The sequence below is a fragment of the Streptomyces sp. P9-A4 genome (assembly GCF_036634195.1).
Lineage (GTDB): Bacteria > Actinomycetota > Actinomycetes > Streptomycetales > Streptomycetaceae > Streptomyces.
This window is the reverse complement of sequence record NZ_JAZIFY010000001.1, coordinates 6,689,550-6,746,561: the sequence shown is the minus strand read 5'-3', so window position 1 is coordinate 6,746,561 and position 57,012 is coordinate 6,689,550. Positions and strand designations below refer to the sequence as shown.

At 71.4% G+C, this 57,012-nt stretch carries 49 protein-coding genes and 6 pseudogenes (2 of these 55 running past the window's edge); 26 read left to right on the top strand and 29 right to left on the bottom strand.

The features are described 5' to 3' along the window. The 5 genes from V4Y03_RS30225 to V4Y03_RS30205 form a co-directional block, all read right to left on the bottom strand. On the bottom strand, positions 1-575 hold the 5' portion of the coding sequence (locus V4Y03_RS30225) for an ATP-binding cassette domain-containing protein (protein WP_332437010.1). It extends 427 nt beyond the left edge of the window; only the first 575 of its 1,002 coding nucleotides appear in the window; it begins with the start codon at positions 573-575; its stop codon lies beyond the left edge, outside the window. A gap of 306 nt (positions 576-881) precedes the next feature. Continuing rightward, positions 882-1,208 (bottom strand): DUF1048 domain-containing protein, encoded by a 327-nt coding sequence (locus tag V4Y03_RS30220; protein ID WP_332437009.1) that lies wholly within the window; start codon positions 1,206-1,208, stop codon positions 882-884. 1 nt (position 1,209) lies between these two features. Further along, complete coding sequence (locus V4Y03_RS30215; RefSeq protein WP_332437008.1) at positions 1,210-1,566, bottom strand: DUF1048 domain-containing protein; 357 nt, start codon at positions 1,564-1,566, stop codon at positions 1,210-1,212. Beyond that, positions 1,563-1,889: a PadR family transcriptional regulator gene (locus V4Y03_RS30210; RefSeq protein ID WP_332437007.1), complete on the bottom strand. Its 327-nt coding sequence runs from the start codon at positions 1,887-1,889 to the stop codon at positions 1,563-1,565. Before V4Y03_RS30210 ends, V4Y03_RS30215 begins: the two co-directional genes overlap by 4 nt. A 177-nt stretch (positions 1,890-2,066) precedes the next feature. Next, complete coding sequence (locus tag V4Y03_RS30205) at positions 2,067-2,798, bottom strand: MerR family transcriptional regulator (protein WP_332437006.1); 732 nt, start codon at positions 2,796-2,798, stop codon at positions 2,067-2,069. Between the two features lie 54 nt (positions 2,799-2,852). On the opposite strand from V4Y03_RS30205, the gene V4Y03_RS30200 reads away from it, so the two are divergent. Beyond that, positions 2,853-3,140 (top strand): hypothetical protein, encoded by a 288-nt coding sequence (locus tag V4Y03_RS30200; protein WP_332437005.1) that lies wholly within the window; start codon positions 2,853-2,855, stop codon positions 3,138-3,140. Between the two features lie 16 nt (positions 3,141-3,156). Here V4Y03_RS30200 and V4Y03_RS30195 read toward each other — a convergent pair. Continuing rightward, positions 3,157-4,311: pseudogene (locus V4Y03_RS30195) on the bottom strand (sensor histidine kinase); the annotation flags it as partial. A 302-nt stretch (positions 4,312-4,613) separates the two neighbouring features. Between V4Y03_RS30195 and V4Y03_RS30190 the strand changes: the two are divergent. Next, complete coding sequence (locus V4Y03_RS30190) at positions 4,614-5,447, top strand: slipin family protein (RefSeq protein ID WP_332437004.1); 834 nt, start codon at positions 4,614-4,616, stop codon at positions 5,445-5,447. A 277-nt stretch (positions 5,448-5,724) separates the two neighbouring features. Beyond that, positions 5,725-6,121: pseudogene (locus tag V4Y03_RS30185) on the top strand (transposase); the annotation flags it as partial. An 852-nt stretch (positions 6,122-6,973) separates the two neighbouring features. Here the strand turns inward: V4Y03_RS30185 and V4Y03_RS30180 are convergent. From V4Y03_RS30180 to V4Y03_RS30165, 4 genes are all read right to left on the bottom strand, one after another. Beyond that, complete coding sequence (locus tag V4Y03_RS30180; protein ID WP_332437003.1) at positions 6,974-8,017, bottom strand: agmatine deiminase family protein; 1,044 nt, start codon at positions 8,015-8,017, stop codon at positions 6,974-6,976. Positions 8,018-8,064: 47 nt separating this feature from the next. Further along, complete coding sequence (locus tag V4Y03_RS30175; RefSeq protein ID WP_332437002.1) at positions 8,065-9,777, bottom strand: urease subunit alpha; 1,713 nt, start codon at positions 9,775-9,777, stop codon at positions 8,065-8,067. After that, positions 9,774-10,616 (bottom strand): urease subunit gamma, encoded by an 843-nt coding sequence (ureA, locus tag V4Y03_RS30170; RefSeq protein ID WP_332437001.1) that lies wholly within the window; start codon positions 10,614-10,616, stop codon positions 9,774-9,776. Before ureA ends, V4Y03_RS30175 begins: the two co-directional genes overlap by 4 nt. A 336-nt stretch (positions 10,617-10,952) precedes the next feature. Further along, the gene (locus V4Y03_RS30165; RefSeq protein WP_332437000.1) at positions 10,953-11,699 is read right to left on the bottom strand and encodes a TetR/AcrR family transcriptional regulator; all 747 of its coding nucleotides are present in this window, start codon (positions 11,697-11,699) and stop codon (positions 10,953-10,955) included. A 317-nt stretch (positions 11,700-12,016) separates the two neighbouring features. Here V4Y03_RS30165 and V4Y03_RS30160 point away from each other — a divergent pair, with 317 nt between their 5' ends. After that, a complete protein-coding gene (locus V4Y03_RS30160) occupies positions 12,017-13,471 on the top strand; it encodes a purine-cytosine permease family protein (RefSeq protein ID WP_332436999.1) in 1,455 nt (484 codons plus the stop codon). A gap of 181 nt (positions 13,472-13,652) precedes the next feature. Further along, positions 13,653-14,777, top strand: coding sequence for an agmatine deiminase family protein (locus V4Y03_RS30155; RefSeq protein ID WP_332436998.1), 1,125 nt, complete (start codon positions 13,653-13,655; stop codon positions 14,775-14,777). Positions 14,778-14,837: 60 nt separating this feature from the next. Here V4Y03_RS30155 and V4Y03_RS30150 read toward each other — a convergent pair whose 3' ends face one another. From V4Y03_RS30150 to V4Y03_RS30120, 7 genes are all read right to left on the bottom strand, one after another. Next, a complete protein-coding gene (locus V4Y03_RS30150) occupies positions 14,838-15,068 on the bottom strand; it encodes a hypothetical protein (RefSeq protein WP_332436997.1) in 231 nt (76 codons plus the stop codon). Positions 15,069-15,165: 97 nt separating this feature from the next. Then, entirely contained in the window at positions 15,166-15,822 is a 657-nt protein-coding gene (locus V4Y03_RS30145; protein WP_332436996.1) for a TetR/AcrR family transcriptional regulator, read from the bottom strand. A 25-nt stretch (positions 15,823-15,847) separates the two neighbouring features. After that, positions 15,848-17,296: an MFS transporter gene (locus tag V4Y03_RS30140; RefSeq protein ID WP_332436995.1), complete on the bottom strand. Its 1,449-nt coding sequence runs from the start codon at positions 17,294-17,296 to the stop codon at positions 15,848-15,850. 439 nt (positions 17,297-17,735) lie between these two features. Next, positions 17,736-18,290 carry an IS630 family transposase gene (locus V4Y03_RS30135; protein WP_332436994.1) on the bottom strand — a complete coding sequence of 185 codons (555 nt, stop codon included), beginning with the start codon at positions 18,288-18,290 and terminating at the stop codon, positions 17,736-17,738. 418 nt (positions 18,291-18,708) lie between these two features. Continuing rightward, entirely contained in the window at positions 18,709-19,464 is a 756-nt protein-coding gene (locus V4Y03_RS30130) for a tyrosine-type recombinase/integrase (protein ID WP_332436993.1), read from the bottom strand. Positions 19,465-19,874: 410 nt separating this feature from the next. Next, the gene (locus V4Y03_RS30125) at positions 19,875-21,044 is read right to left on the bottom strand and encodes a sensor histidine kinase (protein WP_332436992.1); all 1,170 of its coding nucleotides are present in this window, start codon (positions 21,042-21,044) and stop codon (positions 19,875-19,877) included. Next, positions 21,041-21,697: a response regulator transcription factor gene (locus tag V4Y03_RS30120; protein WP_332436991.1), complete on the bottom strand. Its 657-nt coding sequence runs from the start codon at positions 21,695-21,697 to the stop codon at positions 21,041-21,043. The genes V4Y03_RS30125 and V4Y03_RS30120 overlap by 4 nt, the downstream gene beginning before the upstream one ends. A 213-nt stretch (positions 21,698-21,910) precedes the next feature. Here V4Y03_RS30120 and V4Y03_RS30115 point away from each other — a divergent pair, with 213 nt between their 5' ends. From V4Y03_RS30115 to V4Y03_RS30100, 4 genes are read left to right on the top strand one after another with little or no spacing between them, the layout of a single operon-like run. Next, a complete protein-coding gene (locus V4Y03_RS30115; protein ID WP_332436990.1) occupies positions 21,911-22,438 on the top strand; it encodes a hypothetical protein in 528 nt (175 codons plus the stop codon). Positions 22,439-22,440: 2 nt separating this feature from the next. Further along, positions 22,441-23,655 carry a peptidoglycan-binding domain-containing protein gene (locus V4Y03_RS30110; protein WP_332436989.1) on the top strand — a complete coding sequence of 405 codons (1,215 nt, stop codon included), beginning with the start codon at positions 22,441-22,443 and terminating at the stop codon, positions 23,653-23,655. After that, positions 23,652-24,380, top strand: a complete 729-nt coding sequence (locus V4Y03_RS30105; RefSeq protein ID WP_332436988.1) for an ABC transporter ATP-binding protein — start codon at positions 23,652-23,654, stop codon at positions 24,378-24,380. Before V4Y03_RS30110 ends, V4Y03_RS30105 begins: the two co-directional genes overlap by 4 nt. Next, positions 24,377-25,582, top strand: a complete 1,206-nt coding sequence (locus V4Y03_RS30100; protein WP_317876357.1) for an ABC transporter permease — start codon at positions 24,377-24,379, stop codon at positions 25,580-25,582. Before V4Y03_RS30105 ends, V4Y03_RS30100 begins: the two co-directional genes overlap by 4 nt. 223 nt (positions 25,583-25,805) lie before the next feature. Here V4Y03_RS30100 and V4Y03_RS30095 read toward each other — a convergent pair whose 3' ends face one another. Both V4Y03_RS30095 and V4Y03_RS30090 read right to left on the bottom strand, forming a co-directional pair. Further along, a complete protein-coding gene (locus tag V4Y03_RS30095; RefSeq protein WP_317876358.1) occupies positions 25,806-26,087 on the bottom strand; it encodes a hypothetical protein in 282 nt (93 codons plus the stop codon). 283 nt (positions 26,088-26,370) lie between these two features. After that, positions 26,371-27,543 carry a cytochrome P450 gene (locus V4Y03_RS30090; protein WP_332436987.1) on the bottom strand — a complete coding sequence of 391 codons (1,173 nt, stop codon included), beginning with the start codon at positions 27,541-27,543 and terminating at the stop codon, positions 26,371-26,373. Positions 27,544-27,799: 256 nt separating this feature from the next. Here V4Y03_RS30090 and V4Y03_RS30085 point away from each other — a divergent pair, with 256 nt between their 5' ends. Further along, a complete protein-coding gene (locus tag V4Y03_RS30085) occupies positions 27,800-29,089 on the top strand; it encodes a cytochrome P450 family protein (RefSeq protein ID WP_332436986.1) in 1,290 nt (429 codons plus the stop codon). Positions 29,090-29,121: 32 nt separating this feature from the next. Then, positions 29,122-29,889, top strand: a complete 768-nt coding sequence (locus V4Y03_RS30080; RefSeq protein ID WP_332436985.1) for a class I SAM-dependent methyltransferase — start codon at positions 29,122-29,124, stop codon at positions 29,887-29,889. Positions 29,890-30,098: 209 nt separating this feature from the next. On the opposite strand, the gene opcA is transcribed toward V4Y03_RS30080, so the two are convergent. Both opcA and V4Y03_RS30070 read right to left on the bottom strand, forming a co-directional pair. Further along, on the bottom strand, positions 30,099-31,010 hold the full coding sequence (gene opcA / locus V4Y03_RS30075) for a glucose-6-phosphate dehydrogenase assembly protein OpcA (RefSeq protein ID WP_332436984.1): 912 nt from the start codon (positions 31,008-31,010) through the stop codon (positions 30,099-30,101). A 111-nt stretch (positions 31,011-31,121) separates the two neighbouring features. After that, the gene (locus V4Y03_RS30070; RefSeq protein ID WP_332436983.1) at positions 31,122-31,673 is read right to left on the bottom strand and encodes a DoxX family protein; all 552 of its coding nucleotides are present in this window, start codon (positions 31,671-31,673) and stop codon (positions 31,122-31,124) included. Positions 31,674-31,884: 211 nt separating this feature from the next. On the opposite strand from V4Y03_RS30070, the gene V4Y03_RS30065 reads away from it, so the two are divergent. The 3 genes from V4Y03_RS30065 (at position 31,885) to V4Y03_RS30055 (ending at position 34,481) form a co-directional block, all read left to right on the top strand. Then, positions 31,885-33,261 (top strand): dipeptidase, encoded by a 1,377-nt coding sequence (locus V4Y03_RS30065; RefSeq protein ID WP_332436982.1) that lies wholly within the window; start codon positions 31,885-31,887, stop codon positions 33,259-33,261. Between the two features lie 51 nt (positions 33,262-33,312). Further along, complete coding sequence (locus tag V4Y03_RS30060) at positions 33,313-33,915, top strand: HdeD family acid-resistance protein (RefSeq protein ID WP_317878063.1); 603 nt, start codon at positions 33,313-33,315, stop codon at positions 33,913-33,915. 143 nt (positions 33,916-34,058) lie between these two features. Further along, the gene (locus V4Y03_RS30055) at positions 34,059-34,481 is read left to right on the top strand and encodes a DUF350 domain-containing protein (RefSeq protein WP_056562064.1); all 423 of its coding nucleotides are present in this window, start codon (positions 34,059-34,061) and stop codon (positions 34,479-34,481) included. 140 nt (positions 34,482-34,621) lie between these two features. Here V4Y03_RS30055 and V4Y03_RS30050 read toward each other — a convergent pair whose 3' ends face one another. Further along, positions 34,622-35,101: a hypothetical protein gene (locus V4Y03_RS30050; RefSeq protein ID WP_332436981.1), complete on the bottom strand. Its 480-nt coding sequence runs from the start codon at positions 35,099-35,101 to the stop codon at positions 34,622-34,624. Continuing rightward, complete coding sequence (locus tag V4Y03_RS30045; RefSeq protein WP_332436980.1) at positions 35,098-36,534, bottom strand: WGR domain-containing protein; 1,437 nt, start codon at positions 36,532-36,534, stop codon at positions 35,098-35,100. Before V4Y03_RS30045 ends, V4Y03_RS30050 begins: the two co-directional genes overlap by 4 nt. A 176-nt stretch (positions 36,535-36,710) precedes the next feature. Between V4Y03_RS30045 and V4Y03_RS30040 the strand changes: the two genes are divergently transcribed. Together V4Y03_RS30040 and V4Y03_RS30035 are read left to right on the top strand one after the other, a co-directional pair. Beyond that, complete coding sequence (locus V4Y03_RS30040; protein WP_332436979.1) at positions 36,711-37,871, top strand: SPFH domain-containing protein; 1,161 nt, start codon at positions 36,711-36,713, stop codon at positions 37,869-37,871. A 599-nt stretch (positions 37,872-38,470) separates the two neighbouring features. Beyond that, positions 38,471-38,818: pseudogene (locus V4Y03_RS30035) on the top strand (M23 family metallopeptidase); the annotation flags it as partial. A gap of 84 nt (positions 38,819-38,902) precedes the next feature. Here V4Y03_RS30035 and V4Y03_RS30030 read toward each other — a convergent pair. Beyond that, entirely contained in the window at positions 38,903-40,114 is a 1,212-nt protein-coding gene (locus tag V4Y03_RS30030) for an ROK family transcriptional regulator (protein WP_332436978.1), read from the bottom strand. A gap of 98 nt (positions 40,115-40,212) precedes the next feature. Here V4Y03_RS30030 and V4Y03_RS30025 point away from each other — a divergent pair, with 98 nt between their 5' ends. Further along, on the top strand, positions 40,213-40,785 hold the full coding sequence (locus tag V4Y03_RS30025; protein ID WP_332436977.1) for a winged helix-turn-helix transcriptional regulator: 573 nt from the start codon (positions 40,213-40,215) through the stop codon (positions 40,783-40,785). After that, complete coding sequence (locus V4Y03_RS30020; RefSeq protein WP_332436976.1) at positions 40,782-41,720, top strand: ketopantoate reductase family protein; 939 nt, start codon at positions 40,782-40,784, stop codon at positions 41,718-41,720. Before V4Y03_RS30025 ends, V4Y03_RS30020 begins: the two co-directional genes overlap by 4 nt. Before the next feature lie 58 nt (positions 41,721-41,778). Here V4Y03_RS30020 and V4Y03_RS30015 read toward each other — a convergent pair whose 3' ends face one another. From V4Y03_RS30015 to xylB, 3 genes are all read right to left on the bottom strand, one after another. Continuing rightward, on the bottom strand, positions 41,779-42,816 hold the full coding sequence (locus V4Y03_RS30015; RefSeq protein ID WP_332436975.1) for a hypothetical protein: 1,038 nt from the start codon (positions 42,814-42,816) through the stop codon (positions 41,779-41,781). Positions 42,817-42,968: 152 nt separating this feature from the next. Beyond that, complete coding sequence (locus V4Y03_RS30010) at positions 42,969-43,199, bottom strand: hypothetical protein (protein ID WP_332436974.1); 231 nt, start codon at positions 43,197-43,199, stop codon at positions 42,969-42,971. A gap of 81 nt (positions 43,200-43,280) precedes the next feature. Next, entirely contained in the window at positions 43,281-44,771 is a 1,491-nt protein-coding gene (gene xylB, locus V4Y03_RS30005) for a xylulokinase (protein ID WP_332436973.1), read from the bottom strand. Positions 44,772-44,942: 171 nt separating this feature from the next. Between xylB and xylA the strand changes: the two genes are divergently transcribed. The 5 genes and pseudogenes from xylA to V4Y03_RS29980 form a co-directional block, all read left to right on the top strand. Continuing rightward, on the top strand, positions 44,943-46,112 hold the full coding sequence (xylA, locus tag V4Y03_RS30000) for a xylose isomerase (RefSeq protein WP_317877766.1): 1,170 nt from the start codon (positions 44,943-44,945) through the stop codon (positions 46,110-46,112). 223 nt (positions 46,113-46,335) lie between these two features. After that, a complete protein-coding gene (locus tag V4Y03_RS29995) occupies positions 46,336-47,550 on the top strand; it encodes a S8 family peptidase (RefSeq protein WP_317877765.1) in 1,215 nt (404 codons plus the stop codon). 132 nt (positions 47,551-47,682) lie between these two features. Further along, positions 47,683-48,213, top strand: a pseudogene (locus tag V4Y03_RS29990) (GntR family transcriptional regulator); the annotation flags it as partial. A 294-nt stretch (positions 48,214-48,507) separates the two neighbouring features. Next, positions 48,508-49,155 carry a hypothetical protein gene (locus V4Y03_RS29985; RefSeq protein WP_317877764.1) on the top strand — a complete coding sequence of 216 codons (648 nt, stop codon included), beginning with the start codon at positions 48,508-48,510 and terminating at the stop codon, positions 49,153-49,155. Positions 49,156-49,254: 99 nt separating this feature from the next. Next, a pseudogene (locus V4Y03_RS29980) lies at positions 49,255-49,908 on the top strand (recombinase family protein); the annotation flags it as partial. Between the two features lie 357 nt (positions 49,909-50,265). Here V4Y03_RS29980 and V4Y03_RS29975 read toward each other — a convergent pair. After that, positions 50,266-50,816, bottom strand: a pseudogene (locus tag V4Y03_RS29975) (glycoside hydrolase family 48 protein); the annotation flags it as partial. Between the two features lie 351 nt (positions 50,817-51,167). Here V4Y03_RS29975 and V4Y03_RS29970 point away from each other — a divergent pair. Further along, positions 51,168-52,727, top strand: a complete 1,560-nt coding sequence (locus V4Y03_RS29970; RefSeq protein WP_332436972.1) for a cellulase family glycosylhydrolase — start codon at positions 51,168-51,170, stop codon at positions 52,725-52,727. 39 nt (positions 52,728-52,766) lie between these two features. Next, positions 52,767-54,545 (top strand): glycoside hydrolase family 6 protein, encoded by a 1,779-nt coding sequence (locus V4Y03_RS29965; RefSeq protein WP_332436971.1) that lies wholly within the window; start codon positions 52,767-52,769, stop codon positions 54,543-54,545. A gap of 241 nt (positions 54,546-54,786) precedes the next feature. Here the strand turns inward: V4Y03_RS29965 and V4Y03_RS29960 are convergent, their stop codons facing one another. Further along, a complete protein-coding gene (locus V4Y03_RS29960) occupies positions 54,787-55,818 on the bottom strand; it encodes a LacI family DNA-binding transcriptional regulator (RefSeq protein WP_332436970.1) in 1,032 nt (343 codons plus the stop codon). Between the two features lie 358 nt (positions 55,819-56,176). On the opposite strand from V4Y03_RS29960, the gene V4Y03_RS29955 reads away from it, so the two are divergent. After that, a protein-coding gene (locus tag V4Y03_RS29955; protein ID WP_332436969.1) for an ABC transporter substrate-binding protein crosses the window boundary here: on the top strand, positions 56,177-57,012 show its 5' portion. Its footprint extends 499 nt past the window's final position; the window shows 836 of its 1,335 coding nt (coding positions 1-836); the start codon lies at positions 56,177-56,179; its stop codon lies off the right edge, out of view.

Here is a 57,012-nt window from a genome sequence, read left to right as displayed (position 1 = left end):
CCCCACATGTTGTGGCGGGAGCGGGGGTCGAGCCCTGTCGTCGGCTCGTCGAGGAAGATGATCCGCGGGCTGCCGACCAGCGTCATCGCAAGGTCGAGGCGGCGCTTCATCCCGCCGGAGTACGTGGAGGCCGGCTTCTTCGCGGCGTCCACCAGGTCGAAACGCTCCAGGAGTTCGGCGGCGACCCGCCGCCCCTCACGCTTGGACAGGTGGTGTAGGTCGGCCATGAGGAGCATGTTCTCCTCGCCCGTGATCAGGCCATCGACGGCGGAGAACTGCCCGGTGACGCCGATCGCGGCGCGGACCGCCTGCGGGTCGGCGGCCAGGTCGTGCCCGCCGACGCGCAGGTCACCGGCGTCGGCGGTGATGAGGGTGGAGAGGATCTTGACGGCGGTGGTCTTGCCGGCGCCGTTCGGGCCGAGCAGCGCGAACACAGACCCGGCGGGGATGCGCAGATCTATGTCGTCGAGGACGAGCTTTTCGCCGTATGACTTGCTCAGCCCGACGGCGGAGATTGCGGTCGGCGACGGGTGACCGCCAACCTTTATGGTCGCGGGCATGACAGATGAAGGCATGGAGGCGTCCTTTCGGACTCTGAAGACGCAGGGGGGAGCCGTTTCGCAACTCGGATTGAGCGACTGTCCGTAACTGCACGTCAGTCGCGTCGTCTTGAGGAAGGGGGTCGAGCGGCCCGCCACCGGAGTCCTGCCCGCCGGGGCCGCGGGCAGGACTGAGCCAGGTCTCGCCAGCCTGCTCGACCACCTCGATGGACAAGTTCTGCGGCGGCTTCTGGTGGCTGGTCGGCCCACGCCTGTTCGCGTTGCGCCGAGGCGGACGAACCGCGCGTGCGGGCTACGCCCACCGGCATGAGGCGATGGGGGCTACTTCTGGGCCGTGCCGGGTTCCCCGGTGATGGACTCCTGATAGACGTCCGCGTAGGTGGGAGAGTCCTTGATCAGGTCGTCGCAGAACGCGGCGACGTCCTTACCGATGAGCTCCAGGACCCTCTTGCCCGAGGCGACACCCTCCTCGAAGAAGTCGACGATCCCAGGGAGCAGGGGCCCGTCCGGCAGGTCGACCGGTCCGACCTTGAAGAAGTACTTCTCCATCTCCTTGTAGACGATCTGGTAGTCCGGCGGGAGCGCCTTGACCCGAGCCTTGTGCGCCCGCCACTGCTTCTTGCCCTCGATGATGTCCTGGATGCCCATGTCAGCCTCCCAGCCGGCTCAGTTTCCTTGCGACGTTCCTGTTCAACTGCTCGCGCCACCCGTCGCGATAGGTTCGGGCCCCTTCTCCACCGGCCAGCGCCGTGCAAAAGCCCCCGATGTCGTCGCCGAGGACCTCGTGGACGCCCTGTCCGTCCGCCGCTGCCTCTTCGAGCAGCCCCAGGGCAGCGTCGAGGATCGGCATCAGGTTGCGGCCGGTGAAGTCCCCATGCGGAAAGAGGTGACCCTTGATCTGCTCCCAGGCCCCCCGGTAGTCGCCGGGCAGGGCCTCGGCCCGGGCTTCGAACGCCTTCCATTCCCTGGTGAGATCACTGCCTGTGACGGTCTCCCAGAAGTTCATCTCCCGCCCTCCTTGAGCCTGTCGATGCGTGATGAGACGTACTGCCATTTCGCCCAGAACTTCGTGAGTTCCTCGCGCCCGGCGTCGTTGAGTGCGTAGAACTTGCGCGGCGGACCGACGCCGGACGGCCGCTTCGTCACCTGGACGAGTCCGTTCCTCTCCAGTCGCACCAAGATCGTGTACACCGTCCCCTCGACGACGTCGGCGAAGCCGAGCTCGTTCAGCCGACGGGTGATGGCGTACCCATAGGTTTCCTCGCTGCCGATGATTTCGAGCACGCACCCTTCGAGCGTGCCCTTCAGCATCTCCGTCAGGTCATCCATCGCGAGTCCTCCTCGGCCCTAGCGGTACTCCGTAGTACCGAGTACCACTACAAAGTATCACCGAGTAGTGGAGGCTGCCAGGGTTCGGGGAACGCGGACCGGACTCTGCGATCCGCGAAGCGCAGGACTTTCACGTCCGACCCTCTGGACGGTGTCAGCGCATCCGGCAATCTCGCTTCACGCGTTGAGCTGTTGCCGAACAAGCGTGTCGATTCGCTGCCACGCAGGAGACGAGGCGTTGACCGTGCCTTGGATCAGTGAAGGGATGTCGGAGTCCTCATCCAGGTGGGGTGGCTCCTCGGAGCCGTAGCGAGTCTTGGTCGCCTCGACGATGCGGCGGGCGAGGTCGTCGATGCGGGGATCCTGGGCGTCGAGGTCATGCGCGTGGTCGTAGTCGAGGAAGAGCTGCCGTAGAACTGGGTCGGCCAAGGACTCGGCCTGGTCGTGGAACAGGGTGATCGCGTGGTCCGGGTGGGTGGCGAAGACGAGGATCCACAGGTCGCGTTGCAGGTCGACCCACTGCGGGGTGAATCCCCAGCGGGCCAGATGCTCCAGGTGGGCAGCGACCTCGGCACGTACCGGTGCCAGCTGCCCGTCGACGAGTCGGCGAAGGCGCACCTGTGTCGCCCGCAGGTCCCGGATGCGCGCGGTGAGCTCCTCGTCGATCTCGCTCAGCGCCTCCCGGAACTCCCCGTCGGTCGCCGATCTCAGCTCTCGGATGCGGGCCAGGGGGACGCCGGCTTCGGCGAGCGTCCGGATCTTGATCAGGTCGATGGCGTCGTCGGCGTCGTATCGCCGGTAGCCGGACGCATCGCGGTCGGGCTCGGGGAGCAGTCCCTTGTCGTGATAGACGCGGATGGTCTTGATCGATACTCCGACATACGCGGCCAGCTGCCCGATGGTGATCACCCGGCCATCGTCGCACTTGACCTTTCCCCTGGGGCAGGGCCGCACCATGGCGTCATGGAGAACACGAACATCGATCGGGAGACCCTGCGCGAGCTGGCCGACGAGGGCAACGAGACCGCGTTGGACCGGCTGGCCGACCTCGCCGACGCAGTCGGCGACCTCGACGAACTGAGCGAACTGCTGGACGAGGGATCCCTGCGCGCCGGGCTCCTCCTCACCCGACGCGCAACCGCGGCCGGCGACCTGCGCGAGCTGCAACGGATCTCCGACGCCGGGTACGACGAGGCCGGGAGCCAGCTGGAGCAGCTGTTGAAGGCATCGGCGGACGAGTACCGGGACTGACCCCGGCTCGCCCGTGTCAGGTGGTCGCCTCGGCCGCCAGGTCCGGGACGGACGGCACGGCGCCGGCGGCCATCCGCAGGGTGACCGTCATCGTCAGGCCGCCGCCAGGGGTGTCCTCCGCGGTCAGACTTCCGCCCATCGCCTCCACGAACCCCCGCGCCACCGCCAGGCCGAGGCCGACTCCCTCGCCGCGCGGGGCGTCGCCGTAGCGTTGGAAGGCGCCGAAGACACGCTCCTTGGCTTCGTCGGGGACGCCGGGGCCGCGGTCGACGACACGCAGTTCCACGCGGTCGGCGAGGGCGCTCGCCGAGACGAGGACGGGCTGCCCGGGTGGGCTGTACTTGACCGCGTTCTCGACGATGTTGGCGACGGCCCGTTCCAGGAGGCCGCGGTCGACGGCCACCATCGGGAGCGTCTCGGGGATGTCGAGCTCGACGCTGTCCTTGGGGACTCCCAGCAGTGCCATCGGCACCACCTCGTCGAGGTCGGTCTCCCGGATGACGGCGGTGACGGTGCCTGTCTCCAGGCGGGACATGTCGAGCAGGTTGCCGACGGGGTGGTCGAGGCGGTCGGCGCCGTCCTCGATGCCTTCGAGGAGTTCGGCCCGGTCGTCCTCCGACCACTCGACGTCGTCGGAGCGCAGGGAGGTGACCGAGGCCTTGATGCCGGCGAGCGGGGTCCGCAGGTCGTGGCTGATGGCTGCGAGGAGTGACGTACGGATCTTGTTTCCCTCGGCCTGCTTCCGGGCCTCCTCCGCCTCGCCGACGAGCCGCTGTCGGTCGAGGACTACGGCTGCCTGGGCGGCGAAGGCGCCGAGTACCCGCCGGTCCTCGGCGGGCAGCATCCGGCCGGTGAGCGCGAGCGCGAGGTGGTCGCCGACGGGCATGTCGACGTCCGCGTCCTCCGGACGGTCGCACGGCCGGTGGCCGACGACGGCGACGCAGGTCCACGGCTCCGTCTCGTCGAGGCGTTCCAGGAGGGCGACCGACTCCATGGAGAAGGTCTCCCGGACCCGTTCGAGGAGCGCTTCCAGCGTCGTCTCGCCCCGCAGTACGCTCCCGGCGAGGAAGGACAGGGTCTCCGACTCGGCCCGCAGGCGGGCGGCCTGGTGCGTCCGGCGCGCGGCCAGGTCCACGACCGAGGCCACTGAGATCGCCACCCCCACGAAGATCGCCAGGGACGGCGGGCTCCTGCCGGTCTGTCGCACCCACGCACTCTCCTTCCATCATGCGCGCCGACCTCCGCCGCGCTCTGCGATGCCGGAACCGCACAGCGTGGCCGCCCGGCTCGCACAGACTGTACGAGCCGGGCCACGAAGGCGGAACCGGCTGCGTCTCCTTCTGGACATGCGAGGAACGGGCCGACGCCCACGCAGACTTTGACGCGTTCCTGACGTCTCGCCCTGCATCCGGCACTCCCCCACGGACGTCCTGCCGAATGCCGAGAACGAAATTCAAGAGGGAGTGAGCCGTCATGGATGGCGCAGTCGTCGGAGCCGTGATCACCGTCGTCTTCATCCTGCTGTTGTTGCGCAGCGGGTTGCGCGTGGTCAATCAGGTCGAGCGAGGCGTCGTGTTCCGCCTCGGCAAGGCGCTGCCTGGCCACCGACAGCCCGGCATCACCTTCCTGGTCCCCTTCGCCGACCGGATGCGGAAGGTGAACGTCCAGGTCGTGACCCTGCCGATCCCTACACAGGAGGGCATCACCCGGGACAACGTCTCGGTCAAGGTTGACGCGGTCGTCTACTTCCGGGTCGTCGATCCGGCACAAGCCACGATCGAGGTACAGGACTACGTCTTCGCCGTCGGCCAGGTCGCGCAGTCCTCCCTCCGCTCGATCATCGGCAAGAGCGACCTGGACGATCTCCTCTCCGACCGCGAACGACTCCACGAGGGCCTCGCGTTGATGATCGACAGCCCGGCGGCCGGCTGGGGCGTCCACATCGACCGGGTCGAGATCAAGGACGTACAGCTGCCGGAGTCGCTCAAGCGATCGATGTCCCGGCAGGCCGAGGCGGAGCGAGAGCGGCGGGCCCGAGTGATCACCGCGGACGGCGAGTTCCAGGCCGCTCAGCAGCTGGCGAACGCGTCGCGGATCATGGCCGACACCCCGGAAGCCATGCAACTGCGCCTGCTGCAGACAGTCGTCGAGGTCGCCGCGGAGAAGAACTCCACGCTCGTCATGCCCTTCCCGGTGGAACTTCTCCGCTACTTCGACCGCGCCGCCCGCCAGTTCGGCAAGGAGGACGCACCGGAGAAGCACGTGGTGCCCGGCGACGTCCCGGAGCAACTCCCTTCCCGGGAGTAGGAACTCTCGCCCTCGTGTCCGGCGGGGACGGACGATGCGCGGCGACGGGGCTGTCGAGCCACCTGGTGTGCCTGCGCGACTCCCGCCGGATCGTCGCATGCCATGAGGTGACTGAAGGCGGCTGTCGGGGAGAGGCCGCTCCACAGGACGCCCCCCAGTCCGGGGCGGCCGTGCCGCCTGCGACGTACGCGGCGACGGCTCCGGCGAGCATCGGGATCCAGCGCTCCAGGCAGCCAACGGTCCGCAGAGGCGCCATCGGCGACCTCATCCCCGCCCTGCCAGGCTCCAGCACCAGCACTCCGGGACCCCGGACGCACCGAACAGCTCGGCGTCTTCCCCGCCTATGCCACCACCTGCGGCCGGACCCTGGTCGACCGCTGGCTCTACCTGCCCAAGTCCTGGACCGAGGACCGCGAACGATGCCGCGCCGCCAAAGTCCCCGACGACCGGGAGCTCGCCACGAAAGACGAACCGTCCCGGCGCATGGTGCTGCGCGCCGTCACCTCGCCGATGCCCATCACCTGGGTCAGCGCGGACGCGCCTACGGGCAGGAGAGCCGCTTCCGCCGGCTGCTGCAGTCGGGCTTCGGCTACGTGCTGCCCGTGCCCCAGCCCCAGCCCCAGCCCCAGCTCACCGCAGGCTGTTCCCGCATCGACGACCTGTTTGTGCAGGCTCAAACCAAGATCTTGACCATGCGCGGCCCAGCCACCTGCTGATCAACCGATTCTCTGCCGTTTCCGCTGGTCGGCGGCCACACGAAGCCTGTACCACCAGCAGACGAAGAATCTGCTGGTGTCCTACTCGCCGAAGAAGCTCGGCTTCTTCTAGGGACACAAAGAGAGGCGCCTGACCTGGGCTTTTACCCGTCAGGCGCCTCTCGACAGCCTCATCCATCACAGCAGCCGACTTGCGTCGGAACTCCCGGTCTATCCCACCCGTAACCCGCTCCTGACCAGCTATTTCCGGTCTATTTCCGGTCCAAGCTCGGCCCACCGGCGGGACTCCCGCCTCGGTTGATACCGCCCCATTCCCCCATCGACTGCCCGATGAGGAGATCGGCCTGCTCCCGGACCCCGCCCAGGAGCTTGGCGTAGAAGCGGAAGAGGACTTCGATGCTCTGGCCGGCCCGGCGGGCGCACTCGGCCGGGTCGACGCCGAAGCGCAACCAGAAGGAGATGCCGGCATGCCGAAGATCGTAGGGCCTCTTGGCCCGGCCTTAGGGGCCGGCCGTCCTGTCCCACGTCGAGTCGAACTGCGGCGGGATGGGCGCAGGCCGGGTCGCGATATCTGCGCGGCGCTTGAGCGAGTGCACCTCATACGCCGTGCCGTCCGTACTGCCTCGCGAGTCCGTTCAAGGCGTATGCGGCGGGTGGGCGGCAGGAGGATCCGCTCTGCCCGGTCGGATACCCACCGCGAACCCTTCTTTGCCGAGCGGTGGATCGCGGGCGCTCCCCGCGATCAGGCCTTCGCACGAGAGGAAGCTCCCGCGGGAGATGGAAGGAAGTTCAACACTCGCGCTCGTGTCGTCAGACGCGTGGCTGCTGCTGCGTGATGCAGTGGATCCCGCCGCCGTTGGCGAAGATCTCGCGGGCGTCGACGAGTTCGATTTCGCGCCCGGGGAAGAGCTTCGCGAAGGTCGCCGCGTTCTCCTCGTCGCGCGGGTCGTCGAAGCCGCACAGCACGACCACGCCGTTGGCGACGTAGTGGTTGATGTAGCTGTAGTCGACCCAGCCGTCGCCGTCGTCCTCCAGCACGGTCGGCGCGGGGATCTCGACGACCTCGAGGGCACGCCCACGCGCGTCGGTGGCGGAGCGCAGCAGCTTGAGGTTCTCCTTCCCGACCTCGTGGTCCGGGTGCGCCGGGTCGGGCTGGGTGTGGCACAGGACCACGCCGGGGCGGGCGAAGGAGGCGATGATGTCGACGTGGCCGCGGGTCCCGTTGACGTCGTAGTCGCGGGTGAGGCCGCGCGGCAGCCAGATGACCTTCCCGATTCCGAGGTACGCGCGCAGTTCGGCCTCTACGTCGTCCTTGGTCCAGCCGGGGTTGCGCCCCTTGTCGAGCTGCACGGTCTCGGTGATCATGACGGTGCCCTCGCCGTCGACGTGGATGCCGCCGCCCTCGTTGACCATGCGCGACGCGTAGCGCTTGGCGCCGGAGAGTTCGATGACCTGCTCGGCGGTGTGCTGGTCGCGTTCCCAGGTGGCCCAGTCCTGCGCGCCCCAGCCGTTGAAGATCCAGTCAGCGGCGGCCAGGTTGCCCGCGCCGTCGGTGAGGAAGGTCGGGCCGCTGTCGCGGATCCAGGCGTCGTCGAGCGGGCGTTCGACGACGGTGAGCGGTGTGTCGACGTACGACGCGATGGTGTCGGCCTCGCCGACGTTGACGACCATGGTGACCGGTTCGTAGCGGGCTATGGTCTCGGCGACCTTCCCCCAGGCGACGCGGGCGTGGTGCAGGTCGTGGTCGCCGCCGTCGAACGTCGCGTTGGACGTGGGCCACGCCATCCAGGTCCGCTCGTGCTCGACCCACTCGGCGGGCATCGAGAAGCCGTCTGCGGCCGGGGTGTTCGTCATATCGGGGTTTCCTTGTCCGTTGCTCGGTGAGGGCGGAGGGTCGTGGGTCAGAGGAAGTACAGGCGGTTGAGGGCGACCGAGTCGGCCGGCTCCGACATGACCGGGTCGCCGTCGAGGGTGACCATCCCGGTATCGGTGGCGACCCGGACCTCGGCGGTGCGGTTGTTGAATCGCATCGCCGCGGGCCCGATCCCGCGCGTGCCGCGCACGCCGACGCGGCGCCGCTTGGTGGGCATCAGGTCGCCGCCGGTCTCGGCGGCCGCCTGGCTGGTGAACGCGACCGACAGCTCCGCCGGGGCTGCGCCGTGGGCGCCGAACTGCGGTCCAAGCACCAAGGGCTCACATGTATCGGTGGAAGCGTTGGGGTCGCCGACGACCCCGTACGCGGGGAACCCGGCCTTGAGTACGAGCTCCGGCTTGGCTCCGAAGTGGTCCGGCCGCCACAGCACGAGGTCGGCCATCTTGCCGGGCTCGATCGACCCGACCTCGTGCGAAAGTCCGTGCGCGATCGCCGGGTTGATGGTGAGCTTGGCGATGTAGCGCAGTACCCGGGCGTTGTCGTGCCGTCCGTCGGCGGGGTCGCCTGCCAGGGGCCCGAGTTCGGCCTTCATCTTGTCCGCCATGGCGAACGTACGGCGGACGGTCTCGCCCGCGCGGCCCATGCCCTGGGCGTCGGACGATGTGATGGGGATGACGCCCAGGTCGTGCAGCACGTCCTCGGCACCCATAGTCCCGGCCCGGATGCGGTCACGCGCCATCGCGGCGTCGCCGGGCAGGTCGGGCTTGAGGTCGTGCGCGGACACGATCATGCCGAAATGCTCGGCGACCGCGTCGCGTCCGAACGGCAGCGTCGGGTTCGTCGACGAGCCGATGACGTTCGCGACCCCGGCCATGCGCATGACGTTGGGTACGTGCCCGCCGCCGCAGCCCTCGATGTGGTACGCGTGGATGGTGCGGCCCTCGAGCACCGCGAGGGTGTCCTCGACCGACAGGCACTCGTTCAACCCGTCGGTGTGCAGTGCCACTTGTACGTCGTGGTCCTCGGCGACGCGCAGGGCGGTGTCCAGTGCCCTCGCGTGTGCGCCCATGTCCTCGTGGACCTTGAAGCCGGACGCGCCGCCCTCGACGAGCGCCTCGTCGAGCGGGCTGCGGCCGGAGGACGAACCGCGAGCCAGGAAGGCGATGTTGACCGGCCAGGCGTCGAACGCCGAGAAGGCGTGCCGCAGCGCCCACGGCGAGTTGACGCCGACGCCCCACACGGGCCCGAACTCCTGCCCGACGATCGTCGTCACGCCCGCGGCGAGCGAAGCCTCCATGATCCGCGGGCTCATCAGGTGGACATGCGTGTCGATGGCGCCCGCCGTGGCGATCAGGCCCTCGCCGGAGACGATCGTCGTGCCGGTGCCGACGACCACGTCCACGCCGTCGAGGGTGTCGGGGTTTCCGGCCCTGCCGATCGAGGCGATGCGGCCTTCGCGGATGCCGATGGACACCTTGCGGATGCCTTGCGCGGCGTCGATGACGACGACGTTGCTGATCACGACGTCGCAGGTCTCGCGGACCGTCTCCGCCTTCAGGTGCAGCCCGTCGCGTGCGGTCTTGCCGAACCCGGCCAGGAACTCCTCGCCGTGCTGTTGCGCGTCCGACTCGATCTCGATGATCAGCCCGGAGTCGCCGAGCCGGATGCGGTCGCCGGCGCGCGGGCCGTACGTCGAGGCGTAGTCGCGGGGATCGAGGAATCCCCCGGTCGCGGCCGTCATGAGACCTCACCTTCCTTGTAGATCCGGGGCTCTGCCGTCACGTCGGTGCCGGTGTCGAGGTAGCCGCAGGCGTGCGCGCGGCACAGTGCCTCGCCCTTCGCGCCGGGCGCGTCCAGCGGCCCGTCGACGAGTCCGGCGAAGCCGATCGCGATGCGCGCGCCGCCGATCGGGACCAGGCCGACCGAGACCGTCGCGCCCACGTCGAAGCGCACCGTGGCGCCGGCGGGGATCGCGGCTCGACGCCCGTAGGCGGCCGAACGGTCGAACAGCAGCCGGGGGTTGGCTTCGAAGAAGTGGAAGTGCGAGGTGATGCTGATCGGCACCTCCGCGGTGTTGCGCACGTCGACGGTCACCACGTCGGCGTCTGCGAAAGGATCGTTCGGGGCGTCCCCGAACAGCACCGCACCGGGCGCCTCGTCACCCAGCGAGCCGGGGCCGGCCTCGTCGGGCTGCGGTGTGGCGAAGCCACCGGTACGCGAACCGCCGGTGTGGCAGGCCCGGTCGATCGGGGTGGGCGGCGCACCCGCCTCTTCGGCGGACCGGAACGGGTCGGTGACCACGGCGAGCCGGGTGGCGTCGTCGAAGACCGCCTCGACCTGGATGTCGCCGACGATGTCGACGACCCCGGGCAGCACGTCGTCGGGGCCGAGCACGCTGCGTGCGAGGTCGATGGCCTCGGCGAGGCGCCTGCCGTCGCGGGCCGCCTCGCAGACGGTGTCGGCGATCAGTGCGTGCGCTTCGGGGACGTTGAGCCGCAGGCCGCGGGCGCGGCGGGCACGCGCGAGCTCGGCCGCCGTGAAGATCAGCAGCCGGTCGCGCTCGGTCGGGGTGAGTCGCATGGAACCTCCGGTTGGTGGGCCGGTCAAGGCAAGAGAGCGAACGGCGTTCCGAAGAAACGTCAACACCGTTTACGTAGAGGGAAGTACGCCGCATTCCCATGGGGTACCTCGGCGGCGATACCGCGCGTCCCGCCTCCTCACCGCGATCGAGGCCACCGACGGCAACCAGGGCGACGGTGGGAATCCGACGCATGCCTCGTCGGCGCCCCCGACTCAGGGCAAGTGGGATAGCGGGTATGCCTGTTCGGCCGTCCCGGTGTGACCGGTCCCGTCGTAGATCAAACCGATGCCGTCGGCGCGCGGGCCGGGCGAGTGCTCCGCTGGGTCCGGCGTCGTTCAGGGGCGGGCCGGGGCGCGCGGGGCGCGGCGGCGGCGGGGGGTGGCGCGTTGGGGCGTCAGGTCGACGGATGGGGTGCCGGGGTCGGGCAGGGGAAGGAAGGGCAGGTCGTCGTCGTAGTGGACGGCGAGGGTGATCTGGCCGGCGGCGAGGCGGCGGGCGTCGGCCAGGCCGAGCGCGGACGTGGAGGTCTCGGTGATCAGCCGGGTGGTGAGGCCGTCGAGCAGTGCGAGGGCGACGGTGGCCACGTCGGCGGGGTCGCAGTCGCGGAAGTCTCCCGAGCGCAGCCCCTCTTCGACCACCGAGACGAGCGGGCGCAGCATGCGTGCGCGGAACTCGGTGAGCGTGGCGGCGAGTTCGGGCGATCCGGAGGAGCGGATCTCCAGTTCGGCCCACAGGCGGCATTCGAGGACGTCGTCGTGGGTGAGCGGGAGTCCGAAGTCGATCAGGTCGGCCAGCCGTTGGGGCGGGGTGTCGCGGTCGGCGTGTCGGGTGCGGCCCGGAAGACGGGCTTCAGCTCGGGTGAGCGAGTGAGCGAGCGCGCCGGTCAGGAGCCGGTCGCGGCCGGCGAAGTGGTAATGCACCAGCGCGCTGGAAACACCGGCGCGGGCGGCGATGTCGGCGATGCGAACGCCGTCGAAGCCGTCCCGGGCGATCAGCTCGACGGCGGCCTGCAGGATGCTCTCCCGCGCGCCGCCGACGGTGTCCGCTGCCACGCCGTCGGTCCTGGTTTCCTGCTCGGTCACGGCATCGATCCTGTCATAACTCTTGTCCCCGGTCTCTAGCTGACCTTAAAGTCAGCCACCTGCCACTGACTTTAACATCAGGGAACGCGGGGAGGGCAACACTCGTGAAACGCCGTGGCGCGACGCTCAGCCCGGCGGCGTGTACAGGACGCGGGTGACGTCGAGATGTTCGCGGGCGACATCGAGGACCCGTCGCACCGATCGCGGCGTCCCGCACCGTCTCGATCACGCTGAGCGGCGACCACACCGCGTTCCCGGGCGACCGCATCCACGCTGCCCCCCTTAGCCGTTCGCCCCGCATGAACCGGAGGACCCCCGTGACCCCCACTGAACCCACCAGAACCGCGACCGACCACGCGCCGCCGCCCGCTTCTCCCGACGCGGCGCACATCGAGACCCGCGGCATCGACTACATCCCCGACCACGAGCGCCACGGCCGCCCCCGCGACCTGCTCTTCGTCTGGGCCGCAGCCAACGTGAACTACCTGTCCGTCGTCCTGGGCGGCACCCTGGTCCTCCTCGGGCTCAACACCTGGCAGGCTCTGCTCGTGGTCGTCCTGGGCAACCTGTTCTGGGCGTTCAACGGCATCCTCGCCATCAGCGGACCGGTCGCCGGCACCCCCTCCAGCGTCCAGACCCGCGCCATCTTCGGCATCCGCGGCAACCGCGTATCAACGGTGATCACGAACTGGTCGGTGTGCGTGGCGTACGAGGCCATCAACCTCGCCATGGGCGCACTCGCCAGCTTCGCGCTCCTCGACCAACTCGGCTTCGCGGTCAACACCGCGACCCGGTGGGCCGTCGTCCTGGTCCTGGCGATCCTCACCATCGTGGTCAGCGTCTACGGCCACTCCCTCATCCTGCGCCTGAGCCCGGCGTTCACCTGGATGCTGACCATCACCCTGACCGTGCTCGCCGGCTTCGTCGTCGCCCACGCCGAGCCCGGACGGCAGCCCGAGGGCGCCCCGCACGGCGGCGGCCTGCTCGCGATGGCGCTGCTCGGCTTCGCCATCATCGCTTCCAACCCGCTGTCCTGGGGCACCGGCGCCGACTACGCCCGCTACCTGCCCGCCGACTCCTCACCGCGCGCGGTGGCCGGATGGACCGCTCTGGGCGGGTTCGTCCCCTCGGTCCTGCTGGGCGCAGTCGGCGTGCTCGCCGGCACCGCCGTCGACATGACCGACCCCCAGGTCTCCCTGGAAGAGATCGTGCCGGGCTGGTTCTACCCGCTGTTCCTGCTCGCGATCGTCATCGGCTCGGTCGCCGGCAACATCCTCACCATGTACAGCTCCGGCCTCGCCCTGCAGGCTGTCGGTCTGCCGATCAAGCAGTGGGCCGCCGTCCTGCTCGACGGCGTCGCCGGCGTCGCCATCACCGCGTACGCCCTGTTCGTCACCGACTTCATCGACGCCCTCAGCCAGATCCTCGAAATCACCGTCGCCGTCCTCGGCCCCGGCCTGGCCATCAGCGTCACGGACCTCATCCTGCGCCGCAACCGCTACCGCGGTCCCGGACTGCACGACGAAACCCCCACCAGCGCCTACTGGTACCACGGGGGCGTCAACATGGCCGGCATCACCGCGCAGATCCTCGGCACCGCCGCCGCGCTGCTGTGCATCAACTCCACGAACTTCCAGGGACCCCTCGCCGATGCACTCGGAGGAGCGGACCTGTCCGCACTGGTCGGCCCAGTCATCGGCGCAGGACTGTACGCGGTGCTGTTCAAGCGGCTGTACCCGGCCCAACTCGCCACGGCCCGAGCCGACGCGTGACCCCGCGCGGGGACCGAGCCGGCGACCGGTCCCGGTCCACGTCGTCCCGGCGGGCCGGACGAACAGGCACGAAGCACACGTACGAAACACACCTGACCCGGCACTCCCCCGGCAGGAGCGAGTCCGGGATGGGCCGCAGAGCACGCGCATCATGTCCACACTTCGAAAGAGGATTGATCAGATGCCAACACCAGCGATGTCCAGGCGCAGCTTCGGCGCCGCCGCCCTGATGGCTGCATCGACTGCCGCACTCGGCGGCCGGGCGGCCGCCGCGACCGACACGGCGTCCGTCACGCAACGCTACGCAGTGCCGGGCGAGTTCGAACCGCACGCCGGCACCATCATGGCCTGGCCGCACGAGACCGGCGGCGCCGGCTGGAGCGGACACATGCTCGAGGCCCAGGCCGAAATAGCCGGACTCGCCAGGGCGATCGCCAGATTCGAACGCGTCATCATGGTCGCCCACCCAGGTACGGCCAGCGACGCCCGAACACAGTGCGGCCCGACCGTCGAGGTCACCGAATACGACGTCTGGGACTGCTGGACCCGGGACAACGGCCCGGTCTTCACCGTCAACACCTCACGCACCGCCATGATCGGGCTCGACTTCGTCTTCAACGGGTGGGGCAACAAGTACTCATACGGCAACGACGACAACCTGCCCACCGGCGCCTGCGACTACCTGGGCGTCCCCCGTAAGCCGATCGACATGGTGCTGGAAGGCGGCTCGGTCATCCAGGACGGGCAAGGCACCCTCATCGTCACCGAGGAATGCCTGCTCAACCCCAACCGCAACCCCACCATGAGCAAGGCCCGGATCGAGAGCACCCTGCTCGACGCGTACGGAGCACAGAAGGTGATCTGGCTCCCCTACGGCCTCGACGGGGACTACGACACCGACGGACACGTCGACCTGTGCGCCTCGTACGTCGGACCGGCCAAGCTGCTGATCCTCACGCAGCCCGGCACCGGCAGCCCGAACGAGCAACGCATGGCGGCCAACAAGGCGGTGCTCCAGACAAGCACGGACGCCCGCGGCCGCAGATTCGAACTCACCGAGATCCACGCCCAGCCCCGATGGTTCGACTCGGGCCGGAACGTCGTCGTCTTCAGCTACACCAACCACTACCCCGTCAACGGCGGAGTGATCGTCCCGCTCGCCGGGGTGCCCGAGGACAGCACGGCCCTGAGCGTCATCGGAAGTCTGTACCCGGGCCGCGAGGTGGTGGGCGTATCGGCCCGCACCCTCGCCTGGAACGGCGGCCAGCTGCACTGCGTCACCCAGCAGATCCCGCGAATCGGCTGACAGAAACTCGACTCCCGCCCACCCGACCAGCACCAGCACGAGTGCTGGTCGGGTGAGGGGTTAGCCCATGCCGGCGCTTTCGCCGGCGGATTCCTGTACTGGGCGCCCGTCCGCCGCGAACCACAGTTCCGCGGTGCTGACCGTGAACCTCGGCGTGCTGCGGGTGGCCGTCGAGCCGATCACGATCGTGGTCGCGTTCTTGGTCGGACACCGGCGCACCGACGCCCAAAGCCGGGCACCCGCACCGGTCTCTGCGCTGATGTTCGGTGTACTGATGCTCGTCGCCTTCACCGCGATCCTGCGGTGCGACCCCTGGTCGCAGTCGGATCAACTGATCGTTTCAGAATGGGATGCGGGACGCGTTGAGGTCACCCGGTGTGGTGCCGCATCACTCCGCGAGGCGCTTGGGCGTGTTGGCGCGGATCAGGGTGTCGTCGGTCGCGGGGTGGCCCAGGGGTTCGGTGGCCGGGCGGAAGCCGGCAAGGACGATGGCGAGGTGGCGGCGCCAGACGTCGGGGGTGCGGCCCTCGGTGTCGTCGATCAGGACGCGCAGCGCGAGGAGACTGGCGTACACGTCGCTGAGGGTGATCTCTTCGCGGACCTCGCCGGCGTCCTTGGCGCGGGTGAGGAGTGTGTCGAGGAGGGAGAGGAGTTCGGCGCGGCGTTCGTCGGCCTCGGGCGGGATGGCCGCCCACAGGCGGGTGAGCCAGCCGTGGTGGGCGGCCAGCACCCTGCCTGTGTCCCACAGGGCCCGTTCCAGGGCCCGGTCGGCGGGCGGCTGTGCGGCGGCGCGGCGGACGCAGGCGAGGATCGAGTCGAGGATCTCGTCGCTGAGTGCGGCGAGCAGGTCGTCCTTGGTGGGGAAGCGGCGGTAGAGCGTGCCCATGCCGACGCCGGCGCGGGCCGCGATCACCTCGACGCCCGCGTCGGGGCCGAGTTCGGCGAAGACCTCCCACGCGGCCCGCAGCAGCCGCTCCCGGTTCTGTGCCGCGTCGCGGCGCATGGTCCTGGGCTGTTTCGGTGCGGGCCGGTGGGGTGTGGTCATGCGGGGGTCGGGTCCTTGCGCTCGGTCACCGGCTGGCCATGACGTGCCGGGGCGATCCCACGCTCTGGTCACTCCGGTCACTCCGGCCGCGCTTGACCGCCGGGATGGCGAAGGCCGCGGCGGCGGCGAGCACGGCACTGCCGGTCAAGAACCAGAAGGTGTCGGTGTAACCGGAGTCCTGGGGGAACGGGTGGGCGGCCGTGACCCCGGAGGACAGGATACTGGCCGCCATCGCGCTGCCGATGGCGCCGCCGATGGTGCGGATGTTGGCGTTCATGCCGCTGGCCACGCCGGTCTGGGCCACCGGGACGGCCTCGACGACGATGCCGGACATGGCGGAGAAGGCGAGGCCGAGACCGACGCCGATCAGGGCGGAAGCGGTGTAGATCTGCCAGGCGTGGTCGTGGGCGGCGAGCAGCATCGCGAACGGGGCGATGGTGATCAGGCTGCCGGTGATCAGCACGCGCTTGGAGCCGAAGCGGGCGGCCAGAGGCCCTGCCAGCACGCCGAGGACGAACATGCCGCCAGTCATCGGCAACATGTAGAGACCGGACTGGGTCACGCTCGCGGTGAAGCCGTAGCCGGCGAGGTGCTCGGGCGTCTGGACCAGCTGAGGCAGGAAGGTCATCGAGGTGTACATACCGATACCGAGGAGCAGCGCGACCAGGTTGGCGGTCCACACGGCCGGGATGCGCATCATGGCCATGTCGATCAGCGGAGCCTTCGAGCGCGCCTCGACCAGGAACCAGTAGCCGAAGAAGAACACCGCGGCCGCGAACAGCCCTGCGATCCGCAGCGAGCCCCAGCCCCAGCTCGACCCCTTGCTGACGCCCAGCAGGAGGGCCACCAGCCAGATGGAGAGCAGCAGCGCGGCACCCCAGTTGATCGGCCCCGGAGTGCGCACGGGCGACTCGGGGACGAACAGGTAGGTCGCGATGGTCGCGACGACGATGAGGATCAGCGGCGCCCAGAACAGCCAGTGGTAGTCCAGGTGGTCCACGATCGGCCCGGCCAGGATCAGCCCGAGTCCGGCGCCGACGGCGGTCAGCGCGGCCGTGACGCCGACGGCGCCGCGGACCTTCTCGGCGGGGAATTCGTCACGGATGATGCCGAAGGCCAGCGGCACAACGGCGCCGCCCATGCCCTGGATCACGCGCGCGACGATCATCGGGCCGATGGAGTCCGAGGAGCCGGCCAGCGCCGTTCCGGCGGCGACGGCGACGAGCGTGGCGATCAGCATCCGCTCCTTGCCCGCCTTGTCGCCGATCCGGCCCAGGATCGGGGTGGCCACGGAGGCGGACAGCAGGTAGCCGGTCATCAGCCAGGTCGCGGTGTCCTGGGTGGTGTGCAGGTGCGCCATCAGGGTCGGCAGGACCGGGACCACCAGCGATTGCTGCAGTGAGAACGCGCCGACACCGAGCAGCAGCACGGCGAAGGTCAGGTTGTAGTGGGGGCGGGTGTTCGTTCTGGGCATGGGTGCGGGCTCCAGCGGAAAACAACGTAAGCGGAGATTAAGTTCCGCATGCGAGGCTAACAGAAGCGGAGAATGGACTCCGCATATCTGCTCCGCCCGGCCCGGCGCAGCTCCGCACACGGGCAACGTGACGACGCGGCCCCGCGCGGCCAGGGCCCCAGCTGGTCGGGCGAGAGCGCCGGGAGCCTCGCCCGGAGCCGAACCGGTGCCGTGAAATCTGCAGCGCGGCAGGACCGAGCACAGCCTGATGTCCTGCGGCTCCATCAGGTCGACCATCCATGGGCCGCCGTGGCGGGCCTGCCGCCGCCGGGCGTCCGGGAGTGGATGTGGTCGTTGGTCCGGCCGTGGAGTACCGGAGCAGCGGCGATCCCACGGACGCGCAGCGGGCGCGCCTTCGGCCGCATCTACCGGTGTCGCCTCTTGTGCTGCACCGGACCGCCTAGTGATCCGGTTCGGAGATCCTGTCGCAGTAGCGGCAGATGCGGTCGAGGATCTGGTCGGCTGTCTCGGTCCACTTGAAGGGCAGGACATCGTCGTTCCCGACCTTGATCCACTCTTCGAGTGCGGTCTTGAGGTCGTCGAGTGAGCAGAGCACCCCGCGCGCGAAGCAGCGTCGTTCCAGCTCGGCGAACCACCGCTCGACCTGGTTGATCCACGACGAGCAGGTCGGGGTGAAGTGGAGCCGGACCCGGGGGTGCGCGAGCAGCCACTTGTGCACCACGGGAGCCTTGTGGGCGGAGAGGTTGTCGCGGATCACGTGGACGGCCAGGTGGTTGTCGGCCTGGCGGTCGATCTCGTCGAGGAAGTCACGGAAGTCCACGGCCCGATGCTGAGCGGACAGCTTCGTGATCACCTTGCCGGTTGCGGTGTTCAGGGCAGCGAACAGGTCGACGGTGCCGTGCCGGACGTAGTCGAAGCTGCGGCGCTCGGGAACTCGTGTCGCGTCCGGCCATCCCGCCGCGGCAGACCACGAGGCCGTATCGCTCCCGCACACCCCGGCACCCCGCTCACCGCAGTCCGAGCCGAGAAAGGCTCCCTCGGCGACAGCGGCACCGCCAGTCGTGTACCGCGGGAAGTGCGGGACCGGGGACCCATCCGGAGCACCCGCGCGGTTCTTCCCGGCCGGATGGCTCTGTCATAGCCACCGACCGTAGGAGAGCTGGCAGTGCAGCGGCGGACCAACCCGAGCTGCGGCGACCCCCGGCTGATGGCTCGTCCAGTACCGATCACTTCCAGAACCTCCCGCCTCGCCCCGGCCCGCCCCGCCCGACGACCCCCGGACCAAGATCCGGACCATTTCCGGACCAGCCCTCGCCAACGGGCCACGCAAACTGCCCTTTCCCAGGTCAGCGTGGGTTCTGCTGCTGTACCACCAGCAGACGAAGAACCTGTTGCTCCCCGAAGCGGCGCAATCAGGCTGCTTCCCAGAGGCCGGCGTCGAGGATCCGAGCGGCCTTGGTGATACTCCCCGGCATCAGATGCCGATAGGTCCGGTACGTCTCTTCGATGGACTTGTGCCCCATCCATTCCGCCACGTCGGTCATGGGGATCGCCTTCCCGAGAGCGTTCGAGGCGAAGTAATGCCGAAAGCCGTACATCCCCACCCCTTCCTCCGCCGGAAGGTTCGCAAAGAGCTTCTTCACACGGCGCCGCTCCATGCCTTCCGTGAAATAGCCGCCCGGGCCACGCAGCAGGTAGCCGTCCTTCGTGGTGCCGCGTCTTTCCTCGTAGCGCTCGATCGCCTCCCGGACCGACCGGGGCAGTGGCACCTCTCGGAACTCCGCCACTTTGCGATGCTTCAGCTTCGCCGACTTCAGCGTGTTGGAATGGATCTGCTCACGCACTCGGTAGACATCCTGCGCCACGACATTGTTGATGTTCACCGCCCGCGCCTCGCCGTTTCGCAGGCCGCATCCCGCCATCATGGCAATCTCCAGCGCGAGGTCCTCGTCGGCGATGAGCAGCGCCCTTTTCACATAGGCGAGAGACGGGATGGCCACCTTCTCCCGGACGTACTCCGGTTCCTGGACCCCCTTCACCGGGTCGTCCGCCATGGCCCCCTTGGCATAGGCATCTCGCAGGATGGTCTTGAGGGCGCGGAATATGTTCACCTGGTTCCCTCGGCCGACCCCGTCGCTCTCCATCTCGTCCAGGAAGCGCTCGACCACGATCGGTGTGACCGAGTTCAGCTTGCGTGATCCGAGGCGGGGGACGATGTGCGCGTTGATCGAGCTGTCGGGCCATGTGACGCACCATCCGTTCCAGCGCCGAGATCCATGCACCGGCGCCGCACTGCGGTCGAAGGTCAGTAAGCGGAGACACGACTGGGACTCGTGCTGACCTTTTGCTGACCCGAGGGGGGCACATGATGCCCCTGACCTGCGGCGACGCCGAATAGCTAAATCTTCGACTTGAACAGCGTACGCAGCATCGAAATACTCCTGGAACTAGGCCCCCTGCCTGCGTTTCGCAGGTCAAGGGCGGTTCTCCTGCCACCGCAAGCGTACTCAGCACTCGCCCGTGGGAATCCGTGATCAGCGTCACCCCGACGGACGGGCGACAGGAGCCCCGGACGCCGTCAGCCGCGGCGGGGCACTTCGACTCGGACGGTGAGGCCTCCGCCGGGGCGGGGGTGGGCGGTGACCTGGCCCTGGTGGGTCAGGGTGATCGCGCGGGCGACGGCCAGTCCCAGTCCGGAGCCCTCGCCGCGGCACTCCGGGCCGCGTTGGAACGGTTCGAACAGTGCGGGGACCTCGTGCGGGTCGAGGACCGGGCCGGTGTTGGTGACCTCGATGAAGGCGCGGCCGTTCGTGGTGCCGGTGGTCACCGTCGCCGTGCCGTCGGGGTGGTTGTGGCGCACCGCGTTGGTCAGCAGGTTGAGGGCGATCTGCCGGAGCAGCGAGGGGTCGCCCGCGACCGGGGCCGGCCGCAGGTCGGCGGAGACGCGGGTGCCCGACGCCCGCGCCTCGTCGGCCACGTCCGCCAGGGCTTCCGCGGCGGCGTCGGCGAGGTCGGCCGGCCGCGGCGTCAGCTCTTCGTTCTCGCCCCGCGCCAGGGTCAGCAGCGCCGCGATCAGGCGTTCGGTGCGGGCATTGGCCTCCAGGGCCCGCTCGATGGAGGGTCTCAGATCGGCCGGGACCCGGCCCTGGGCGAGCGGAATCTCCAGGGCGGTGCGCTGAACGGTGAGCGGAGTGCGCAGTTCGTGCGAGGCGTGGGCGGTGAAGCGGCGCTGGGCGGTGAAGCTGCGGTCCAGGCGGCCGACCATGGCGTCGAAGGTGTCGGCGAGTTCGCGGACCTCGTCGTTCGGGCCGGTCAGGGCGAGCCGTTCGTCCAGGGTGCTGCCGGTGCTGATCCGCCGGGCCGCCGCGGTGACCTGGCTGAGGCGGTGCAGCGAGCGGCGGCTCGCCCACCAGGCGAGCAGGGCGGCGAGTGTGGTGAAGACGGCGAGCAGCAGCAGGGACCGGAGCAGCAGGTCGCTGAGGACGGCGTCCTGGAAGTTGGCGAAGCTCTCGGCGGGGGTGGCGGTCGCGGCGGGCAGGGAGGAGCCCGGCGGGAATCCGGTGGGACTCGGCGACGCCTGGGCGGGAACGGTCAGCTCGCTCTCGGATACGACGAGACCGCGGTTGGACTCCATGAGGTCACGGGAGCTCAGCCAGTTCAGCAGGAGCAGCCCGCAGCCGAGTACCGCGAACAGTGATGTGGTCACCAGGGTCAGCCGGCCGCGCAGGGGCAGCCTGGAGGGGATCACAGCCGGTACCCGTAGCCCGGGTCGTGGGTGATCAGCGGTGGGTCGCCGAGTTTGCGGCGCAGGGAGTGCACCGTCACCCGTACGGCGGTGGTGGCCGGGTCCAGCGCCGCGTCCCACAGGCTGTCCCGCAGCTGCTCGGTGCCGATCGGGGCGCCGTCCGCGGCCAGCAGCAGTTCCAGGACCGCGAGTTCCCTGGGGGTGAGCTTCAGTGGCCGGCCGTCGCGTTCGGCGGCCCGGCGCACGGTGTCGAGACTGACGCCGCGCCTGCTGAGCACGGTGGCTCCGCTGCCGGCGGGGGCACGGCGGCCCAGAGCGCGCAGCCGGGCGATCAGTTCCAGATACGAGAAGGGTTTGGCCATGTAGTCGTCGGCGCCCTGCCCCAGTCCGTCGACCAGATCGGCAAGAGTGCCGGCGGCGGTGAGCATCAGGATCCTGGCCGGGTAGCCCGCGGTGTTCAGGGCCCGGCAGACGGCGTCCCCGCTCAGTTTCGGCAGGTCCCGGTCCAGGAGCAGGATGTCGTACGCGGCGGCGGCCGTCATTTCGAGTGCGCGGGCACCGTCGTGGGCGATGTCGCAGGCCATGCCCTCCGCGCGCAGACCGTCGGCGAGCATCGTCGCCAGCTCCGCCTCGTCCTCGACGATGAGTACCCGCATTCCGTTCCACTCCGCTCGACCGCGTCCTGCGCCGCTGTGCCCTTGGCCCCTGTGACCCTGCCCGACCCGCGTACGGTCCTGCCGTCCTGGGCCAGGCCAAGGATGCCCCGGCGGGTGTGAGCCAGCGGTTAAACACACTCTCACGGATGGCTAACCCGGCAGTCCGTAGAACTGCTGGAGTCGAAACCGGCCTCCAGCAGGGAGAAGCAGAAGATGCGCACCAGGATCGTACGGACAGCACTGGCGGCGGCCGCCGTGGCGGCGGCACTGGCGGTGAGCGGCTGCTCCTCACCGTCCTCGGCGCCCGATGTGGCGGGGGGCGACGGTGCGGGACGGAACAAGCCGCAGGACGACAACGCGGTGCGGCAGGCCTGGGTGAACTGCATGCACCAGCAGGGGCAGAACAGCGTCGAGCAGGACAAGGACGGCAACATCACCTTCCCCGCCACAAGCGTCGACGGTCCCGCCGGAGCCGACGGCCTCGACGCGGCGACGAAGCTCTGCGATGCGAAGGTTCCCGGCATCCACCAGGCCACCCAGAAGAACAACGAGAAGTTCATCGAGCAAGCTCGTGCCTTCGTCGCGTGCGCGCGGAAGAACGGATACGCGGACATTCCCGACCCCGACCCCAAGACCGGGATACTCAAGTTCACCCCGGCCTCGTTCAACGCCGCCCGGTGGGAAGCCATGCAACCTGCCTGCGGCAAGCTGCCGATGCCCGGCTACTCGATCGGTGAGTGATCATGAGCCGCCCTGCCGAGACCACGGCCGCCGAGACCGCAGCCGCCAATACCACGGCCGCCGAGACCGCAGCCGCTGAGACCACCACGGCCGCCGGGACCACCACCCCCGCCGCCGGCTCGCCCGCACCCGCGCGGCGCGGGCGCCGCAGGATCGTCATACCGCTCGCCCTTGTCGTCGTGCTCGGCGGCTCGGGCGTGCTCGCCGCCACGCGCCCTTGGGAGCGCCCCGACTCCCCCACCGCGCAGCAGGCGGTCGACCACGCCACCGCCCCCGTACAGCAGGGCTCGCTGTCCAGCGGCATCCAGGTCGGCGGTGCCCTCGCCTACGACGGTCCCACCCCCATCGTCGCCGCCGGGCGTGGGACCCTCACCGCGCTGCCCGCCGTCGGCGCGGTCGTCAAGGCCGGTGCGGAGCTGTACGAGGTGGACGGCCGGCCCGTCGTGCTGTTCACCGGTGACCGGCCGATGTGGCGCGACCTCGGCCCCGGCGTCACCGACGGCCAGGACGTCGAGCAGCTCAAGCGGAACCTGATCGACCTCGGCCACGCCGACGGGCTGGGCCTGGCGGTGGACCAGAAGTTCACCTCCGGCACGGCCACCGCCGTCAAGCGCTGGCAGAAGGCCCTCGGTGAGAAGCAGACCGGGACGGTCGCGCTCGGCAGGGTCGTCGTGCTGCCGCGGCCGGCCGTACGGATCCATCATCTGGGCGCGCAGCTCGGCTCGCCTCTCGGGGGCACCGCGCTGATGACCGTGACCGGCGCCAAGCTGGTCGCCGTCGTGCAGCCCGCCGACAACCAGCTCTCCCAGTTCAAGCCCAACGGCCGGGTCACGGTGAAGCTGACCGACGGCTCCACCGTCGACGGCCGCATCCGGTCGCTGGTCCGAGCCGGCTCCGACGGCGGCGGGGACAACGGCCAGGAGGGCGGGGGCGGTGCGGAAAAGACCACCGTGACCATCGCTCTCGACAGCCAGCGGAAGGCCGCGCAGGCCGGGCCGTCCTCCGTGACCGTCACCGTCGTCGGCAACACCGTCAGCGACGCGCTCATCGTCCCCGTCACCGCGCTGCTCGCCCTGGACGGCGGCGGCTACGGCGTCCAGGTCGCCGACGGCTCCGCCATCCGGCTCGTCAGGGTCCAGCTGGGACTGGTCGCCGACGCCAAGGCGCAGATCACCGGGGATGTCCGGGCGGGCGACCAGGTGGTGATCCCGAAGTGACGCTTCCCCGGCCGGGCGGCAAGGCCCCGGTACTGGAACTCGTCGGCGTGACCAAGGAGTACCCGGGCTCACCGCCGTTGCGCGTCCTGCACGGCATCGACCTCACCGTCGAGGCGGGCGAACTCCTCGCCGTGGTCGGCCCCTCCGGCTCCGGCAAGTCCACCCTCCTCGCCCTGCTCGGCTCCCTCGACCGGCCGACGGCGGGACAGCTGCGCTTCGAAGGACGCGACCTCGCCGCCGTCTCCGACCCCGAGCTGGCCGCCCTGCGCGCCCACCGGATCGGCTTCGTCTTCCAGCAGTTCTTCCTGCTGTCCGGTCTCACCACGGTCGAGAACGTCGCCACCGGCCTCCTCTACAGCGGTGCCCCCGCCGCGCAGCGCCGAGCCCGCGCCGTCGAGGCCCTGCACGAGGTGGGCCTCGGACACCGGCTGGACCACCACCCCGACCAGCTCTCCGGCGGCGAGAAACAGCGGGTCGCCATCGCCCGCGCGCTCGTCGCCCGCCCCGCGCTGCTGCTCGCGGACGAACCCACCGGCGCCCTGGACAGCGTCTCCGGCGCCGGCGCCGTCGACCTGTTGCGGACCCTGAACGCCGACGGCACCACGGTCGTCGTCATCACCCACGACCGCGAACTGGCCGCTTCCTTCCCCCGGCGCATCGGTATCCACGACGGCCGCATCGACTTCGACGAGCAGGGCCAGAAGCCCGCAGGAGCCGTCCGATGACCCCTCGCAAGACCCCCGGTGCGCGCCGTACCCGGCTGCGCCCCATGGACATGCTGCGCCTTGGCATGATCGGGCCGCGCACGCGCCGGATGCGCTCCGCCCTGTCCGCGCTCGGCGTCTCCCTGGGCATCGCCGCCGTCATCGCCGTGACCGGGATATCCGCCTCCAACCAGGCGCACCTGCTGGAGCGTCTGGACCAGCTCGGCTCCAACCTGCTCACCGTCGCCCCCGGCAACGGCAGCGACCAGAAGCCGGTGCCGCTGCCGCCCACAGCAGAGAAGATGCTCGCCAACATCGCCCCCGTACAGCAGGTCACGGCCACCGGCGCCACCAAGGCGCAGGTCTACCGAAACGACCTCGTCCCCGTCCAGCAGACCGGCAGCCTCACCGTCCTGGCGGCCCGGCTCAACCTGCTCGACGTTCTGCACGCGACCCTGAGCAGCGGGCGCTGGCTGGACCGGGCCGGGGAGCACCTCCCGGTCACCGTGCTGGGCGACCAGGCCGCGCTGCGGCTCGGCGTGACCGCGCCGGGCGAGCGGGTCTGGCTGGGCGGCCAGTGGTTCGCCGTCATCGGAATCCTGGCCCCCAACGAGCTCGCGCCCGAGCTGGGCACCGCCGCGCTCGTCGGCTGGCCCAAGGCCACCGCCGACCTCGGCTCGGACGGCACCGCCGCCATGGTCTACCTCAGGGCCCACTCCGAACGCGTTCCCGCCGTACAGGCCGTGGCCGGAGCCACCGCGGACCCCGCCCACCCGAGCACGGTCGCCGTCAGCCGCCCCTCGGACCTGTACACGGCGCGCGCCGAGACCAAGGACTCCCTCACCGGACTGGTCCTCGCCCTCGCCGCGGTCGCCCTGCTCGTGGGCGGCGTCGGCATCGCGAACACCATGGTGGTGGGCGTGATGGAGCGCCGCGGCGAGGTCGGACTCCGCCGCGCGCTCGGCGCCCGTAGCGGCCAGATCGCCGTCCAGTTCCTGATCGAGGCCGTGCTGTTGGGCTTCATCGGAGGGGTCGGCGGACTGCTGGTGGGCGGCCTCACCGTCTACGGCTACGCCTTCGCGCAGGGCTGGCCGGCCGCCGTCCCGCTGTACACGGTCGTCGCCGGACCCCTGGTGTCGGTCCTGGTGGCCGCCGTCGCCGGCATCTACCCGGCCCTGCGCGCGGCCGGAGTGTCCCCGACGGACGCCCTGCGCTCGGCCTGACGCCCGCGGGACCCCGGCGCCGGGGTCCCGCTCGGCATGACGGCACCTGCTCCAGACACCCCTGCCATCAGGCCGCGCCGGGCGGCTTCACCTGCCCGGCGCGGCCCCTGCGTGCCCGGCCGTCGTCCTGGTCTCCCTCCGCCCGGCGCGGCCCCGCGTCCCCACCGTCGTCCCGGCCTCCTCACCAGGGGTCAGCAGGTGGAGGCACGGCAGCGGCGCGGGTTCATTCGCCCGTGACGTCCAGGAGGCGGCGGGTGCGGGTGCTCGCGCCGGCGAGGGCGAGGGGGATGCCGAGGCTCGTGCACATGCGGTGGGCGCGGGCCAGGGCGCTGAGGGTGGCGGGGGTGGGGTCCGCGCTGGGGACGGCCAGGACCACCCGGGTGGGCCGGTGGGCCTGTACGAGGGCCTGGATCTGGAGTGCGGCGGCGGCCCGGTTGGTGACGTCCAGGTCGCGGTGGAGGGTCACGTGCAGGACGTGGTGACGCAGGGTGTGGCTGATGAGCATGGTGTCCCTCCGCGCAGGACGACGAAGGCCCACGGCTGGATACGGTGTGGGCGGTTCGTCCGAGGATGTCACGGGGACCGACCCGGCGACGCTCTCGTGACGCGGACGACGCGAAGTGTCCGGATGGAGGGCCTTCGGTCGTGGGGTTCACCGGGCCCTGTGAAGGGGCCGGAGCCCGGTCGTGCAGCCGACTCGGGCTCCGGCGGGTGCACGTGTGCCGTGCACCGGCGCGTCGTCCCGCCTCACGGGCGGGCGCGCGCTCAGTGTTTTCAGTGCCAGTACTTCATGGTGTGACCTCCTCCCCCGTATGGGGGCGCAGCGTGACCTCGAAGCGGTCGAGACCGCGAAGGGTCAGATTGCGCCGGTGTTCGGGTTCCGCGACCGCCCGTGCGTAGGGGTGGTCCGTGGCCAGGGTCCCGAGGACCGATCCGGTGAGCCGGATCGCCATGGACGCGCCCAGACAGGCATGGGCCCCGCGGCCGAACCCGAGGTGCGGGTTCGGGGCGCGGTCGAGTCGCAGCTCTGTGGGGTGGCCGAAACGGAGCGGGTCATGGTTGGCCGCGCCGAGGAAGAGCGTGACCGGATCACCCGCCTTCATCGTGACGCCACCCAGTTCGGTGTCGGTGACGCAGACCCGGGCATCGGCCTGGACGGGTGCGTCGTACCGAATGAGTTCGTCGACGGCCGTCGACGGGCTCGCCCGGAACGCGGCGAGCGCGCCGGGGGTGGTGAGGAGGGCCACCGCCGCGTTGCCGAGGAGCCGGGAGGCCGATTCGTAGCCGGCGTGGAGGACGGCGCGCAGACTGTTGCGAAGAACCGTTTCTGCGACACCACTGTCCGCCGCGTGTTCGGCGACATGGGCGATGAGGCCCTCGTTGGGCGGAGCTTCGAGCCACCCGCCCGCGTACTCCGCGAGCCGGGCCCGCGCGAGGACGGCCGGCTCGTGCTTCTCCGGCCAGAGCCCGGCGTCCATGCCGTCCACGACGGTACGGGACATGGGCACGAACCAGTCGAGGTCGGGCGCCGGTACGCCGAGGAAGGCGGTCACGAAACGGAGGGCGACGGGCTCGGCCAGCTCCCCGACGAAGTCGAACGAGGGACGCTCGGCCAGCTCGGCGAGGAGTTCGGCGATCCACCGGTCGAGATCCTCGTGGAGCGCCCGGCGATCCTGGGCCCGGAAGCCGTCGAGCAGGAGGTGCCGGATGGCCGTGTGCTCCGGCGGGTCGAGGGTCTGGACGCTCAGCAGCGGGGCCGGGATGTCCTCGCCGGCACGGCGCCAGTCGGAGGCGAAACGGTTGCTGTCGGTGAGCACGGCGAGGCAGTCGGCGTGCCGGGTCAGCACCCAGGAACCGAGCAATTCGTGCCAGAAGACCGGGGCGGTCTCCCGCATCCGGGCGTACGCCGGGTAGGGGTTCCGCAGGATCGACGGACGGGCCAGATCCAGAATCGGGTCCACGGCTGCCGCTTGCTCCACGAAACGTCTCCCCCTGCGCATAGGGCCTGGTTGAGGCCTTGGCTGCTTCCAAGTTGAGCGGTGTCGAGACGCCGTGCCACCGGTGGGTGGAGGGTCTCTCCGGTACGTCACCGACGGTTCGCCGGTCCTTCGCCGTACATCATCCGAGCCGAGCGCCGGTGACGCTACCACGCAACTGGGGTGGCTGGTATGACTACCTGCCAGAGATCTTTCACAAAGCGTCGGGGAGTTACGGAAGATGACCGGTCAAGACCAGGCAATCGTTCACGATGTCCCGGTAAACGTCGCCCAACAGCCCAACCCCTACCCGCTCTTCGAGCGCATCCGCGAGCACGGAGTCGTCCAGCGCGTACGGCTGAATCCCACCCTTGAAGTCTGGATGGTCACCGGCTACGACGAGGCCGTGGCGGCCCTCACCGACCCCCGGCTCAGCAGTAGTCCCGTCGGGGTCAACGGACTTGAGGAGGAGATGGCCCATCAGGAGCGCACCAACGTCCTGATGGCCAGCATGCTCGTCGCCAACGGCGAGGACCACACCCGGCTGCGCACCCTCGCCTCGAAGGCCTTCACCGCCCGCCGGGTCGAGCAGCTCGCGCCCCGCGTCCAGGCCCACACCGACGCCCTGCTCGACGCGGTCGCGGCACGCGGAACCGCCGACCTGGTCTCCGAGTTCGCCCTGCCGCTACCGATGGCGGTGCTCAGTGAACTCATCGGCATCCCGGCGGAGGGACAGCCCGACTTCGCCCGGCTCGCCGTCGGCCTCATCATGCCGCCCAACACACCGGAGCGGCTCGCCAAGGGCGCTCAGGCCCGCGCCGAACTCACCGAGTTCTTCGAGCCGTTGATCGCGCAGCGCAAGGCCGACCCCAAGGACGACCTGCTGAGCGCGCTGTGCGCGGCACAGGCCGAGGCGCGGATCAGCGACCGCGAGCTGACGGCCATGACCATCCTGCTCACGCTCGCCGGCCACGAGACGACGGCGAGCCTCATCGCCAACGGCGTCCACGCCCTCCTCCGCCATCCCGACCAGTTCGCCGCCCTCCGCGACGACCCCTCGCTGCTGCCCGGCGCGATCGAGGAACTCCTGCGCTACGAGGGCCCGGTGAGCCGCGGTGTCGCCCGGTTCACCGTCGACGCGTACGAGATCGGCGGGGTCACCGTCCCGCCGGGCGAGATGATCATCATCGGGCTCGCAGCGGCCAACCGCGATCCCGCCCGCTACGACCGTGCCGACATTCTCGACGTGGCACGCCGCGAGGTTCCGCAACAGCTCGCTTTCGGCCACGGTGTGCATTTCTGCCTGGGCGCTCCGCTCGCGCGGGCCGAGGCCAGGATCGCCATCGGCACGCTGCTGCGCCGCTTCCCCGACCTCCGCCTGGCCGACCCGGACGCGGACCTGAGCCGGCGCGAGGGCATCCTGCGCGGCATGGCGACGCTGCCCGTGGCCTTCACCCCGCACACCCCCGGCACTCCTGGCACCCCCGGCACCCCCGGCACCGTCGGCGCTTCCGACGCCTCCGGGGCCTGAGCCGCGGCGCGGACGAGGGAAAGGACACTGGGATGGGACCGACCTCCGAGGTCGCGGAGTTCGACGAGATCGCCCCGGGTTACGACGCCTCGCGCGGCGGTACGGCACGGGCGGCCGGTTTCGCCGAGATGCTCGCGCCGCTGCTCGACCCGGCCCGCCCGGTGCTCGACATCGGCGTGGGCACCGGCATCGTCGCGGCCGAACTGACCGCGCGCGGACACTCGGTGCACGGGCTCGACCTCTCCCCCGGCATGCTCGCCCTGGCGCGGGCGCGGCTGGGGTCGCGGGTGGCGGTGGCCGACGCCTGCCGCCTCCCGGTGCGGACCGGGTCGGTGAGCCAGGCGGTGTCCACCTGGCTGCTGCACGCCGGGCCCGACCACGGGCGGGTCTTCGACGAGGTCGCCCGGGTGCTGCGGCCCGGTGGCCGCTATCTGGTGATCCCGGCCGGGGGCACCCGCCCCACGGACGACATCGGTCTCGTCGTCGGGGCCCTGGAGGAGCGGCTGGACCCGGACCGGACCCGCCAGGACGGCCCGTGGACGCTGGCCCCGATCGCCGAGGCCCGGGGCCTGGTCTACCGGGGCAGGGCGTCCGAACGGCCCATGGCCTTCCGGCTGTCGCCCCGTGACATGGCGCGCTCCCTGTCGGGCGGCCTGTTCACCGGTGCGTGGGCGGTCAGGGGTGCGCAGGCCGGCCGGCTCGTGGAAGAGACGCGGGAGCGCCTTCTCGCGCTCCCGGACCCGGACGTGGAGCGGGTCCGGGAGATGGCGGACTACGTCATGGTGTTCGCCAAGCCCTGAGGAGGTCCGGGCGCCTGGGCCGCGCAGGGGGTACGTCGGGCCCGGCCGGTGTGACGGGTCGTGACGGGCGCGTCGGGCACGGGCGGGTGAGGACCGGTCGGTGAGGGCGGGTGAGTGAGGACCGGTCGGTGAGAACCGGCGCGGGTGAGAACCGGCGCCTCAAGACACCCGTCCGGCGCCGCCGGGTGACGCGGCCCCGGCGGAGCCCGTCAGGCCCGCCCGCGCAGGGCGGCCTCGTAGGCCTCGTCGGGGTCGAGGCGACGCAGTTCCTCGGCGATCAGCTCGGCCGTGGTCCGGACCTTCAGGGCGAGGACCCGGCCGGGCTGACCGGGAATCGTGAGCCGGGCCACCGGCCCCTCGGGCCGGTCGATGCGGATCTCGCCGTCCGCGGTGCCCATGCGGACGGCCGTGACGACGGGGCCGTCGGTGACGACGCGGTCGACGGTGACGCCGAGCCGGACCTCGAACCAGCGGGCGAGGAGTTCGGCGCTGGGGTTCTCCGCCTCGCTCTCGACGACCGCGGAGGTCACGGTCAGCGGCGCCTGGTCGAGCGCGGCGGCCAGCATCGAGCGCCAGGGGGTGAGCCGGGTCCAGGCGAGGTCCGTGTCGCCGGGGGCGTACGAGACGGCGCGGCTCTCCAGTGCGGCGAGCGGGTCCTCCACCGCGTACATGTCGGTGATCCGTCGCTGGGCGAGCGAGCCGAGGGGGTCGACGGACGGCACCTCGGGGGCGTCGACGGGCCACCAGACGACGACGGGCGCGTCCGGCAGGAGCAGCGGCAGGACGACGGAGTCGGCGCGGGCGCCGAGTTCGCCGTACAGCCGGAGCAGGACCGTCTCCCCCGATCCGGCGTCGGTGCCGAGGCGGACCTCGGCGTCGAGCCGGGTCTCGTGCCGCTCGCGCGGCGTGCGGGCGTGCCGCTTGATGACCACGAGGGTGCGGGAGGGGTGTTCCCGGGAGGCGTCGTTGGCGGCCTTGACCGCGTCGTAGGCGTTCTCCTCGTCCGTGACGACGACGAGCGTGAGCACGGCCCCGACGGCGGGGGTGCCGACGGCCCTGCGGCCTTGCAGAATCGCCTTGTTGATCTTGCTGGAATCGGTGTCCGTCAGATCGATCTTCATGCGCGGCAGCCGTCCCTTCCTCTGCGGCGAGCCTAACCCTCGCCATCTGCCGACGCGTGCGGGACCCCCGCCACGGGGGGCGACGGGACCCTCACGCCTCTTCCGCCGCCGTCAGGCGGATTCCGGCTCCGGCGCGGAGTCCCGCGCGGCCGCCTGCTCGTCGGCGCGACGGCCGACCACGGCCGCCGCGGCGAGCGCGGTGCCGATGAAGGCGGTGGCGACGACCCAGGGGCGGTCGAGGACGTGCCCCGTGGCATGGTCGAGGGAGTAGCGCCCGGCGCCCGTGACACCGATCGCGGCGGCCACGAACCCGAGGAACGCGGGGTACTCGTAGCCGCCGCCCTGCGCGAAGAATCCGGCCGGGGCGTGGACGGCGACGGCTCCCGCCATCGCCCCGGCCGCCGCGGCGCCGGCGGCCGGGGTCGCGAGGCCGAAGGCGAGGAGCGCACCGCCGCCCGCCTCGCCGAGGCCCGCGGCGATCGCGCTCTCCCTGCCCGGCCGGAAGCCCATGGCCTCCATCCCCTTGCTGGTGCCCTCGATGCCGCCCCCGCCGAACCAGCCGAAGAGCTTCTGTGTGCCGTGCGCGGCGAGCACCGCGCCGGTGCCGACGCGCAGGACGAGGAGTCCGAGGTCGCGTCGGTTGGGGTGGGCCTGCTGGGCCATGGGGTTCTCCAGGTGCGGGAGGTGGGGCGGACGCGTACGCCGTCCACTGTCGTCGCCCGCCGCGACCCTCGCCGTCCGGGAGACCGGTCCGATACGCCGTTGGAGTCACCTTTTGCGTCAGTTGTCCGCCGGTGATTGGGTGGGAGGGCCGTAGCCGTCCCGGGGCGTCGTGAGCCGCACCGGGCCGGCGGACCGAGGGAAGTGGGTACGCATGACCGCCGAGTCCACCGAGACCGCAGCCCTGCGGGAGAAGGTCCGGGCGCTGATGCCACGGGCGAAGGAGGACCTGACCGAACTCGTCGCGATGCGTTCGGTCGCCGACCCTCGCCAGTTCCCGCCCGAGGAGTGCGCGAAGACGGCCGACTTCCTCGTCCGGGCCTTCACCGAGGCGGGGCTGCGCGACATGCGGCGCGTCACCACCCCGGACGGCACGGACGCGGTCGTCGGACACGCGCCGGGGCCCGAAGGCGCCCCGACCGTCCTCCTGTACTGCCACTACGACGTGCAGCCGCCGCTGGACGACGACGCCTGGGAGACCCCGCCGTTCACGCTCACCGAACGCGACGGCCGCTGGTACGGGCGGGGCGCAGCCGACTGCAAGGGCAACATCGCCATGCATCTGACGGCCCTGCGCGCGCTCGGCGGTCCCGACGGGCAAGGCTTCCCCGTACACATCAAGTTCGTGGCGGAGGGCTCGGAGGAGCAGGGGACGGCGGGCCTGGAGCAGCTGGTGCCCCTGCAGCCCGACCTCTTCGCCGCCGACACCCTGCTGATCTGCGACACCGGCAACTTCGCGCGCGGTCTGCCCACGACGACCACCTCCCTGCGCGGGCTCACCAATGTCGTCGTCACCGTCTCCACCCTCAAGGGCGCCATGCACTCGGGGATGTTCGGCGGCCCGGCGCCGGACGCGCTCGCCGCCCTCGTCCGCATCCTCGACAGCCTCCGCGACGAGCACGGCAACACGGCGGTCAAGGGCCTGCGGGGCGACGGCGTCTGGGACGGAGTGGACTACCCGGCCGAGCAGTTCCGTACCGACGCGGGCGTGCTCGACGGCGTCTCCCTGGTCGGTACGGGTTCGGTGGCCGACGAGTTGTGGGCGCGGCCGGCCGTGACCGTCCTCGGCATCGACTGCCCTCCGGTGGTGGGTTCGTCGGCCGCCGTGCAGGCGAAGGTCCGGGCCAGGGTCAGCCTGCGCATCCCGCCCGGCATCGATGCCGACGCGGCCCTGCGCGCCCTCACCGACCATCTGACCTCGGCCGCCCCGTGGGGCGCCCGGGTGGAGGTGGAGCCGGAGAGCGCCGGCCAGCCCTTCCGGGCACGCACCGACGGCCCCGCCTACCGGGCCCTCGCGACGGCGCTCCGCGAGGCGTACGGCAAGGACATGGTCCAGTCGGGGCAGGGCGGTTCGATCCCCCTGTGCAACGTGCTCGGCGCCCACTTCCCGGACGCGGAGATCGCCCTGATCGGCGTCGAGGAACCCGGCTGCCTCATCCACGCGCCCAACGAGAGCGTGGACCCCTCGGAGATCGAGCACATGGCACTGGCCGAGGCGCTGTTCCTCAGCACCTACGCGACCCCGCTCTGAGCCCCGCCCCACCACCGCTCCCACCCCTCCACGAAAGGACCGGAACCGTCCATGACACAGACTCATGACCACCCGCAGCGCCAGGACATACCGCTCGGCCCGCTGGGCGCGCTCGCGGGGGCCGCCTGGCAGGCGCTGCTCGTCGCCGGACTCGCCGCGATCGTGCTCGGCGTCCTGGTCCTGGTGTGGCCCGGCACCTCACTGATGGTGGCCGGTGTGCTCTTCGGTCTCTATCTGCTGTTCAGCGGTGTGATGCAGCTGGTCGCCGCCTTCGGTACGCATGTCAGCACGGCCCTGCGCGTCATGGCGTTCATCAGCGGCGCGCTCTCCATCCTGCTCGGCCTGCTGTGCTTCCGGGGCGCGATGCAGTCGATCCTGCTGCTCGCCCTCTGGATCGGCATCGGCTGGCTGTTCCGGGGCATCACCCAGACCGTGGCGGCGGTCTCCGACGCCGGGATGCCGGCGCGCGGCTGGCAGATCTTCCTCGGCATCGTCAACGCGCTCGCCGGCGTCGTGCTCATCGTGTCCCCGCTGGAGTCGGCGGCGGTGCTGATGCTCCTCGGCGGCATCTGGCTGGTGGTCCTCGGCGTGATCGAGATCATCACCGCCTTCCGGGTGCGCTCCCGTGCCAAGACCCTGCCGCCGGGCGTCTGACGGACCGGTCCGCCGCTTCCCGCACCGCCCGCCGCCCGCCCGAATCCCGGGTGGGCGGCGGGCGGTGTTGACGCGTGCGCTACATTTTGCCGGTCCTTGACCACCGATCCCCCGTGATCGCGATCTTCCGGAGCCGGCACCCCATGAGCGACATCGTCAACGGCCTCGGCCGGGCCGGCGCCTACGGCGCCCTCGGCGTGGTCCTGCTGATCCTCGGCATCGTTCTCGTGGACCTGCTGACCCCCGGCAAGCTCGGGCGCCAGATCTGGGAGGACCGCAACCGCAACGCCGCGATCCTGCTCAGCTCGGCCCTCCTCGGCATCGGCGGCATCGTCTTCACCTCGATCTGGACGACGTACGACAACTTCGGCAAGGGCCTCGTCTCGACCGCCGCGTTCGGTCTGCTGGGCCTGGTGATGATGGCGGTGGCCTTCCTGGTCGTGGACCTGGTCACGCCGGGGAAGCTGGGCGCGACGCTGGTCGACCCCGAGCCGCACCCGGCGGTCTGGGTGACCGCCTCCTGCAACATCGCGGTCTCGGCGATCGTCTCCGCCTCGATCGCCTGACACGGCCGGGGGCGGGCTGCCGGGGCACTCGCCTCTCTTCGGTGAGCAACCGCCCGACGCACGAACCTTGTTGGCCAGCAACCGCCCGACGCACGACCCTCGTCCGCGGGTATCCGCCGAACACTCAACCCCCCGGACGCTCAGCCTCCCGTCGGCTCCACCTCCAGGAAGCGTCGTCCGCGCGGCCCCCGGTAGAGCAGGGCCTCCCAGCCGAGCCGCGCCAGGGCCCGTACTCCCTCGCCCAGCGCCGCCGTCTCCTCCTGGGCGGCGCCCGAGCCGGGCGGCCCCAGCCACTCCACCACGGCCGTCCCGGGCCGGTCCCCCGCCCTGACCCGGTATCCGGTGGCGGTCCGCGCCCCCGAGGCGTCCACGGCCGAGGGCGCGAGCCCGCCGGACTCCAGGGCGAGTGCCACCGCACGCACGGGCTGCCGACGCTCCCAGTCGGCGGGCGCGGCCTTCGGGTCGCCTTCCCGGGGCCCGGTCAGCCGTCTGATCTGGAGCAGCCCTTCGAGGGCCGTGCGCAGCTCCCGCGACCGCTGTTCGGTGTCGGCCGGCAGCACCTGCGGGCCGTCGCCGGTGGCGGCCTCGAAGGCGCCCGCGCCCTCGGCGGGTCCGGTCACAGCAGCCGCCGGATGTCGCCGCGGACCCGGTAGAAGCCACCCGCGGCGGCGTGCAGGGCATCGACCACGTACCGCGCGCCGGGCTCCCGGATCGCCCTCGGGAACTGCACGTTCCACGTGGAGTCGTAGCCCTCGGAGAGGACCCGCACCCGGGTCCTGCCCGACTCGGTCAGACACTCCACGACGACCGACCCGGCGGGCACGTCTCTGACGGCGCTCACGGCCGTGACGGTCGTCGCCGGCTCGTACACCGGCAGGGCGGCGGCCAGCTTGATGTCCTTGGCGACCGGGACGGTGCCCTCCTGCGCGGCCTCGATCGCCGCCTCGCCGGCGTCCACGCAGACCAGCGAGCCGTCCGTGGTCACCAGGTAGAGGCGCTCATCGCGGTACTGCATGGAGAGCGCCGAACCGCCGCCCGTACCGAGTTTCCACAGCCGGGTGCCGTCCTCCGCGAAGCAGTAGACGGAGGAGGCCCCGTCGGCCGCGAAGACGAACCGGCCGCCGGGCGAGGTCGCGCAGGAGTACACCGGGCTGTCGCAGGCGTACACCGCCTCGACGCGCCCGTCCTTCTTCGCGAGCCGCTGGACCTTCTTGCGGGCCGTGCCCGCGTAGACGGCGGTGTCCTCCTGCCAACCGAAGAGCACGCCACCCTCGGTGGCCGTGTGCCACAGCTCGCCGCCGCCGTCCGGCGCGTGGGCGGCGACGCCCCGCGTGTCCCCGTAGTACACGGCGTCGCCGTCGGCGCGGACCATCCAGGCGTGCTCGCCCTGGCCGCCGCGCGCCCACTGGTGCTCGTCCTCGTGGTCGATGACGGTGAGCCGGCCCGAGCGGTCGGCCACGTGCAGGACGCCCTCGTGGATGTCGAGCCAGAAGATGTCGACGTCGGTGGCGATGTCGTACGCGGCGAAGGGCAGCTTGGACGAGAGGTCGTAGACCTTGCCGTCGTCGCAGCCGGCGTAGATCCAGAAGTCGTCGGCGACCAGGCACTTGACGCCGTCCGGGAGACTGAACCGGGCCCGCACCTCGCCGGAGCGGTCGAGCGTGAACACGTCCCCCGCCTGGTTGCCCACCCAGCAGTTGTCCTCGTCGACATGAATGCCGAAGGCCGACGAACCGGTCCGGAACCGCCACAGGACGGGGGCGACGGCGCGCGCGGTGGAGGGCGCGGAGGCCACCTCACGGCGCGTCACGGAGCGAGCGGCCCGCTGCCCCCGGACCGCCGGGGCATACCCCTTGCGAACCTTCTCCCCTATCTTCTTCGCGGCCGCCGCCTGGGCCTTCGCCGCCGTGGGGAACGTGGAGCACTGGGTCTGCCCGGCCGTGCCGATGCGGCCGTAACGGACCGACACCGCGAGGTCCTCGACGGTCACTTCGTAGAACTTGTGGGCACCGCCGTCGTCCTGCGACAGCTCCAGATAGGTCGTCGTCGTCATGCCGAGAACAGTACGGACCCCCACTGACAACGACCCTCCGTAACCCCTGGGCCAAGGGACCAAAGTCCCGGACATTCAGGACCTTTGTCGCGGCAATCCGGACATTCACCCCTGTAACGATGGTGCGTGAAGATCATCCGACGTGCCGTCATCTCCCGTTCGGCCGGAAGGGCCTCATGACCGAGCTACAGAAGCGGCCCCTGCCCGTCCGCATCCGCCGGCCCGCGGACGGCATACCCATGAACGACCTCTTCCGGTCCGAGAACGTCACCGCGACCGCGACCGAACCCCTCACCGCATCCGTCACCGCGGCCATATCCGCATCCGCGCCCGCACCCACGCCGGGACCCGCGTCCACGACCGTCACCACGGCGCCCGCACGCCCGCACGCTCCCACCAAGCCGTCCCCCGCCCCCACCCGCACCGCCGCGCCGGACACCCGCCCCCGGCGTCCGCCGCCCGGCGACCCCGACCTCGTCGAGCGTCCCGGTCCCGCGCTCCCCGGCTGGGTCGCCGTCCTCACCGGGCTGACCGCCCTCGCGGGCGCCGCCGCGGCCCTCTGGCGGGCCCGCCCGCTGCGCCACGTCGAACTGCTGCCGTGGGAGTGGGCCGCGCTCGCCTGCTGCGCCGTCGTGGCCGTCGTCTCCTTCGGCGGCCTCACCCGTGGACGTACCGGCTCCGCCTGGGTGCTCTCGCTGTTCGGCCGCTACCGGGGCAGCGTGCGGCGCACCGGTCTCGTCTGGATCAGCCCGTTCGTCCTGCGCCGTCGCATGGACGTACGGCTGCGGCACTGGCGCAGCGAACCCATCTCCGTCGTCGACGCCGAGGGTTCGGCGCTGCGCGTGGTGGTGCTGGTCGTCTGGTCGGTACGGGACACCGCCCGCGCGCTGTTCTCGGTGGACGACCACCTCGGATATCTGCGCGAACAGGTGGAGGCGGCGACCGCGCGCGTCCTCTCCCAGCTGCCCGCCGACGCCTTCCGGGGCGACGCGCCGACGCTGCGGGACGCCGAGGCGGTGGGTGACGCGCTCACCCGCATGCTCGCGGCCGAGTGCAGGCCGGTCGGCATCGCCGTCTTCTCCGCCCAGCCGACCCGGATCGAATACGCCCCCGAGGTCGCCGCCGCCATGCGACGGCGGCAGATCGCCGCCCTGGACGCCAAGCACCGGGACTCGGTGCTCACCGGGGTCATCGACGCCGTGGACGACACCGTCACGCGGCTGACCACACGAGGTCTCGTCGAACTCGACGACTTCGAACGCCAGGCCCTGGTCAAGGACTTGACCGTGGCCTTCTACACCCGGAGTGGCGGACCGGCCGACCCGAATCAGGAGTGAAGAGGATCGTGGAAACCCCCGCATTCACCGATGAGATACCCCTGGACTGCCGCTGCGCCGGCTGCGCCGACGCCGCCCGCGCCGCCTCGGCGGGCGGACCGGGCGGGACGGCCCTGCACGGGGTGCGCCGCGCGGTGGTCGCGACGGTCGGGGCGGTCGCCCTGGCCGGCGCGGGCGCGGGAACGGCCGCCGCCGAACCCGCCCCGGCGCACGCAGGCTGGGACGGCTCGAAGTACTGGTTCCGGAACGCGGCCGGCGAGTGGCGCTGGACCAGCCACGCGAGCACCTACGAGCGGCGCACCGGAGCCTCCGCCGCCGCCCCGGCCCGGAGCGGCCGGACCGGCGAGCCGGTGTTCCGGGGGCGGCAGGGCTGGGATGCCCAGGACCGCGTCTACTGGTACAGGTCCGGGGGCCACTGGTACTGGACGGGGCACGCCTCGAAGTACGAGCGGCGGACCGGCCTGCCCGCCGGCGCGGGGAAGCCCGCGCACACGCCGAAGCCCGCGCAGCCGACCGGGCAGACCCCGCCGTCCGGCTCCTCGCGGGGCTGGACCTCGCCGGTCTCCTCGCACGTATACACCGGGTACTACCGCCAGCCCGGCTCCTGGTCGAAGGGCTACCACACGGGGCAGGACTTCGCCGTGCCGACGGGGACGACGGTCCGCGCCGTCGGTCCCGGCCGGGTGGTCACCGCCGGTTACGGGCGCTCGTACGGCTACGAGGTGGTGATCCGTCACCCGGACGGCCGCTACACCCAGTACGCCCACCTGTCCCGTATCGACGTGTCGCCCGGCCAGAGCGTCTCCGGCGGGCAGCGGATCGCCCGCTCCGGGGCGACCGGGCGGGTGACGGGCCCGCATCTGCACTTCGAGGTGCGGACCTCGCCGTACTTCGGCTCCGAAATCGACCCGCTGGCCTATCTGCGGAACCACGGCGTGCCGGTCTGAGCGACCGCCGGACGGCCGGTCGGGCACGATACCGACCGGCCGTCCGGATGGCCGGGCCCGAGACCAAAGGGTTCTGAGGCCGCGTCAGGCCCCCGTGCCCTTCGCGTACGCCAGCGGGTCGGCCAGCACGTCATGGAGGACGAGCGCCGCCGCGCCCCGGGAGGCATCGGTGGCGGTGGAGGCGGGGCGCAGGCGGTCCGTGGCCGGGCTCCAGAGGCCGGAGACGACTCGGGCGGACAGCTCCTCCGTCAGCGCCGGGGCCAGCCACGGCATCAGCTGCGGGTAGATGCCGCCGAGGACCACCGCCTCGGGGTCGAGGAGGTTCACGGCGCCGGACAGGGCGCGGCCGAGCATCCGGCCCGCCTCGGCGAGGGCGGCGAGCGCGCGCGGGTCCCCCGCCTCGGCGCGCTCCGCGAGGACGGGTACACCGGTGACCCCGGCCGCCCGGAGCAGGGCCGCCTGTCCGGCGTACTGCTCCAGGCAGCCGCGCGAGCCGCAGCGGCAGCGGGGGCCCTCGGCGTCGACGACGAGGTGCCCGATCTCGCCGGCGAAGCCGTGAGCGCCGCGCAGGAGTTCGCCGTGGACGACGATCGCGCCGCCGACGCCGATCTCGCCCGTGAGGTGCAGGAAGGTGCGGAGGTCGCCGAGCGTGCCGAACCACAGCTCGGCGAGGGCCGCCATGTTCGCCTCGTTGTCGGAGGTCAGGGGGAGGCCTTCGGCGGCGGGGCGCAGCGCGGTGAGGGCCGCGGCGAAGAGGCGCTCGGCGGCGACCTCGTGCCAGCCGAGGTTGGGGGCCTCGCGGACGGTTCCGCCGGAGACGAGGCCGGGCAGGGCGAGTCCGGCGCCCGCCGGGACGAGGCCCCGTCCGGCCGCCGTGTCGAGGGCCTCCGCGGCGATGCGGGCTGCGCGGGCGAGGACCTCGGAGGCGTCGGCCGCGCGGTTGTCGAGGCGTTCGGTGCGGCGGACCCGGTCGGTTCCGGTCAGGTCGACGACGCACACGGTGACGTAGTCGACGTTGATCTCGACGCCCAGGCCGGCGGGGCCGGTGTCGGCGGGCTTGAGGACGGTGCCCGGCCGTCCGGCCTGCCCGCTGAACGTCTTGCCCGACTCGACGAGGAGTCCGAGGTCGAGCAGTTGCTCGACGAGGGAGGAGACGGCGGGCCGGGTGAGGCCGACACGGGCGGCGACGGCCGCGCGCGTGGTCTCGCCCGCGTCGTGGACGGTCCGCAGGACGAGGCTCAGATTGTGCCTGCGCACTCCCGACTTGTCGGCCTTGGGCTCCGTGGGCTGGTTCATGGTGAGCGAGAGCCTAGTCGCCGCTTTCGCCCACCCGGAAACGATCAGGTCCACAAAACAGTTCAGTGACCGAACTCTTCTGCGCTAGCCTTCCCGCCATGACGCTTCCGCGCGACTACCGCGGCCAGACCTGCGCCCTCGCCCGCTCGATGGAGATCGTCGGCGAACGGTGGACGCTGCTGATCCTGCGCGACGCCTTCTACGGGGTCCGCAGGTTCGGCGAGTTCGCCGCGCACCTCACCGTGCCCCGGGCCGTGCTCGCCGACCGGCTCACCACCCTCACCGGGGCGGGCGTCCTGGAGCGGCGTCCCGAGACGGGCACCGGCCGCCGCGAGGTGTACGTGCTCACGCCGAAGGGCGTCGCGCTCTGGCCGGCCGTCCGCGCGCTCACCGCCTGGGGCGAGGAGTTCTACGCGCCGGGTGGCGGCGGCCCGCGCCGGATCTTCCTGCACTCCGGCGACGACGCGCCGCTCGACACGGACGGCAGGTGTACGGGCTGCGGCGCGGCCGTGCCCGTCGCGGACGTCCTGGTCGCCCCCGGCCCCGGGCTCGCCCCCTCGACCCCGGACGACGACCCGGTGACGGCCGCGCTCACCCGGCCGCACCGGTTGCTCCTTCCCCTGCTCACCCACGCGCCCGCGGGGCGCTCCACGAGAGGTTCACAGCCATGAGGATCCTGGTCGTCGGCGCCGGTGCCACCGGTGGCTACTTCGGTGCCCTGCTCGCCCGCGCCGGACAGGACGTCACCTTCCTGGTCCGTCCGGCGCGCGCGGCGGTGCTGCGCGAGCGCGGGCTCCGGGTCGTCGCCCGTGACGAGGAGTGGGCCCTGACGCCCCGCCTGGTGACCGCCGACGCGCTCGACGCGCCGTACGACGTCGTCCTCCTGTCGGTGAAGTCCATCGGTCTGGACGGGGCGATCGAGGACGTGGCGCCGGCCGTCGGTCCGGACACGGTGGTCGTGCCACTGCTCAACGGCCTCGCCCACCTGGACGCCCTCAACGCCCGCTTCGGCGCCTCGGCCGTCCTCGGGGGCGTGGCGAAGGTCGTCACCTCGCTCGACGAGGACGGTGCCATCCGCCGGTTCGCCCCGCTGGCCCACCTTGCGCTCGGTGAGCAGGACGGTACGGACTCCGCGCGCGTGGCAGCGGTCCGTACGACGCTGGGCACGGCGGGAATCGCGTCCCCCGTGCCGGGGCACATCGTGACGGCGATGTGGCACAAGTGGGTGTTCATCACCACCCTGGGCGCGGTGACGAGCCTGATGCGCGGCACGGTCGGCGATGTGTACGACGTGCCGGGCGGTCCTGTCCTGGGTCCGGCGCTGCTCGACGAGGCGGCGGCGGTCGCCGCGGCGGCCGGCCACCCCCTGCCGGAAGCGGAGCGGGCGGCCACGCTGGCCGCGGTGTCCGCGTCCGGGTCGCCGATGGTGCCGTCCCTCTACCGCGATCTGACGGCCGGCCGGCCCACGGAGGTCGAGCACCTCTTCGGTGACCTCACGGACCGGGCGCGCGCTCTGGGCGTGGCGACTCCGCTCCTCGATCTGGCGACCCTGCATCTGCGGGTGCACCAGCGCCGGGTGACGGCGGCGGCGACCGGCGGGGCCTGAAGGACGCCCCCGGCGGCGCCCCTCGGACAAGGCCCCGGGGCGCGCCGACTCGCCGTACTCACGATTGCTCCCCCGCCCAGTACGCGGCCCGCACCTCTCCCTCCGCGAAGTCACGGCGCGGCAGGCACAGGCCGAGGGACTCCTCCAGCGCATGGAAGTACAGCTCGAACGTGCTGGTCAGTTCGGGGTGGTCCAGCTCGGCGCGGCGCACGGCGCGGTTGAGGAAGTCCAGTTCGCCGCCCCGCAGACAGGGAGCACGACCGCGCTCGTACCAGATCAGCTCGAGCACGCCCCAGTCGTCGTCGACGCGGCGTCCGTCCCTAATGTAGTCGAGGGTGTAGATGGCCTTCGCCGAGGTGGCGGTCAGCCACACGCTCTCCTTGATCCCGAGCGCCGCGTACGCCTCCTTGTCGGCGAAGGCGCCCGGCGGGCTCTCGTGGTGCAGCAGGAACGTCCACTCTCCGGCCCGGCCGAAACAGCAGCTCTCCCACTGGCGGTCCCAGTGGGCCCTGCCGCCGTCCAGGGCCTGCAGGTCCTTCAGCCGCGTGCCGGCCGCGACCTGAGCGGGATCGGCCCCGTACAGCAGGGCCAGCCGCTCGGAGTCGACGGACTCTCCGGGCGCCGCGCGGAAGAAGGCCAGGGTGGTGTACGGGTCCTGGTCACGCCAGGAGCCCGCTATCCAGGCGAGCCCCTCCAACGGGTCGCGCCCGCACGCCTCGACCGTCCCCGACCCGTCCAGGCCACCACTGCGGAACCGTCTGCCCCACGCCGGATCGATCCGCTCCAGCGCGTCGGCCACCTCTTCGACGCTGCCGCCGCGGCGGCACATCACGGCCTCGGCGATCAGGTAGACAGCTTGGTCGAGATCGCGGGTGGCGAAGGACTCCCGGTAGGGGCCGTCATGGCCGCGCACCGTGCCGCCCTCGTCCAGCAGCAGCCACAGCTCGCCGTCCTCCGCCCCCTCGGCACGCCCGGCCCACTGCTCCAGCTCGTCGCGCGAACGCGCCACGGGAGGCAGCCCCACCTCGTGGAGCAGGGCGTGTCCGGTGGCCGTCCGCTCCCAGGCCCCCGCGAGTGTCCGCTCGGTGATCTCCATGCCGTCAGCATAGGAAGGGGCACTGACAACCGTCCGGCCCTCTCGGCTCCCCTGGGGCCTGTCGTCGAACTCCCGCCTGCCCCACGACGCCTGGCACGCGCTCTCGCCGCAGGGCCGCCCTTCGGGCGACGACGGGAGTTCGACGCCTGGCCCTAGCTACGACCGCCTCTCCGGCTGTACGTGTCGCTCGCCGTGGGGGTCGAGTTGTGGACGGCGGTGGCGGCGAAGGACACCCGGTCCTGCTGGGCCTGAAGGCGGGCCTGCTGCTCCACGAGCAGGCCCTCGGCCGTCTCCGTCGGCGCGCCGTTCCTGCGCATCAGCAGGACGATCATGAACGCCCCCACCGCGCCGAAGATCCCGAACAGCACCAGCAAAGCCACCACTTGGACCTCCCCCGTCGTTCCCGTCAGGGTAGACGTCCGGTGCCCTACGGCACCAGCTCCGGGCCGCGCCCACGACACGCCTCACCCGCCCGACCCGCCCAGCAGCCTCGGCGCGGCGGCGGACAGGACTCCCTCGACGCGGTCCCAGGTCGCGGAGTCGCGGGTGACCGGGGGCAGGACCTCGCCCGCTCCCGTACCCCAGGCCGTCGCCAGGGCCACCGGGTCGGCGCCCGTCGCCGCCCCGGCCGCGAGGGCCGCCGCGCCGAGGGCGACGAGTTCGTCGGCGGTGGGGACGACCAGGGGCCGGCCGGACAGCCGGCGGACGGTCTCGGTCCAGGTCCGGCCCCGTGCGCCGCCGCCGATCAGGCGCAGCGGCCTGTCCCGTACGGAGGGTTCGGCGGGGTCGAGTCCACAGGCGGCGAGGAGTTGGTCGAGGGCGCGCAGCACGGTGAAGGCGGCGCCCTCGTAGGCGGCGCCGAGGACGGCCCGGGGGTCCGTGCCGTGCCGGAGGCCGGTGACAAGACCGGCGGCGTGGGGCAGGTCGGGGGTGCGTTCGCCGTCGAGGTACGGCAGGACGACGACCTCCCCGCCGGGCGCCGCGTCCTCCCGGTCCAGGCCGAGCAGTCCGGCGAACCGGTCGACGGCGACAGTGCAGTTGAGGGTGCAGCCGAGCGGCAGGTAGGTGCCGTCGGTGGCGGCGAAGCCGGCGAGTCCGGGGTCGGCCGGGCGGGCGCGGGTGGCGGCGAAGACGGTGCCGGAGGTGCCGAGGCTGACCACCGGGTGGTCGAGGAGTCCGGCGCCGCCGAGGCCAAGGCCGATGGCGGCGGCCATGTTGTCGCCGGTCCCGGCGGCCACGGCGACCGTACGGGGCAGCCCGAGAGCTTCGGCGGCGGCCGGGGTGAGGGTGCCGACGCGGGTGGCGCCGCCGGGGGCGACGGTGGGCAGCAGGGCCGGGTCGAGGCCGATGAGGTCCAGGACGCCGGGGTCGTACGTGCCGTCGGCGGTCCCGTACCAGCAGGTCCCCGAAGCGTCTCCGGGGTCGGTCACGGCGAGTCCGGTGAGGCGTTCGGTGAGGAAGTCGTGCGGGAGGCGGACCCCGGTGGCGGCCTCCGCGTGGCGGGGTTCGTGCTCGCGCAGCCACTGCCATTTGGCGGCGGTCACGGAGGCGACGGGGACCGAGCCGGTGCGTTCGAGCCAGCCGTCGGGGCCCCCGAGGCGGGTGGCGAGGGCGGCGGCCTGAGGGGCGGAGCGGGTGTCGTTCCAGAGCAGCGCGGGGCGCAGGGGGCGCCCGTCCGAACCGAGGGCGACGAGGCCGTGCTGCTGTCCGGCGACGGCGATGCCGGTGACGGATCCGGCCGGGAGGCCGGTGTCGCGGACGGCGGCCCGGACGGCCGTGACGAGGGCGGTCCACCATTCCTCGGGGTCGCTCTCGCGGGCGCCGGAGGTGCCGGCGACGGTGTGCGGGGCGCGGCCGAGGGCGAGGAGTTCGCCGGTGTCGGCGTCGACGGCGACGGCCTTGGCGGACTGCGTGGAGCTGTCCACGCCGATCACGACGGAGCGGCTGGTGGGCACGCCGTCACCTTTCTCTCGGCTCGCGGCTCGATGCTCATCGGACGCCGCCATTCGGACGTCGGGCATCGGCTCGCGGAGCGACTCGGTCGGTCGGGTCTGGCGCCGGGCGGCCCCTGTCCCGTATTAGTTATCTCAGAAAACAAATCCGACGGCCAGTACCAGGGAGACACCATGACGGAGCGCTTCTCACCCACCCCCGAGAACCGTTTCACCTTCGGCCTGTGGACCGTGGGATGGCAGGGCCGCGACCCCTTCGGCGACGCCACCCGTCCGGCCCTCGACCCCGTCGAGACGGTCGAGCGGCTCGCCGCCCTCGGCGCGTACGGCGTCACCTTCCACGACGACGACCTCATCCCCTTCGGCGCCCCGGAAGGCGAGCGCGACGCGGCCGTCAAGCGGTTCCGCGCCGCACTCGACCGCACCGGACTCGCGGTGCCGATGGCCACCACGAACCTCTTCACCCACCCCGTCTTCAAGGACGGCGCCTTCACCGCCAACGACCGGGACGTACGCCGCTTCGCCCTCCGCAAGACGCTCCGCAACATCGACCTCGCCGTCGAGCTCGGCGCGAGCGTCTACGTGGCATGGGGCGGCCGGGAGGGCGCCGAGTCCGGTGCGGCGAAGGACGTCAGGGTCGCCCTCGACCGGCTCAAGGAGGCCTTCGACCTGCTCGGCCAGTACGTCACCGAGCAGGGCTACGACCTGCGCTTCGCCATCGAGCCCAAGCCGAACGAGCCGCGCGGCGACATCCTGCTGCCCACGATCGGCCACGCGCTCGCCTTCATCGAGCGCCTGGAGCGCCCCGAACTCGTCGGCGTGAACCCGGAGACCGGCCACGAGCAGATGGCCGGACTGAACTTCCCGCACGGCATCGCGCAGGCACTGTGGGCGGGCAAGCTCTTCCACATCGACCTGAACGGCCAGTCGGGCATCAAGTACGACCAGGACCTCCGCTTCGGGGCGGGCGACCTGCGCCAGGCGTTCTGGCTGGTGGACCTGCTGGAGTCGGCCGGCTACGAGGGCCCGCGCCACTTCGACTTCAAGCCGGTGCGCACGGACGGCACCGACGGGGTGTGGGAGTCCGCGAAGAACTGCATGCGCAACTACCTCGTCCTCAAGGAGCGCACGGCGGCCTTCCGCGCGGACCCGGACGTCCGCGGCGCCCTGTCCGCCTCCCGGCTGCCCGAACTCTCCGTCCCCACGGCCGCCGACGGTCTCGCGGGGCTGCTCGCCGACCCGACGGCGTACGAGACCTTCGACGCGGACGCGGCGGCGGCCCGCTCGATGGCCTTCGAGCACCTCGACCAGCTGGCCCTGGAACACCTCCTCGGCGTTCGCTGAGACCGGCGGCCCGGGCCGGCCGCCCTGCGACACCCCATCACCGAAAGGTGAGTTGCACGGAAGTGTCCCTTTTCTTTCCAAGAAACCTTGGCGAGAAGGTCATGGATCTGTGAAGGCCCTTTGATTTGCACTCGTCAATCGGTCAGGGTTTCGAGCAGGCCGCCGAAGAGTTTCCCGTCGGCGGCCCAACCCCCCACAAATCCTGACGAGAAGAGGCCATTTCATGGCAACTCACAAGCGTGCCCGCACCCTCAGGAACACCCTCGCCGTCGCGACTGCGATCGTTGCGGCGGCGGGCGTGACCGTCGCCGTCGGCCCGTTCGCCGGGGCGAGCCCGGCGCCCGCCGAGGGGACCGTCTACGGCCTCGGCGCCCAGAACGCCGTGGCGGGCAGCTATGTCGTCCTGCTCGACGGAAAGACCGACAAGGCCGGGAAGTCCGAGCTGGCGAAGGAGTACGGCGGCACCCTGCGCCGCAGCTACGACTCCAGCGTCAACGGATTCTCCGTCAACAACCTCACCGAGACAGAGGCCAAGCGGCTCGCCGCCGATCCCTCGGTGGCGAAGGTGGTCCAGAACCGCACCTTCCACATCAGCGCCACCCAGGAGGACCCGCCGTCCTGGGGCCTGGACCGCGTCGACCAGACCGACACCGCCGGGGACCGGAAGTACACCTACCCCGACGCCGCCGGCGAGGGCGTCACCGCGTACGTCATCGACACCGGAGTCCGCGTCAGCCACCAGGACTTCGGAGGCCGCGCCTCCGACGGCTTCGACGCCGTCGACAACGACGGGACCGCCCAGGACGGCAACGGCCACGGCACCCACGTCGCCGGCACCATCGCGGGAACCGGCCACGGCATAGCCAAGAAGGCGAAGATCGTCGCCGTCCGCGTCCTCGACGACAACGGCTCGGGCACCACCGAGCAGGTCATCGCGGGCATCGACTGGGTCACCGAGAACCACCAGGGCCCGTCCGTCGCCAACATGAGCCTCGGCGGCGGCGCCGACCCCGCCCTCGACGAGGCCGTCAGGAAGGCCATCGCCTCCGGCGTCACCTTCGGCGTCGCCGCCGGAAACGAGTCCTCCGACGCCGGGCAGGGCTCCCCCTCCCGCGTCACCGAGGCCATCACCGTGGCCTCCTCCACCGAGGGCGACCAGCAGTCGAGCTTCTCCAACTTCGGCTCGGTCGTGGACCTCTACGCCCCCGGCTCGGAGATCACCTCCGACTGGAACGACAGCGACACCGGCACCAAGACCATCTCCGGCACCTCCATGGCCACCCCGCACGTGGTCGGCGCCGCCGCCGTCTACCTCGCCGGCCACCCGGACGCCACCCCCGCCCAGGTCGCGGACGCCCTCGTCGGCGGAGCCACCTCCGACAAGATCGGCAACGCGAGCCCCGGCACCGCCAACAAGCTCCTGAAGATCGTCGAGTAACCGCCGGAGCACCGGACACCACGGCCCGTTCCGCCCCTTCCCGGGGGCGGGACGGGCCGCCGCCCTACGCGAGGGCGGTAGCCGTACGACGTCGCACGCAAGGCGGCCGCGCCGCAGAAACCGCTTGCGCGAGGCATTGACGAAACACCAACGCCCCATTGGCTTCATACCCTCAAGACCCTCGCGGGCAGCGGGCTCGTGGTGCTGAGCCAGCACAAGGGCGTCACGGTCCGCACCGTCGACGCGGAGACCGCCCGCGCCGTCTACGACGTACGACTCCTCCTGGAACCCGAGGCGGTGCGCCGCGCCGTCGTCTCCCGAGCACCGCTCGACCCGGCGCACGAGGCCCTGCTGCGCGCCGCCTGCGCCGAAGACCCGGCCGAACGGTCCCTGGCCAACCGGGAGTTCCACCGCGCGCTCCACCTGCCCTGCGGCAACCCGCTGCTCGGCCGGATGCTCGACGAGGTCCGCGACCAGGCCGCCCTGGTCTCCAGGGTCGCCTGGGCCGCCGTCCCCTCCTGGGAGCGCGAGGCCGCCGAACACGAGGAGATCCCGCGGCCGGCCCTCGCGGGCGACGTCGACGGGGCAGGCCGTGCCGTGCACGACCGCATCGCCTCGTTCGTCGAGCGCGCCTTCCCCACTCCGCCCTGGACAGCGGATGAGCACGCGGCAGGCCCCGGGCGGTTCGAGACGATGAGGGCCGCGCTCGCGGACGTCGTGGCCATCCCGGTCACCCCGTTCGCCGAGGACGGCTCCGTGGACAGCGCCACCCAACTTCCTGGGCCGCTACCTGTCCAACATAGCCGCCAGCGAGCCCGCCCAGGGCCTGCGGCCCCTTCACGACCCGGACGAGGCCGACCCCGCGGACGAGAACCAGGAGGAGGGCTGATCCGAGGTGTCCCGCGCAAGGCGCCCGCTCCCCCCGAACCTGTCACAGGCTGCCAGTAGCCTCTCGCCATGCAGACAACGCTAATGATCTACGACGGCTCCGCACCGGCCGATTCCGACGTCCCTCGTACCGGGGGCGTGCCGCTGGCTCCTGCCGGATTCGCCTGGCCCCTGTGCGGCTGCGGGGGACCGCTTCAGTTCTTCGCCCATCTCCCCGTCGAGGACGGTGTCCTGTCGGTGTTCCTGTGCCAGAACGACCCCGGGGCGTGTGAGTTCTGGGACGCGAGTTCCAGCGCGAACAGGGTCTATCTGTTTCCCCGGGAGGAACTGCGGCCGGTAGCCGTACCCGAGGCGGGACTGACGCTGCTGCCCGCCACCTCGGCCATCCGCACCCACGTCGTGACGATCGACCCCGAAGATGCCTGTGACGAGGAAGGGATCGAGCCTGACGCCTACGACCTTGCCCGCTCGGGATGGAAGTGGGAACCCGAAGAACGATTCGGGAAACAGCGCGAAGTGCTCGGGTCGCTCGGAGGCAGTCCCTCCTACCTTGAGGACGACCGCCTTCCCATGTGCCCCTCCTGCACCGGCACCATGGAGTTCGCGGCACACCTGGAGGAGGGGACAACCTGGGAGACCGCGATGAACCTCGGCGGTCAGCTGGGCTACGTCTTCGTCTGCCGCCCTTGTCGCGAGGGAGCCTTCCTCACGGGCTGAGGGCCACCCGCGAGGGGCACTGACGGTGATGCTGTCGCCGCTGCGGCGGCCACTGACCGTCGACATCGCGGATTTCCAACGGGCTGCCGGAAGGCGCTCGACGCGCTTGCCGCCAAGAACATCCCCCGGGACAAGATCTTCGCCGAGAAGATCAGCACCCGGGTGCGGGTCCGCCCCAAGTTCGAGGCCGCGCTCGCCGCGCGGGAGATCAAGGCGCACGCCCCGCACTGCCGGGTGATCTTCACCGTCTACGAGATGAAGCGGCTCGGACGGGACGCCGCCGAGTTGACCGCGCTCGCCGCCCACGGCCTGGTCTTGGAGATGCTCGCAGGTCCCCTGGCCGGGATCCACGACGCAGCCGGGCATGGCCGGTTGCTGTTCGCCTTCTTCGCCACGATGGCAGAGACCGAACGCGAGAACATCCGCGAGTCGACGCTGGAAGGGATCGATGCGGCGGCCCGCAAGGGCACGTACGGCGGCCAGCCGCCGGTCATCACCGACGACATGCTCCACACCGTCCTGCGGCGCCGGGCGAACGGTGAGACGGTCGAGCAGATCCAGCCCGACCTGGTCATCCCCACCGGCAAGCGCAAGGGGCAGAACCCGAGCCTGTCCAGCATCTACCGAGCGCTCGCCGAGTTTGAGAAGCAGCAGGCATACCCGGAAGCCGTCGAGCAGGCGCACGCCGACTTCGCCGCCTTCCAGGGGGGCGGGAGCATTCCGGGCCCGATGGCGGGGAGCATCAGCGCATGATCTGCGCAGCCCACCGCACGGAAGACGCCCCGGTCCTAGGGCCTGTCGTCAAATTCCCGTCGTCGCCCGAAGGGCGGCCCCGCGGCGTCTGGTGCGTGCTCTCGGCGTGCCGGGCGGAAGCCCTCGTACTGGACGTACTCGGGCTTTCGCCCGGTGCGGCGAGAGCGCGTGCCAGGCGTCGTGGGGCAGGCGGGAGTTTGACGACAGGCCCTAGGGGCTCTGCCCGGCCAGGAGGGACCGTTCGGCCACTGGTAGCACCCGGGCGGCCCGTGCCGAGGACAGACGGTCGCCGAGAACCCCACGCCCAGAGCCATGATCAATCTCAACGCTCCTTCCTGTACCGCAACTACTCAGACCCGTGATCCTCCCGTGCAGGTCCAGGAAGCGGGCGTCGTACTGGAGTTCGCGGCCAGCTGCGCGACGGTGACCTCGGCCTTGGCGTGGCCGGGGGCGGTCGCGGTGAGGACGGCCGAGCCGGTGCCGGTGGCCCCGGCGGCGACGGTCACCTTTTGGGCGGTGTTCCAGTTCGCCGGGGTGAAGGTGAGCGAGGCCGGGGTCGCGGTGAGGTCGGTGTTTCCGGAGGTACGGGCGACGCTCACCGTGACGTTCGCGGTGAGCGCGGTGGAGAGCTTCAGGTCGAAGGCGCCCGTGCCGCCCTGGCGTACCCCCAGCCGGCCCGGGGAGGCGACGAGGGCGGGTCCGGCGGCGACGGTGAGACCGACGGTGGCGCCGTCGGCCGCGGCGGCGGTGGCGGCGAGCGGCACCGTGTCGCCCTGGCTGTACACGGCTCCGGGGGCGGGGCTGGTGAGGACGGCCACCGGGGCCTGGTGGGCGCCCGTGCAGGGGGTGCCGTCGACCGCGAAGGAGGCCGGGGCGGCGTTGGCGCCGCTGTAGGTGAACTGGGCGCCCCGAGGGGGAGGGAGAGCGCCGCGGCCAGCGCGGTCAGCTGCCGGCGGGGGCGCGTTCTTGGTCGGAGGCGTGGCATGGGGGTGGTTCTCCTCGCGGCTCGGGAGGTCGGGGGGAGCGAAGAGCGGAACGTGTCCGGAAACAAGCTCTGAACCAGTGGGAGCGCTCCCACTGTGCAGTTGGGGCGCGGCGGCGTCAAGGTGCGTGAAGAGTCGAAGGCAATCGGCGGGGAATTTACCCAACACCTCTTTTGCTTGGCGTCGGTTGACGCTACGGTCTGCCCCGACCAGTGGGAGCGAATCCGTCCGGTCGGCACACCGTCAGGGGTGTGCCCTCGCTGCGAGGACTCGCTCATGCGACATCCCCCACGTCTGTCCGCGCTGCTCTCCGGAGCGGCGCTCACGATGGCGAGCACCGCGCTCGCCCTCATGGGTACGGCCTCAGGAGCCGCGGCCGCACCCGTCTGCACAGTGGAGTACTCGGTCGTCGGCCAGTGGGCCGGCGGCTACCAGGGCGCGGTCACCGTCACCAACAACGGCGCCGCGCTGAACGGCTGGAGCCTCGGGTTCGGCTTCCCGGCCGGCCAGGTCGTCAGTCAGGGCTGGGGCGGCAAGTGGTCCCAGTCCGGGGCCGCCGTCACGGTCGTGAACGAGGGCTGGAACGCCGGGCTCGGCACGGGCGCGAAGATCACGGGCGGCTTCATCGCCTCATGGTCGGGGGCCAACACGGCACCCACCGCGTTCACGCTCAACGGCACGCCGTGCGAGACGGGCACGCCCACGACACCGACTCCCACACCCACACCCACACCCACACCCACACCCACACCCACACCCACACCCACAGAGCCGACCACACCACCCACCACACCACCGACCACCCCTCCCACCCCCGCCCCCGGCGCGCCCGAACTCAGCCTGTCCGGCAACAAGTTCACCGATCAGAACGGCGCGGCCCGCCGCATGCTCGGCGTCAACCGCTCCGGCGGCGAGTTCATGTGCGTCCAGGGCTACGGCATCTGGGACGGTCCCGCCGACGACGCCTCGGTGAAGGCCATCGCCGACTGGAAGGCCAACACGGTCCGCATCCCCCTCAACGAGGAGTGCTGGCTCGGCCTGGACAACATCAAGCCCGAGTACCGGGGCGCGGAATACATCAACGCCGTCAAGGACATGGTGAACAAGGTCCTCGCCCACGGAATGACCCCCGTGGTCGAACTGCACTGGACGTACGGGCAGTACACCGGCAACTCGGCGGGCTGCTCCGACGTGCACGCCACCTGCCAGAAGCCCATGCCCGACGCCCGGTACACCCCGGCGTTCTGGACCTCGGTGGCGAACACCTTCAAGAACGACAGGCGGGTCGTCTTCGACCTGTTCAACGAGCCCTATCCGGACCGGGCGACCTCCACCGCGACCCAGGCCTGGTCCTGCTGGCGCGACGGCGGCACCTGTCCGGGCATCGGCTACGAGGTCGCCGGCATGCAGGACCTGGTGGACGCGGTCCGCGCCACGGGTTCGAGGAACCTCGTCCTCGTCCCGGGCCTCGCGTACTCCAACGACCTGAGCCAGTGGCTCACGTACCGCCCCACGGACCCGGCGGGCAATCTGGCCGCCGCCTGGCACGTCTACAACTTCAACACCTGCACCGACGAGACGTGCTGGAACGACACCCTCGCCCCGGTGGCCGCCGAGGTGCCCCTCCTCGCGGGCGAGATCGGTGAGAACACCTGCGGACACGCCTTCGTCGACCGCGTCATGAAGTGGTTCGACGACCGCGGCCTCTCGTACCTGGGCTGGACCTGGAACACCTGGAACTGCAACTCCGGTCCCGCGCTGATCAGTTCGTACGACGGCACTCCCACCGCATTCGGCATCGGGCTGCGCGACCACCTGCGCGGTCTCACCCCCTAAGGGCCCCCGGAGGCCCCTCCGAAAGGAATCCCCACCCGCATGAGCCGCACCAGAAACACCAGCCGCACCGCCCTCCTGGCGGCCCTCGGCCTCATCACGGCCACCGGCGCCACCGCCACCGTCTTCGGCACGGCGACCGCCGGCGCCGCCACCCCCGGCTGCAAGGTCGACTACCAGATCAGCAACCAGTGGAACACCGGCTTCGGCACCAACGTGACCGTCACCAACACCGGTGACCCGGTGGCCTCCTGGACCCTCGAATGGTCCTACGCGGGCAACCAGCAGGTCACCCAGGGCTGGAACGCCACGATCACCCAGTCCGGCGCCGCCGTCACCGCGAAGAGCCTCTCCTACAACGGCACTCTGACCACGGGCGGTTCGACCTCCTTCGGCTTCAACGGCTCGTACAGCGGCACCAACGCCGTGCCCGCCACCTTCAAGCTGAACGGCGTCGTCTGCAACGGCGCCACCGACCCGACGACACCCCCGACCACACCTCCCACCACCCCGCCCACCACTCCCCCGACGACCCCGCCGACCACTCCGCCCACCACGCCTCCGGCCGGCACCAAGGCGGACAACCCGTACGCCGGCGCCAAGGTGTACGTGAACCCCGAGTGGTCCGCCAAGGCGGCGGCCGAGCCCGGCGGCACCAGGATCTCCAGCCAGCCCACCGGCGTCTGGCTCGACCGGATCGCCGCCATCAACGGCTCCGTCACCTCCATGGGCCTGCGCGCCCACCTCGACGAGGCCCTGCGGCAGAAGGGCTCCGGCGAGCTCGTCGTCCAGCTGGTCGTCTACAACCTGCCCGGCCGCGACTGCGCCGCGCTCGCCTCCAACGGCGAGCTGGGCCCGACCGAGATCGGCCGCTACAAGACCGAGTACATCGACCCGATCGCCGCGATCCTCGCCGACTCCAAGTACGCGGGCCTGCGGATCGTCACCACGGTCGAGATCGACTCCCTGCCCAACCTGGTCACCAACGTCTCGGGCCGCCCGACGGCCACGCCCAACTGCGACGTCATGAAGGCCAACGGCAACTACATCACCGGCGTCGGCTACGCACTCAAGAAGCTCGGCGCGATCGGCAACGTCTACAACTACATCGACGCCGGCCACCACGGCTGGCTGGGCTGGGACGACAACTTCGGCCCCTCCGCCGAGCTGTTCAAGCAGGCCGCCACGGCCGAGGGCTCCACGGTCTCCAACGTCCACGGCTTCATCGTCAACACCGCCAACTACAGCGCCCTGAAGGAGGACCACTTCACGATCGACGACAGCGTCAACGGCGTCTCCGTACGCCAGTCGAAGTGGGTCGACTGGAACCGCTACACCGACGAACTGTCGTACGCCCAGGCGATGCGCGCCAAGCTGGTCTCGCTCGGCTTCGACAGCAACCTCGGCATGCTGATCGACACCTCCCGCAACGGCTGGGGCGGCACCGCCCGGCCGACCGCCGCGGGGGCGACGACCAGCGTCGATACCTACGTCAACGGCGGCCGCTACGACCGGCGCATCCACCTCGGCAACTGGTGCAACCAGTCCGGCGCCGGTCTCGGCGAGAGGCCCCAGGCGGCACCGGCCGCGGGCATCGACGCGTACGTCTGGATGAAGCCCCCGGGCGAGTCCGACGGCGCCAGCAAGGAGATCCCGAACAACGAGGGCAAGGGCTTCGACCGGATGTGCGACCCGACCTACACGGGCAACGCCCGTAACGGGAACAGCATGTCGGGCGCGCTGCCGGACGCCCCGATCTCGGGCCAGTGGTTCTCGGCCCAGTTCCAGGAGCTCATGAAGAACGCCCACCCGGCGCTGTAACCCCGCCCCGCCACCGCGCGCGGAGACCCCACGGGATCCGGATCCCGTGGGGTCGTCGGCGCACTCGCCGCCCGAGCCGCACCCGCCGCCCGGAGGAGTACGCGTGCCCGCAGGCGTACGCACGCCCGGGGACGTACCTCTCCCCTCCCCGCAGACGTTCGCCCACCCGGGGGACGTGCGCACACCCGGGAACGTCCCCACACCCCGGTGCGTCCGCCCGCCCCGGGACGCGCACCCGCCCTCAGCAGGACTCGCGCACGATGAGTTCCGTGGGCAGCACACGCCGGCGCGGCTCCTCCGGCGCCTCCGTGCTCGCGTGGATCTCCTGGATCAGCATCCGGGCCATCGTGCGGCCCATCTCCTCGATGGGCTGCCGCACGCTCGTCAGCGGCGGGTCCATCAGCCGCGCCACCGCCGAGTCGTCGACCCCCACGAGGGCCACGTCCTCGGGCACCCGCCGTCCGGCCTCCCGGAGGACCCCGCGCGCGCCCGCCGCCATCACGTCGGACGCGGCGAACACGGCGTCCAGGTCCGGGCTGCGGTCGAGCAGCAGCCGCATGGCCCGCCGTCCGCCCTCCTCGGTGAAGTCGCCGACCGAGACGAGCGCCTCGTCGGGCGCGAGTCCGGCCTCGGCGAGTCCGGCCCGGTAGCCGCCGAGCCGGGCGCGGGCGACGTACATGTCGGGCGGCCCGGTGACGGTGGCGATACGGCTCCGGCCCCGCGCCACGAGGTGGGCGACGGCCGCCCGCCCGGCGCCGATGTTGTCGGAGTCGACATAGGCCACGGGCTCGGCCTCGGAGCGGCGTCCGTTCATGACGACCGGGAGGCCCAGTTCCCTGATCCGGTCGGGCAGCGGGTCGTCGCCGTGGACGGAGGCGAGCAGCACGCCGTCGACGCGCTGGGCGGCGAGGTACTGCTCGAAGCGCTGGCGCTCCTGCTCGCTGCGGACCAGGGTGAGCAGCAACTGCTTGTCGGCGTCGGCGAGTTCGGCGCTCACCCCGCGGATGAGGTCGAGGAAGTACGGCTCCGCGAAGAGCCGGGCCTCGACCTCGGGGATGACCAGCGCGATGGCGTCGGTGCGGCTGCCGGCGAGGGCGCGGGCGGCCTGGTTGGGGACGTAGCCGAGTTCGGCGACGGCTCTGGCGACGGCCGTTCTGGTCTGCTCGCTCACCCGGGGAGAGCCGTTGATCACCCGGGAGACCGTGCCCCGGCCGACCCCGGCCCTGGCCGCGACCTGCTCCAGGGTCGGTCTGCCGTTCTGCCGTCCGTTCACAACCGCCGAACTCCCCTCATAGGCAACGTGCCGCTCACCATGGCCGCGACGGCTGATGGGAGCGCTCCCACAGTAGTTCACCGGGCTCGCCCGCGCCACGAGCATGCGTTCAGGAGATGACGGCCCCGCCCTCGCCCGGCGCCGCGAAACCCCGGGAAAACCTTCCGGTAACGAATCCGCGTTCATGTCTTGACACCCGCACCCGCCAGGCAGCAACCTTCCGGCAACGACGTGGGAGCGCTCCCATCCGGGATGCGCACAGCCTTGCATCAGGTCCTGGCGGGCGCCGCCGAGCCGCGATCAGCCGGCCGGGCCTCTTGGCGCACAACGAGCACCACCTTTGGACGAGGAGAGTGGAATGCGCACTTCCAGCAGCAGACGCGGACGCCGTGCGGCGGTCGCGGCGGTCGCCGCCGTCGTGACCGGCACGACCCTGCTCACCGGTTGCGGCAGCGACAGCGACGACGCAGCCCCGGGCGGCGGGAAGATCACGCTGCGGGTCGGGACCTTCGGTTCCTTCGGCTACGACGACAAGACCGGCGCCAAGCTCTACGCCGAGTACGAGAAGTCCCACCCCAACATCAAGATCGAAGAGTCGAACGTCGCCGACGGCCAGAAGTACTGGGACACGCTGAAGCTGCGCCTCTCCCGCAACAGCGGCCTCGCGGACATCCAGGCCGTCGAGGTCGGCTTCATCGCCGAGGCGACCGGTCCGACCATGGCCGGCAAGTGGGTGGACCTGAGCAAGGAGGGCGGTGCGGACATCGGCGCCTTCCTCGACTGGAAGGTCAAGCAGGCGACCACCGACGACGGCAAGGTCATCGGGCTCGGCACCGACATCGGCCCCATGGCCATCTGCTACAACAAGGACCTCTTCGCCAAGGCCAAGCTGCCCACCGAGCGCGATGCCGTCGCCAAGCTGTGGGCGGGCGACTGGGGCAAGTTCCTGGAGACCGGCAGGACGTACCAGAAGAGCGCGCCCGCCGGCACCTCCTTCCACGACTCGGCGAGCGGCCTGTTCAACGCCGTCGTCTCCAGCGACCCGGTGCAGTACGCCGACGCCAACGGCAAGCTGGACTGGGAGAACAGCCCCGGCGTCAAGAAGGCCTGGGACACCGCCGTCGCGGCGGCGCAGGGCGGACTCACCGCCAAACTCCGCCAGTTCGACGAGAAGGGCACCTGGAACGCGGCCTT

Coding starts and splice junctions, on each gene's coding strand:
- V4Y03_RS30120 (WP_332436991.1), bottom strand. CDS start 21,697: ATGCGGGTACTCATCGTCGAGGACGAGGCGGAGCTGGCGACGATGCTC.
- V4Y03_RS30175 (WP_332437002.1), bottom strand. CDS start 9,777: ATGACGGCCGCGACCGGGGGATTCCTCGATCCCCGCGACTACGCCTCG.
- V4Y03_RS30040 (WP_332436979.1), top strand. CDS start 36,711: ATGACCGAGCTACAGAAGCGGCCCCTGCCCGTCCGCATCCGCCGGCCC.
- V4Y03_RS30140 (WP_332436995.1), bottom strand. CDS start 17,296: ATGCCCAGAACGAACACCCGCCCCCACTACAACCTGACCTTCGCCGTG.
- V4Y03_RS30020 (WP_332436976.1), top strand. CDS start 40,782: ATGAGGATCCTGGTCGTCGGCGCCGGTGCCACCGGTGGCTACTTCGGT.
- V4Y03_RS30015 (WP_332436975.1), bottom strand. CDS start 42,816: ATGGAGATCACCGAGCGGACACTCGCGGGGGCCTGGGAGCGGACGGCC.
- V4Y03_RS30070 (WP_332436983.1), bottom strand. CDS start 31,673: ATGGCCCAGCAGGCCCACCCCAACCGACGCGACCTCGGACTCCTCGTC.
- V4Y03_RS30200 (WP_332437005.1), top strand. CDS start 2,853: ATGGAGAACACGAACATCGATCGGGAGACCCTGCGCGAGCTGGCCGAC.
- V4Y03_RS30220 (WP_332437009.1), bottom strand. CDS start 1,208: ATGGGCATCCAGGACATCATCGAGGGCAAGAAGCAGTGGCGGGCGCAC.
- V4Y03_RS30180 (WP_332437003.1), bottom strand. CDS start 8,017: ATGACGAACACCCCGGCCGCAGACGGCTTCTCGATGCCCGCCGAGTGG.
- V4Y03_RS30145 (WP_332436996.1), bottom strand. CDS start 15,822: ATGACCACACCCCACCGGCCCGCACCGAAACAGCCCAGGACCATGCGC.
- V4Y03_RS29970 (WP_332436972.1), top strand. CDS start 51,168: ATGCGACATCCCCCACGTCTGTCCGCGCTGCTCTCCGGAGCGGCGCTC.
- V4Y03_RS30085 (WP_332436986.1), top strand. CDS start 27,800: ATGACCGGTCAAGACCAGGCAATCGTTCACGATGTCCCGGTAAACGTC.
- V4Y03_RS30065 (WP_332436982.1), top strand. CDS start 31,885: ATGACCGCCGAGTCCACCGAGACCGCAGCCCTGCGGGAGAAGGTCCGG.
- V4Y03_RS30210 (WP_332437007.1), bottom strand. CDS start 1,889: ATGGATGACCTGACGGAGATGCTGAAGGGCACGCTCGAAGGGTGCGTG.
- V4Y03_RS30110 (WP_332436989.1), top strand. CDS start 22,441: ATGAGCCGCCCTGCCGAGACCACGGCCGCCGAGACCGCAGCCGCCAAT.
- V4Y03_RS30215 (WP_332437008.1), bottom strand. CDS start 1,566: ATGAACTTCTGGGAGACCGTCACAGGCAGTGATCTCACCAGGGAATGG.
- V4Y03_RS30055 (WP_056562064.1), top strand. CDS start 34,059: ATGAGCGACATCGTCAACGGCCTCGGCCGGGCCGGCGCCTACGGCGCC.
- V4Y03_RS30045 (WP_332436980.1), bottom strand. CDS start 36,534: ATGACGACGACGACCTATCTGGAGCTGTCGCAGGACGACGGCGGTGCC.
- V4Y03_RS30025 (WP_332436977.1), top strand. CDS start 40,213: ATGACGCTTCCGCGCGACTACCGCGGCCAGACCTGCGCCCTCGCCCGC.
- V4Y03_RS30080 (WP_332436985.1), top strand. CDS start 29,122: ATGGGACCGACCTCCGAGGTCGCGGAGTTCGACGAGATCGCCCCGGGT.
- V4Y03_RS30115 (WP_332436990.1), top strand. CDS start 21,911: ATGCGCACCAGGATCGTACGGACAGCACTGGCGGCGGCCGCCGTGGCG.
- opcA (WP_332436984.1), bottom strand. CDS start 31,010: ATGAAGATCGATCTGACGGACACCGATTCCAGCAAGATCAACAAGGCG.
- V4Y03_RS30060 (WP_317878063.1), top strand. CDS start 33,313: ATGACACAGACTCATGACCACCCGCAGCGCCAGGACATACCGCTCGGC.
- ureA (WP_332437001.1), bottom strand. CDS start 10,616: ATGCGACTCACCCCGACCGAGCGCGACCGGCTGCTGATCTTCACGGCG.
- V4Y03_RS29965 (WP_332436971.1), top strand. CDS start 52,767: ATGAGCCGCACCAGAAACACCAGCCGCACCGCCCTCCTGGCGGCCCTC.
- V4Y03_RS30155 (WP_332436998.1), top strand. CDS start 13,653: ATGCCAACACCAGCGATGTCCAGGCGCAGCTTCGGCGCCGCCGCCCTG.
- V4Y03_RS30095 (WP_317876358.1), bottom strand. CDS start 26,087: ATGCTCATCAGCCACACCCTGCGTCACCACGTCCTGCACGTGACCCTC.
- V4Y03_RS29995 (WP_317877765.1), top strand. CDS start 46,336: ATGGCAACTCACAAGCGTGCCCGCACCCTCAGGAACACCCTCGCCGTC.
- xylA (WP_317877766.1), top strand. CDS start 44,943: ATGACGGAGCGCTTCTCACCCACCCCCGAGAACCGTTTCACCTTCGGC.
- V4Y03_RS30190 (WP_332437004.1), top strand. CDS start 4,614: ATGGATGGCGCAGTCGTCGGAGCCGTGATCACCGTCGTCTTCATCCTG.
- V4Y03_RS30030 (WP_332436978.1), bottom strand. CDS start 40,114: ATGAACCAGCCCACGGAGCCCAAGGCCGACAAGTCGGGAGTGCGCAGG.
- V4Y03_RS30100 (WP_317876357.1), top strand. CDS start 24,377: ATGACCCCTCGCAAGACCCCCGGTGCGCGCCGTACCCGGCTGCGCCCC.
- V4Y03_RS29985 (WP_317877764.1), top strand. CDS start 48,508: ATGCAGACAACGCTAATGATCTACGACGGCTCCGCACCGGCCGATTCC.